The 55,982-nt window shown below is 70.2% G+C and carries 53 protein-coding genes and 1 tRNA gene (2 of these 54 only partly in view); 36 read left to right on the plus strand and 18 right to left on the minus strand.

From position 1 onward, the window contains the following. The 10 genes from OG870_RS25600 to OG870_RS25645 all read left to right on the plus strand — a co-directional run. Positions 1-589: the 3' portion of a cell division protein FtsK gene (locus tag OG870_RS25600; protein WP_443063467.1), read on the plus strand. 1,568 nt of this gene lie to the left of the window's left edge; 589 of the gene's 2,157 nt are visible here — the last part of the coding sequence; the start codon falls outside the window, past its left edge; its stop codon occupies positions 587-589. Positions 590-730: 141 nt separating this feature from the next. Then, on the plus strand, positions 731-1,012 hold the full coding sequence (locus OG870_RS25605) for a hypothetical protein (RefSeq protein WP_327691505.1): 282 nt from the start codon (positions 731-733) through the stop codon (positions 1,010-1,012). Between the two features lie 4 nt (positions 1,013-1,016). Continuing rightward, entirely contained in the window at positions 1,017-1,205 is a 189-nt protein-coding gene (locus tag OG870_RS25610) for a hypothetical protein (protein ID WP_327691506.1), read from the plus strand. Positions 1,206-1,215: 10 nt separating this feature from the next. Then, positions 1,216-1,818, plus strand: coding sequence for a hypothetical protein (locus tag OG870_RS25615; RefSeq protein ID WP_327691507.1), 603 nt, complete (start codon positions 1,216-1,218; stop codon positions 1,816-1,818). Then, on the plus strand, positions 1,815-2,207 hold the full coding sequence (locus tag OG870_RS25620; RefSeq protein WP_327691508.1) for a hypothetical protein: 393 nt from the start codon (positions 1,815-1,817) through the stop codon (positions 2,205-2,207). The genes OG870_RS25615 and OG870_RS25620 overlap by 4 nt, the downstream gene beginning before the upstream one ends. A 160-nt stretch (positions 2,208-2,367) precedes the next feature. Next, the gene (locus OG870_RS25625) at positions 2,368-3,258 is read left to right on the plus strand and encodes a bifunctional DNA primase/polymerase (RefSeq protein WP_327691509.1); all 891 of its coding nucleotides are present in this window, start codon (positions 2,368-2,370) and stop codon (positions 3,256-3,258) included. Beyond that, positions 3,255-3,608, plus strand: a complete 354-nt coding sequence (locus OG870_RS25630; protein ID WP_327691510.1) for a hypothetical protein — start codon at positions 3,255-3,257, stop codon at positions 3,606-3,608. Before OG870_RS25625 ends, OG870_RS25630 begins: the two co-directional genes overlap by 4 nt. Beyond that, positions 3,605-4,771: a DUF3631 domain-containing protein gene (locus tag OG870_RS25635; protein ID WP_327691511.1), complete on the plus strand. Its 1,167-nt coding sequence runs from the start codon at positions 3,605-3,607 to the stop codon at positions 4,769-4,771. Before OG870_RS25630 ends, OG870_RS25635 begins: the two co-directional genes overlap by 4 nt. Before the next feature lie 223 nt (positions 4,772-4,994). Then, positions 4,995-5,204 carry a helix-turn-helix domain-containing protein gene (locus OG870_RS25640; protein WP_327691512.1) on the plus strand — a complete coding sequence of 70 codons (210 nt, stop codon included), beginning with the start codon at positions 4,995-4,997 and terminating at the stop codon, positions 5,202-5,204. Between the two features lie 74 nt (positions 5,205-5,278). Beyond that, a complete protein-coding gene (locus OG870_RS25645) occupies positions 5,279-6,460 on the plus strand; it encodes a site-specific integrase (RefSeq protein WP_327691514.1) in 1,182 nt (393 codons plus the stop codon). Between the two features lie 76 nt (positions 6,461-6,536). Here OG870_RS25645 and OG870_RS25650 read toward each other — a convergent pair whose 3' ends face one another. The 4 genes from OG870_RS25650 to OG870_RS25665 all read right to left on the minus strand — a co-directional run bounded on the left by OG870_RS25650 (position 6,537) and on the right by OG870_RS25665 (position 9,155). Further along, positions 6,537-6,902, minus strand: a complete 366-nt coding sequence (locus OG870_RS25650; protein WP_327691515.1) for a hypothetical protein — start codon at positions 6,900-6,902, stop codon at positions 6,537-6,539. Between the two features lie 257 nt (positions 6,903-7,159). Beyond that, positions 7,160-7,233: transfer RNA gene (locus OG870_RS25655), tRNA-Pro, on the minus strand. Positions 7,234-7,276: 43 nt separating this feature from the next. Further along, positions 7,277-8,062: a Pr6Pr family membrane protein gene (locus tag OG870_RS25660; RefSeq protein ID WP_266518760.1), complete on the minus strand. Its 786-nt coding sequence runs from the start codon at positions 8,060-8,062 to the stop codon at positions 7,277-7,279. 157 nt (positions 8,063-8,219) lie between these two features. Then, complete coding sequence (locus OG870_RS25665) at positions 8,220-9,155, minus strand: metallophosphoesterase (protein WP_266838990.1); 936 nt, start codon at positions 9,153-9,155, stop codon at positions 8,220-8,222. A 94-nt stretch (positions 9,156-9,249) separates the two neighbouring features. On the opposite strand from OG870_RS25665, the gene OG870_RS25670 reads away from it, so the two are divergent. Continuing rightward, positions 9,250-9,717: a GatB/YqeY domain-containing protein gene (locus OG870_RS25670; RefSeq protein WP_266518762.1), complete on the plus strand. Its 468-nt coding sequence runs from the start codon at positions 9,250-9,252 to the stop codon at positions 9,715-9,717. A gap of 104 nt (positions 9,718-9,821) precedes the next feature. Here OG870_RS25670 and OG870_RS25675 read toward each other — a convergent pair whose 3' ends face one another. Continuing rightward, the gene (locus tag OG870_RS25675; protein ID WP_266518763.1) at positions 9,822-12,089 is read right to left on the minus strand and encodes a transglycosylase domain-containing protein; all 2,268 of its coding nucleotides are present in this window, start codon (positions 12,087-12,089) and stop codon (positions 9,822-9,824) included. A gap of 408 nt (positions 12,090-12,497) precedes the next feature. Here OG870_RS25675 and wblA point away from each other — a divergent pair, with 408 nt between their 5' ends. Next, entirely contained in the window at positions 12,498-12,836 is a 339-nt protein-coding gene (gene wblA / locus OG870_RS25680; protein ID WP_266520506.1) for a transcriptional regulator WblA, read from the plus strand. A gap of 26 nt (positions 12,837-12,862) precedes the next feature. Here the strand turns inward: wblA and OG870_RS25685 are convergent, their stop codons facing one another. Then, complete coding sequence (locus OG870_RS25685; RefSeq protein ID WP_266588923.1) at positions 12,863-14,227, minus strand: ArsA family ATPase; 1,365 nt, start codon at positions 14,225-14,227, stop codon at positions 12,863-12,865. Beyond that, positions 14,224-15,201: an ArsA family ATPase gene (locus tag OG870_RS25690; protein WP_266518765.1), complete on the minus strand. Its 978-nt coding sequence runs from the start codon at positions 15,199-15,201 to the stop codon at positions 14,224-14,226. Before OG870_RS25690 ends, OG870_RS25685 begins: the two co-directional genes overlap by 4 nt. A 95-nt stretch (positions 15,202-15,296) precedes the next feature. On the opposite strand from OG870_RS25690, the gene OG870_RS25695 reads away from it, so the two are divergent. The 4 genes from OG870_RS25695 to OG870_RS25710 are packed head-to-tail and all read left to right on the plus strand — an operon-like array spanning position 15,297 to position 17,687. Then, a complete protein-coding gene (locus tag OG870_RS25695; RefSeq protein WP_019992579.1) occupies positions 15,297-15,455 on the plus strand; it encodes a DUF4177 domain-containing protein in 159 nt (52 codons plus the stop codon). Beyond that, positions 15,455-15,919 (plus strand): RidA family protein, encoded by a 465-nt coding sequence (locus tag OG870_RS25700; protein WP_266518770.1) that lies wholly within the window; start codon positions 15,455-15,457, stop codon positions 15,917-15,919. The genes OG870_RS25695 and OG870_RS25700 overlap by 1 nt, the downstream gene beginning before the upstream one ends. A gap of 59 nt (positions 15,920-15,978) precedes the next feature. After that, on the plus strand, positions 15,979-16,860 hold the full coding sequence (locus OG870_RS25705; protein ID WP_266588925.1) for an NUDIX hydrolase: 882 nt from the start codon (positions 15,979-15,981) through the stop codon (positions 16,858-16,860). After that, on the plus strand, positions 16,857-17,687 hold the full coding sequence (locus OG870_RS25710; RefSeq protein ID WP_266838987.1) for an MBL fold metallo-hydrolase: 831 nt from the start codon (positions 16,857-16,859) through the stop codon (positions 17,685-17,687). The genes OG870_RS25705 and OG870_RS25710 overlap by 4 nt, the downstream gene beginning before the upstream one ends. Before the next feature lie 55 nt (positions 17,688-17,742). Here the strand turns inward: OG870_RS25710 and OG870_RS25715 are convergent, their stop codons facing one another. Together OG870_RS25715 and OG870_RS25720 are read right to left on the minus strand one after the other, a co-directional pair. Next, on the minus strand, positions 17,743-18,564 hold the full coding sequence (locus OG870_RS25715) for a nucleotidyltransferase domain-containing protein (RefSeq protein ID WP_266838985.1): 822 nt from the start codon (positions 18,562-18,564) through the stop codon (positions 17,743-17,745). 100 nt (positions 18,565-18,664) lie between these two features. Continuing rightward, on the minus strand, positions 18,665-19,339 hold the full coding sequence (locus tag OG870_RS25720) for a Crp/Fnr family transcriptional regulator (protein WP_266518778.1): 675 nt from the start codon (positions 19,337-19,339) through the stop codon (positions 18,665-18,667). Positions 19,340-19,615: 276 nt separating this feature from the next. On the opposite strand from OG870_RS25720, the gene nth reads away from it, so the two are divergent. From nth to OG870_RS25735, 3 genes are all read left to right on the plus strand, one after another. After that, positions 19,616-20,626, plus strand: a complete 1,011-nt coding sequence (gene nth, locus OG870_RS25725; RefSeq protein WP_443063439.1) for an endonuclease III — start codon at positions 19,616-19,618, stop codon at positions 20,624-20,626. 88 nt (positions 20,627-20,714) lie between these two features. Continuing rightward, entirely contained in the window at positions 20,715-21,410 is a 696-nt protein-coding gene (locus OG870_RS25730) for an NUDIX hydrolase (protein ID WP_266838982.1), read from the plus strand. A gap of 119 nt (positions 21,411-21,529) precedes the next feature. Then, on the plus strand, positions 21,530-22,729 hold the full coding sequence (locus OG870_RS25735) for a MarP family serine protease (RefSeq protein ID WP_266588933.1): 1,200 nt from the start codon (positions 21,530-21,532) through the stop codon (positions 22,727-22,729). A gap of 37 nt (positions 22,730-22,766) precedes the next feature. On the opposite strand, the gene OG870_RS25740 is transcribed toward OG870_RS25735, so the two are convergent. From OG870_RS25740 to OG870_RS25765, 6 genes are all read right to left on the minus strand, one after another. Next, positions 22,767-22,949: a hypothetical protein gene (locus OG870_RS25740; RefSeq protein ID WP_266518786.1), complete on the minus strand. Its 183-nt coding sequence runs from the start codon at positions 22,947-22,949 to the stop codon at positions 22,767-22,769. A gap of 207 nt (positions 22,950-23,156) precedes the next feature. Next, positions 23,157-24,125, minus strand: coding sequence for an alpha/beta fold hydrolase (locus OG870_RS25745; protein ID WP_266518788.1), 969 nt, complete (start codon positions 24,123-24,125; stop codon positions 23,157-23,159). Next, entirely contained in the window at positions 24,122-24,616 is a 495-nt protein-coding gene (locus tag OG870_RS25750) for a phage holin family protein (RefSeq protein ID WP_266518790.1), read from the minus strand. The genes OG870_RS25745 and OG870_RS25750 overlap by 4 nt, the downstream gene beginning before the upstream one ends. Positions 24,617-24,676: 60 nt before the next feature. Continuing rightward, entirely contained in the window at positions 24,677-26,113 is a 1,437-nt protein-coding gene (gene nhaA, locus OG870_RS25755; RefSeq protein ID WP_266518791.1) for a Na+/H+ antiporter NhaA, read from the minus strand. 158 nt (positions 26,114-26,271) lie between these two features. Continuing rightward, positions 26,272-28,272, minus strand: a complete 2,001-nt coding sequence (gene acs / locus OG870_RS25760) for an acetate--CoA ligase (protein ID WP_266518793.1) — start codon at positions 28,270-28,272, stop codon at positions 26,272-26,274. Positions 28,273-28,556: 284 nt separating this feature from the next. Next, positions 28,557-30,989, minus strand: a complete 2,433-nt coding sequence (locus OG870_RS25765; protein WP_266838979.1) for a SulP family inorganic anion transporter — start codon at positions 30,987-30,989, stop codon at positions 28,557-28,559. Between the two features lie 334 nt (positions 30,990-31,323). On the opposite strand from OG870_RS25765, the gene OG870_RS25770 reads away from it, so the two are divergent. Then, positions 31,324-32,595 carry a hypothetical protein gene (locus tag OG870_RS25770; RefSeq protein ID WP_266518797.1) on the plus strand — a complete coding sequence of 424 codons (1,272 nt, stop codon included), beginning with the start codon at positions 31,324-31,326 and terminating at the stop codon, positions 32,593-32,595. A 3-nt stretch (positions 32,596-32,598) separates the two neighbouring features. Here the strand turns inward: OG870_RS25770 and OG870_RS25775 are convergent, their stop codons facing one another. Continuing rightward, on the minus strand, positions 32,599-33,579 hold the full coding sequence (locus OG870_RS25775) for an ATP-binding protein (RefSeq protein WP_266518799.1): 981 nt from the start codon (positions 33,577-33,579) through the stop codon (positions 32,599-32,601). Between the two features lie 100 nt (positions 33,580-33,679). Here OG870_RS25775 and OG870_RS25780 point away from each other — a divergent pair, with 100 nt between their 5' ends. Further along, positions 33,680-34,504: an oxidoreductase gene (locus OG870_RS25780; protein ID WP_266518801.1), complete on the plus strand. Its 825-nt coding sequence runs from the start codon at positions 33,680-33,682 to the stop codon at positions 34,502-34,504. 369 nt (positions 34,505-34,873) lie between these two features. Here the strand turns inward: OG870_RS25780 and OG870_RS25785 are convergent, their stop codons facing one another. Next, positions 34,874-35,707: an HAD family hydrolase gene (locus tag OG870_RS25785; protein WP_266518803.1), complete on the minus strand. Its 834-nt coding sequence runs from the start codon at positions 35,705-35,707 to the stop codon at positions 34,874-34,876. A gap of 574 nt (positions 35,708-36,281) precedes the next feature. Here OG870_RS25785 and ssd point away from each other — a divergent pair. From ssd to OG870_RS25820, 7 genes are all read left to right on the plus strand, one after another. Further along, positions 36,282-37,394 carry a septum site-determining protein Ssd gene (gene ssd / locus OG870_RS25790; RefSeq protein ID WP_266838974.1) on the plus strand — a complete coding sequence of 371 codons (1,113 nt, stop codon included), beginning with the start codon at positions 36,282-36,284 and terminating at the stop codon, positions 37,392-37,394. Next, positions 37,391-38,620 carry a TadA family conjugal transfer-associated ATPase gene (locus OG870_RS25795; protein WP_266838972.1) on the plus strand — a complete coding sequence of 410 codons (1,230 nt, stop codon included), beginning with the start codon at positions 37,391-37,393 and terminating at the stop codon, positions 38,618-38,620. Before ssd ends, OG870_RS25795 begins: the two co-directional genes overlap by 4 nt. A 63-nt stretch (positions 38,621-38,683) precedes the next feature. Then, on the plus strand, positions 38,684-39,556 hold the full coding sequence (locus tag OG870_RS25800; protein WP_266838971.1) for a type II secretion system F family protein: 873 nt from the start codon (positions 38,684-38,686) through the stop codon (positions 39,554-39,556). Continuing rightward, positions 39,553-40,341, plus strand: a complete 789-nt coding sequence (locus tag OG870_RS25805) for a type II secretion system F family protein (protein WP_266518815.1) — start codon at positions 39,553-39,555, stop codon at positions 40,339-40,341. Before OG870_RS25800 ends, OG870_RS25805 begins: the two co-directional genes overlap by 4 nt. A gap of 128 nt (positions 40,342-40,469) precedes the next feature. Continuing rightward, positions 40,470-40,679: a DUF4244 domain-containing protein gene (locus OG870_RS25810; protein ID WP_266518817.1), complete on the plus strand. Its 210-nt coding sequence runs from the start codon at positions 40,470-40,472 to the stop codon at positions 40,677-40,679. Continuing rightward, on the plus strand, positions 40,666-41,043 hold the full coding sequence (locus OG870_RS25815) for a TadE family type IV pilus minor pilin (RefSeq protein ID WP_266838969.1): 378 nt from the start codon (positions 40,666-40,668) through the stop codon (positions 41,041-41,043). The genes OG870_RS25810 and OG870_RS25815 overlap by 14 nt, the downstream gene beginning before the upstream one ends. Then, positions 41,040-41,489 (plus strand): Rv3654c family TadE-like protein, encoded by a 450-nt coding sequence (locus OG870_RS25820; RefSeq protein WP_266838968.1) that lies wholly within the window; start codon positions 41,040-41,042, stop codon positions 41,487-41,489. The genes OG870_RS25815 and OG870_RS25820 overlap by 4 nt, the downstream gene beginning before the upstream one ends. Here the strand turns inward: OG870_RS25820 and OG870_RS25825 are convergent. Next, the gene (locus OG870_RS25825) at positions 41,392-43,827 is read right to left on the minus strand and encodes a DEAD/DEAH box helicase (RefSeq protein ID WP_266588957.1); all 2,436 of its coding nucleotides are present in this window, start codon (positions 43,825-43,827) and stop codon (positions 41,392-41,394) included. The genes OG870_RS25820 and OG870_RS25825 overlap by 98 nt on opposite strands. Positions 43,828-43,988: 161 nt before the next feature. On the opposite strand from OG870_RS25825, the gene bldG reads away from it, so the two are divergent. The 8 genes from bldG to topA all read left to right on the plus strand — a co-directional run. Continuing rightward, positions 43,989-44,330 carry an anti-sigma factor antagonist BldG gene (bldG, locus tag OG870_RS25830; RefSeq protein ID WP_003975386.1) on the plus strand — a complete coding sequence of 114 codons (342 nt, stop codon included), beginning with the start codon at positions 43,989-43,991 and terminating at the stop codon, positions 44,328-44,330. Positions 44,331-44,450: 120 nt separating this feature from the next. Continuing rightward, entirely contained in the window at positions 44,451-44,882 is a 432-nt protein-coding gene (locus OG870_RS25835; RefSeq protein WP_266518825.1) for an ATP-binding protein, read from the plus strand. Between the two features lie 297 nt (positions 44,883-45,179). Beyond that, positions 45,180-47,585, plus strand: a complete 2,406-nt coding sequence (locus OG870_RS25840; RefSeq protein WP_266588959.1) for a sodium-translocating pyrophosphatase — start codon at positions 45,180-45,182, stop codon at positions 47,583-47,585. Between the two features lie 155 nt (positions 47,586-47,740). After that, positions 47,741-48,337: a small secreted protein gene (locus OG870_RS25845; protein WP_266838965.1), complete on the plus strand. Its 597-nt coding sequence runs from the start codon at positions 47,741-47,743 to the stop codon at positions 48,335-48,337. A 43-nt stretch (positions 48,338-48,380) separates the two neighbouring features. Continuing rightward, on the plus strand, positions 48,381-49,916 hold the full coding sequence (locus OG870_RS25850) for a class I SAM-dependent methyltransferase (RefSeq protein WP_266518831.1): 1,536 nt from the start codon (positions 48,381-48,383) through the stop codon (positions 49,914-49,916). A gap of 279 nt (positions 49,917-50,195) precedes the next feature. Beyond that, positions 50,196-52,799, plus strand: coding sequence for a protein kinase domain-containing protein (locus tag OG870_RS25855; protein WP_266838963.1), 2,604 nt, complete (start codon positions 50,196-50,198; stop codon positions 52,797-52,799). A gap of 157 nt (positions 52,800-52,956) precedes the next feature. Further along, the gene (locus OG870_RS25860; protein ID WP_266518836.1) at positions 52,957-53,154 is read left to right on the plus strand and encodes a hypothetical protein; all 198 of its coding nucleotides are present in this window, start codon (positions 52,957-52,959) and stop codon (positions 53,152-53,154) included. A 246-nt stretch (positions 53,155-53,400) separates the two neighbouring features. Further along, positions 53,401-55,982 carry the 5' portion of a type I DNA topoisomerase gene (gene topA, locus OG870_RS25865; RefSeq protein WP_266838961.1) on the plus strand. It continues 241 nt past the right edge of the window, so the window shows 2,582 of its 2,823 coding nt (coding positions 1-2,582); it begins with the start codon at positions 53,401-53,403; its stop codon lies beyond the right edge, outside the window.

The following is a 55,982-nucleotide window of genomic DNA, read 5'->3' on the forward strand; positions in this document are numbered from 1 at the left end:
GTCGCTGCCCACCGGCATCTCAGCCAACGCCGTGCTGCGGTTCTGCCTCAAGGTCATGGGCCAGCCCGCCAACGACATGGTGCTCGGCACGTCGATGTACAAGGCGGGGTACCGGGCCACCATGTTCTCCCGCTCCGACCGCGGCATTTGCTGGATGGCCGGTGAGGGCGACGACCCCCGCATCGTGGCGAGCGCGTTCGTCGACGCGGTCGGCGCCGAGCAGGTCGTCGCCCGGGCCCGCAAGATGCGCGAGGCGTACGGCAACATCACCGGCCACGCCATCGGCGAGACGCCCGACAGCGGTGAGGCCGCCTTCGACCTGCTCGCCGACATCCTCAAGGTCGTGCCGGCCGATGAGGACAAGGTGTGGAACGAGAAGGTCGCCGTCCGGCTCGCCACGCTGCGGCCGGAGGTCTACGGCGGCTGGAAGGCCGAGACGGTGACCACGAACCTGCGCCCGCACGGCATCGCCGCGCAGGACGTGTGGGGCACCACCGACAAGGGCAAGGGCACCACCCGCCGCGGCATCGCCCGCGCCGACATCACCACCGCCATCACCCAACGTGACGGAAAGTGGTCCGGGGGCTGACCGCGCACGGGTGCTAGGTCTAGCAGCCTCCGCTGCTAGACCTAGCACCCCCGCTAGCACCCCAAACCGGCTCTGATCAGCAACCTCGCACCTAGCATCCGACCTGCGAGAACGCCGGAAACCCCGCCTGGGAGGCATCCGATGACCCTCGTTCTCCTTGCTAGCGCCTGCCTACTCGCCGTCACTCTCGGTTACGCGAGTCTGTGTCGGACGAGTCCGTACGGCGACTGCCGCAAGTGCCGCGGCTTCGGCTTCGCGATGAAGACCGACCGCAAGGGCCGCCTCAAGCGCGGCAAGGACTGCCGCCGCTGCAAGGGCCACGGCAAGCGCATACGCGTCGGCCGTCACCTCTACAACCTCTGGCTGCACGTCTACCGCGACGGCAGCGACACCCCCGCCAAGACACCTCCTGCGAAGGGATAACCCGATGGCCGTCACCGTCTCCCTGGTCGCCCTGTTCGGCCTGGTCCTGTTCTTCCTGCTGCGCTCCCACAGCCTCGGCTACGGCTCCGCGTTCGTCGCCGTGATGTTCGGCTTCTACCTCGCCTCCACCGGCGCCTCCGGCCCCGTGAACGAGCTGACCGCCGCCGTCGTCGACGCCCTCGGCAAGATCTAGGAGACCAGCCATGAACGAACCCATCGTGGCCCGCCACTGGCTGGCCATCGCGGCGCCCAAGGCCGCACCCGCCATCGCCACCACGACCGTGCTCGCGCTGGCCCGGATCTGGAACGCCAACGGCGCCGAACACTCCGTCGGCAACGCCGCGTTGATGACCGTGCTGTCCGCCGGTGCCGCCGCCGCGGGGGTCTGTGCGGGCAGCCACACCGCAGACAGCACCCTCGTCGGGACCGCGTTCGCCGCCTCCGGCGCGCTCGCCTTCGCGGGCGTGGCCGGATACGCCGACGGGCTCCCGCTGCCGCTGCTGCTGTGGTCGCTGGCCACCGCGGGCGCCTACGGGCTCGCCGCCCGCTACTGGCGCACCGACCGCCGCGAGACGGTGGCGTACGAGCGGCAGACGAGCGAGCGGCGCGAGGAACAAGCGCACATCGAACGCGTCGAAACCCTCCGCGCCACCACACAGATCGAAGTGGCCCGCACCGGCGCCGCCTACGCCGAACAGCTCGCACAGGCACTCGTTACCCGCGCCATGCTGCCCGGCTTCGACCCCACCGCCCTGGAACGCGCAGGCCTGCCCGAACTCCCCACCGATGAGAGGAAGTCCGCATGACTCGCAAGACCGACCCGATTGAACACCCGCGCAAGGCCGCTGAGGCGGTGCGTGCCTTCAACCACGCCACTCTGCCCGCCCGCGACGCGCGCCCCGGCATCGCCTACCCGGGCACCACGTACCGCGCCATCGGCGCCTTCACCTCGCTCGCCCACCGGCTGCCGCAGTCCTTCGACCACATCGGCATGGACCTGGCCGACCTCCACAAGGCCGGACACCTCACCGCCGATCACGGCACGCCCACCGAACAGGCTGCCGTGACCTGTGCGGCCCTGCGTGAGGCGGAGCGGCACGCGACCGCGATGGCCAAGGCCCTGGAACGCGCCCAAAGCGCCTCCGGCACCCTCGGCTACTCCGGTCCGATCGACGACTCCGACGACGACCAGTAGCTACGCCCGAGGCGGGCGCCGTCTCACCACAAGCCTGCGCCCGCCCCGGTTCTCCAGTCCCTCCAAGAGAGCAGGAGATATCCAGCATGACTCAACGTCGTGCATTCGGCGAGGGCCGTCCGGCCCATGCCACCCCATCGAGCACGTCGGGGGTGACGACATGAACCGTCACCTCCTGTACGCCGCCCTCGACGCTGCGGAGCGAGGGTGGGCAGTCCTTCCTCTGCGCCCCGCTGACAAGCGTCCGGCCCTGCACGGTGAAAACGTCTGCCCTGGTATCGGGGACTGCGCGGGCGGTCACCGCAAGTGGGAAGAGCGCGCCACCATCGACCCGGACCGCATCCGCCGCGCGTGGGGCGACCTGCCGTTCAACGTCGGCATCGCGACCGGCCCGTCCGGGCTGGTCGTCGTCGACCTCGACATGCCCAAGCGGAAGAGCAGTGCGGACACGCCTAACGGCGTGACGACCTTCACGGCGCTCTGCGAGCGCGCCGGACAGGCTGTGCCCACCACCCGCACGGTGCGGACCGCGAGCGGTGGGGTCCACCTGTACCTGACCGCCCCGCCCGGCGTTCGGCTCGGCAACACGGCCGGACGTCTCGGCAAGTGCATCGACACCCGCGCGTGGGGCGGCTACGTCGTTGCTCCCGGCAGCCTCACCCCTACGGGCGCCTACGCGGTTGTCAACGACACGCCGCCCGCACCTCTGCCGGAATGGCTGTACGCCCGCCTGACGGTCCGTCAGCCATCGCGGGCACTAACGGCTGCACCGTCATCAGCTAGGGCGTCCAGCTACGCCGCCGCGGGCTTGAACGCGGAAACCGCGTCCGTACGGCAGGCCCCGGAGGGCGAGCGCAACGCCACGTTGCTGCGGGCGGCGCGAGCCCTGGGGCGGTTCATCGCGTGGGGCGACCTTCCCAGGGAGCAGGTTGAGGAGGCTCTTCAGTGGGCGGGGGAAGAGGCCGGTCTTGCTCCGCGGTCGTGCGAGGCGACCATTCGCAGTGGTCTGAACTGGTCGATTACCCGCAATAGTCAGCGGAGGGCGGCATGAGCGCCCCTTCCCGCCCCTCCCTGAAGAGCCTTCCCGCCACCCCCACCGGTCCGCGCGCCGCTGCACAACCGGCGCCCGGTCCGGCCGTGGGCGAGCCGAAAGACGTCGCCGTAGGCGTCCGCACTGCTCTTCGCTCTGACCCGCACAGGAGTGACGGCCGGTACCCGGTCGCGTGGCTGCAGATCAGCGCCCCGCGCGGCGCCGTGCCTACCGCCACCTCGAAGTGCCTGTGCGGCAGGGACCGCAGCGCCGTCGGTCACACGAAGGTGCTGGCCCTGATCACCGACCACACCGCCCACCGCGACGCATGTCCGCTCCGCACCACCCAGGAAGGGAGGGCCGCGGCATGACCACCAATCCGCCGGCACACCCCATGGACGGCTCCGCTCTCCTCGATGAGGTCGAAGCCTTCCACCGTCGCTTCAACGTCTTCCCCCTCGAAGCCGCCTACGTTGCGGTCACGCTGTGGAACGCGCACGCGCACCTGCTCGACTGCTTCGACGCCACGCCCCGTATCGCGTTCCTGTCGCCGGAGCCGGGCTCAGGGAAGTCGCGGGCGCTGGAGATCGTCGAAACCCTGGTGCCCAAGCCGCTCGTTGCGGCCAACGCATCCGCCTCGGTGCTCTTCCGCGCCGTCTCCACCCTGGAGACCCGTCCCACCATCCTGTTCGACGAAGTGGACACCGTCTTTGGCCCCAAGGCCGGAGATAACGAACCCCTGCGCGGGTTCCTCAACGCTGGCCACCGGCGCGGGGTCGGCATGTGGCGCTGCGTCGGAGACGGAGCTAACCAGCAAGTGCAGGAGTTCCCGTCGTACTGCGCGGTGGCGATGGCGGGGCTCGGCTCTCTGCCGGACACGATCCTGACCCGCTCGGTCATCATCCGCATGCGCCGCCGCGCGAGGAACGAGTACGTGGAGCCCTACCGGCAGCGCATCCACGAGAAGGAAGGCAACGCGCTGCGCGACCGGCTCGCCAACTGGGCACAGTCCGTGGCGCACCTGGTCGACGGAGTGTTTCCCGAACTGCCGCCGGAGGTCACCGACCGGCCCGCGGACGTCTGGGAACCGCTCATCGCGGTTGCCGACGCTGCCGGGGGCGAGTGGCCGGAGCGAGCCCGCACGGCATGCGTGGAACTGGTCAACGCGGCCAAGGTCGGAGACAAGGGCAGCGTCGGTATCCGGCTGCTCACCGACCTGCGCGACCACGTGTTCAACGGCATCGACCGCCTGCCCACGGTGGCCGTGCTCGACCGCCTTCACAGCCTCGACGAGGCGCCGTGGGCGGACATGAGCGGCAAGCCGCTGGACGCGCGGGGACTGGCGCGGATGCTGCGCGAGTACATGACCGCGGACAACACCCCGGTAGCGGCGCGGAACATCAAGGCGGGCGGCAGCGTGATGAAGGGCTACTACGCCGCCGACCTTCACGACGCGTGGGAGCGGTACTGCCCCCCACCCCCTGAGAGTCCGCTACTTCCGCTACCTCCGCTACCGCGCAGGACAGAGGCCTAAAAAAGGTAGCGGCAAGCCCGGATTTTGCCGCTACCCGCACCGCTCTATCCGCTACCGGTCCCGCACCACCCCGAGGGCCGGTAGCGGATTTATCCGCTACCGCCACCCCTATCCGCTACCTCGATCATGCCCCTGACCAGGGCGGTAGCGGAGGTAGCGGAAGTAGCGGACCTGACAGGAAGGGGGCCACCGTCCCCGGACCCTGCCGAGGAGGCAACGCCGCATGAGCACCGCTGCCATACCGGCCGAACAGCTTCTCTACCGACCCGAAGAGGCTGCCAAGGCTCTCAGGATCGGCCGCTCGATGGTCTACGAGGAGATCCGCCTCGGACGACTTCAGACCGTCCGCATCGGCCGTCGTCGACTCGTGCCGCCGGAGTACATCGAGCAGTACGTCGAACTCCTCAAGCGCGAGGCAGAAGCCACCGCCTGAACTCCCCAACCACCCATCGCAACAGGGCTGCGCCCCTCAAGGCGCGGCCCTGTCCTATGGAGGCGCAACACAGAATGACCGAGACCCCGAAGCGCGCCCAAAGGGCTGGCCACGGTGCGGACACGATCTATTGGGACCCCGTCAAGAAGAGCTATGTGGGAGCCGTCTCCTTGGGGCACGCCCCGAACGGCAAACGCCGTCGACCGAAGGTGTACGGCAAGACGAAGACCGAAGTCCGCAACAAGATCCGGGACTTGAAGAAAGAGATGCAGACCGGCGTCAAAGCGCCGGCCAACTACACCGTGGCCGATGCGGTGAACGACTGGTTGGAGCGCGGACTGAAGGGGCGCGACGAGAAGGGCACCATCGGCAAGAACCGCTCGATGGCGAACAAGCACCTGATCCCGCTCATCGGCAAGGCCAAGCTGAAGGAACTCAGCGCGGACGATGTCGACGACTGGTTGGACGACAGGGCTGAATTCCTCGCGACGCGGAGCCTTCGTGACCTGCTCGCCATCCTGCGCCGCTCCATCGTGCACGCTCAGCGTCGCGACATGGCCGCGCGGAACGTCGCCCTACTCGTCACCGCACCGGAGGGGCGCCCCGGCCGACCGAGCAAGGCACTGAACCTGGAGCAGGCGAAAGCCGTGCTCATAGCCGCGCGCCCGTCACGCCTTTACGCCTACCTCGTGCTCTCGCTTCTCAGCGGCGTTCGCACAGAAGAGGCGCGTCCCCTCACCTGGGATCACGTCTTCCTGGAGACGAAGGACGGCACTCCGCCCCACGTCGCGGTGTGGCGCTCTGTGCGCAAGCATGGCGAGACGAAGACCCGGAAGAGTCGCCGGACAATCGGGCTGCCGAAGCAGGTGGTCGATGTCCTCGAAGAGCACATGCGATGGCAGAAGCAGGAGCGGGCGTCGGGAGGGATGGAGTGGAGTCCAGCGGGCCGCGTCTTCACGACCCGGACCGGTGAGCCGCTCGATGCGGCCAACGTCCGCCGCGACTTCAAGGCCATCGTGCAGAAGGCGGGACTGAAGCCGGAGTGGACGCCGCGAGAGCTCCGGCACAGCTTCGTGTCCCTGCTCTCCGACCACGGCATTCCGCTGGAGCGAATCGCGCTCCTGGTCGGCCACAGCAGTCAGGCCACCACGGAGGCGGTCTATCGCAAGCAGCTCCGTCCGGTGATCACAGAGGGCGCCGAGGCGATGGATGACATCTTCGCTGAAGATCGAAAGGAGAACCCCACGCGAGGCTGATTGGACCCGCTGGGGCGCTACGCCAGCAACCCGTTCCTGATCACAGGATGGGTTGCTGGCTTGAGGCGGGGCACGGTCAGTTGTCCAGTAGCTTCCTGCCAAGCACGGTGAAGGCGTCCAAGGCCTCGTGGCTCTCGTCCTTGCCTCGCAAGACCTCCGGTACGCCCACTATCGTGGCACCGCTTGGAGGTACGAAGCGTCCCTCATCTACGGCGATGGCGAGGGCCAAGGAGTTCGCCCAAGCTCGTACAGCGCCGACCAGTTCCGTGGCCGCGACGTCTGCTTCTTCCGGTCCCTCCAGAGCTACGAGACTCAATGCTGTGTCTAGCTCACGAGCGCATTGGAGGAACTGTTCAGCAAGATCTGTAGAGGTTGGCTCGCTCTCCTGATAGGCCTCCGCAGCCCTGCCGCCTAGCCTGATGGCCGCAGTCGTTTGGCTCACAAGTTGGCTGTAGGCGCCCCGTCGCTGCTCATGTCGCTGATTCCGCCTCTGATCTTTCCCGGTTAGCCGTGTGGCCCCCAAGGTGCCCACGACACCGACCGCAGCTCCGACTAAGCCTGCTATGCCTTGATCCACCGCATCAGTAAAGCTCACTACGTCTGACCGCGGAGCGAGATCAACTTGCTTTGGCCCCCTGTTTGGCCCCCAAGCACGACAGAGGGCCAATCGCGATCATGCGATTGGCCCTCTGATCAGCGTCGGGGTGGCGGGATTTGAACCCACGACCTCTTCGTCCCGAACGAAGCGCGCTGCCAAGCTGCGCTACACCCCGATTGTCGCTGCTGGTCCTGCTCGTCGCGGCGACGTCGTTTACTTTAGCCCACCGGTGGCTGGAGACGAAATCCGGTTTTCCCGCGGTGGCGGACCGGGTTCGGGCGGGCGTGGTCGAGGGCCACCATGAGGACGGCGAGGGCGTAGAAGCCGAGGCCGAGGAGAAGGGCGTTGGCGAGGACGTTCTTGTAGCTGTGCAGGTCGACGTCCAGGAACGGGTAGAGATAGCGGCCCGGTGTGCCGGGCAGGATCAGCTCGCCTCGGGCGAAGGAGAACAGCAGGTAGGCCAGGGGGTAGAGCAGCCACGTCGCCGCCTGGCGGAGGTGCAGGCGGCCGGGGGGTGTCAGGAACAGCCAGTCCAGCAGCGCCGCGATCGGGACCGCCGTGTGCAGGATCTGGTTGCTGATCCACTGCCAGCCGGCCGGGGGCGCCGCGCTGCTCGTCATGGAGAACGGGCTGGAGGCGCCTGCCAGGAGCAGGTGGTACACCAGCCCGGTGATGGAGATGTAGAGGAGCGTCGCACCCGCCAGGGCGGAGGGGAGCGGCCGGCGGGCCGACCAGGCGCGGCGGGCCGAGAGCACGAAGACCAGGGCCAGGAGGATGTTGCTCTGGATCGTGAAGTAGCTCAGCACCCGGACGGGACTGCCGAGGAGCAGGTCGAGCGTGACGCCCGCCGCTGCCATCAGCGCGACCAGCAGGCGGTATACCGCGGTGAGCGGGTGGCGTACGGGGGTCACCACCGCGGAGGCGGGGACGGAGGAGGGCAGCAGCGTGGGCACACCGGGCAGGGCGGGGAGGTCCGGGATGTCCCTGGGTATGGGGGCGGTCATGCCCCCAAGCTAGGCAATAGGGGTATATCGGGCCATGTGGGCGGGCCGTGCGGGTTACGGCACGCCCGTCACACCGGAGCCGCGCCCCGTCAGGCCGGAGCCGCGCCCGTCATCCTGGAGTCGGCCCCCATCCCCCAGTGCCCGCGTCACCGCCACCTCACCGCGCCTCCTCCCGGCTCACCAGCGTCAGCAGTGTCGCCTCCGGCGGGCAGGCGAACCGTACGGGTGTGTAGCGGTTCGTTCCGCAGCCCGCCGACACGTGGAGGTATGACGTGCGGCCCTCCGCAGTATGCCGGGACAGGCCCTTCACGCGCTCCGCGTCCAGGTCGCAGTTGGTGACCAGGGCGCCGTAGAACGGGATGCAGAGCTGGCCGCCGTGGGTGTGGCCCGCCAGGACCAGGGGGTACGCGTCCGCCGTGAAGGAGTCCAGTACGCGCAGGTAAGGGGCATGGACGACGCCCATCGAGAAGTCCGCGGCGCCGGACGGGCCGCCCGCCACATGCGTGTAGCGGTCCCGCTTGATGTGCGGATCGTCCAGGCCCGTCAGCTCCACCGAGACGCCCTCGACCTTGAGCGTGCCGCGCGTGTTCGTCAGGTTCAGCCAGCCCGACGCGTCGAAACCGTCCCGCAGGTCCTCCCACGGGTTGTGGATGACGCCGGCCGCCGGTGGGTTGCCGTTCAGACCGTGCCGGCCCTGGGCCTTCTCCAGCAGGTAGCGGGCGGGGTTGCGGAGCTTGGGGCCGTAGTAGTCGTTGGACCCGAAGACGTATGCGCCCGGGAACTCCATCAGCGGGCCCAGCGCGTCCAGGACCTCCGGTACGCCCTCCGGGTCGGACAGGTTGTCGCCCGTGTTGATCACGAAGTCGGGGCGCAGGCCGGCCAGCGAGCGCAGCCAGCGCTGCTTCTTGCGCTGTCCGCCCACCATGTGGATGTCGGAGACCTGAAGGATGCGCAGTGGGTGCATTCCGGTGGGCAGGACGGGGACCGTGACCCGTCGCAGGCGGAAGGAGCGGACCTCGAAACCCGCCGCGTACACCACACCGGCGGCGCCGGCCGCCGCGATCCCCAGAGGTACTCCGTATCGAGCGCGCATACCTCCATCGTGTCAGACCCGGAAGGCGCCCCGAGCCCTACCGCCCTTTAAATGAACGGGCATCGGGCGCTCGGCACCTGCGACAATCAAACCCATGACCACCACGCTCAAGTCGAAGCTGCAGGAAGACCTCAACGCTGCGATCAAGGAGCGCGACGAGCTCCGCTCCTCGACGCTCCGGCTGACGCTCACCGCGATCACCAAGGAGGAGGTCGCGGGCAAGGAGAAGCGCGAGCTCTCCGACGACGAGGTGCAGAAGGTGATCACCAAGGAGGCGAAGAAGCGCCGGGAGGCCGCCGAGGCCTTCGCCCAGGGTGGTCGTGCCGAGTCGGCCGAGCGGGAGAAGGCGGAGGGCGAGGTGCTCGCCGGGTACCTGCCCAAGCAGCTCAGTGACGAGGAGCTGGAGCAGATCGTCGCCCAGGCCGTGGGGGAGGCGAAGGCGGCCGGCGCCGAGGGCCCGCGTGCCATGGGCGCCGTCATGAAGATCGTGAACCCCAAGGTCGCGGGCCTGGCCGAGGGCGGCCGTGTCGCCGCGGTGGTGAAGAGGCTGCTGGCGGGCTGAGCGGGGCGAGAGACGAGAGCGGCCCCTGATCGTCGTACGGAAGTAGTCCGCGTACGACGATCAGGGGCCGTCGGTCTGCTCGGGCCCGCGTGGGTCGTGGCGCGTCAGCCGCGCCGTCCCCCGTTCCCGTTGCCGTTGCCGCCGTCCTGGCCCTGGAACAGGTTGTCCGGGATGGAGAAGGTGGGGTTCGGGAAGGCGCCGCCGTCCGTGCCGCCGTCGGTCGTGCCACCGCCGGTCAGGCCGCCGTTGCCGGTGCCGCCGTTGTCACCGTTGTGCCCGTCGTCGTGGCCCTTGCCCTTGCCCTTGTCGGGGTCGGGGATGTTGACGAGGTTGAACTCCTGCACCGGCTTGCCGTCCAGGGCGCCGTCCATCATGTCCCGCCAGATCGGGCCGGGGACCTGACCGCCGTACACCTTCTCGTTCCAGACGCCGCCGATGCTGATGTTCTTCATCTGGCGCTTGTGGGCCGGGTCGCCGACCCAGACCGCACCCGCCATGTTCGGGGTGTAGCCGACGAACCAGGCCGCGTAGCGGTTGTCCGTCGTACCCGTCTTGCCGGCGCTCGGGCGGCTGTCGAGGCCCGCCTGCTGGCCCGTGCCGTCCTCGACCACGCCCTTGAGCAGGGTGCTCACGGTGTCGGCGGTCTTCTCCGACATCGCCCGCGAGCAGGTCGACTTGGGCACCTCGAGCGACTTCTTCTGGCTGCCGACGGTCTGGGTGATCGACTCGATGGCCACCGGCGTGCAGTACATGCCGCGGGAGGCGAAGGTCGCGTACGCGTTCGCCATCGTCAGCGGGGACATCTCCTGGGTGCCGAGCGCGATGGAGGGGGCCTGCTGGATCTTCTTTCCGTCGGCCCGCTCGACGCCCATCTTCTGCGCCATCTGCGTCACCGGGCAGATGCCGATGGCACTGATCAGCTGCACGTAGTAGGTGTTGACCGACTTGGCGGTCGCTTCCTTCATCGAGTACGGGCCGTGCTCCGACGCGTTCTCGTTGGTGAGCTTGACGCCCTTCTCGTCCCAGGTCCTGCCGTCACAGGCCGAGACCGGGGCCGGGTAGTCCATCTCGTACGGCGACGAGTACTGCTGCGTCGCCGGCGTGCCGCCCTCTATGGCGGCCGCGGCCACGATCGGCTTGAACGTCGAACCGGGCTGGTAGCCCGCGCCGCCGCCCATGCTCTGGTTCACGGACAGGTTTATCTGCGTCTCGTGCTTGCCGAAGCCGTACGGGCGGGACTGGCCCATGGCGAGGATCTTGCCGGTGCCGGGCTGGACGATGCTGGCGGCGGTGGCCACGTCGTCGGTCTTGTAGACGTGGTCCTTGATGGACGCCTGGACGGACGACTGGGACTGCGGGTCGAGCGTCGTACGGATCGTCAGGCCGCCCTGGTTCCAGAGCTTGGCCCGGGTCTCCTTGGTCTTGCCGAACATCGGGTCGGTGAGGAACACCTCGCGCACGTAGTCGCAGAAGAAACCGGCGCCCTTGACCGCGGTGATGCAGCCGTTCTTCGGCTTGCTGGGGTTCAGGCCGAGCGGCGCCTTCTTGGCCTTGTCGGCCTCCGTCTGCGAGATGTCACCCATGTCGGCCATGCGCTGCAGCACGACGTTGCGGCGCTTGGTGGCCTCCGCCTCGTCGTTGACCGGGTCGTAGCGGCTCGGCGACTGCACGATGCCCGCGAGGAGCGCCGACTCCTGGACGTTGAGGTCCTTGGCGTGCTTGGAGAAGTAGCGCTGGGCGGCGGCCTCGACGCCGTAGGCCTGCTCGCCGAAGAACGTGATGTTCAGGTAGTTCTCGAGGATCTTCTTCTTGCCCAGCTCTTCTTCGAGCTGAATCGCGTACTTCAGCTCCTTGATCTTGCGGCCGAGTGTCTGCTGCGTGGCCTGCGCGACCTTGGTCGGGTCGTCGCCGGCCTCCTCGATGGCGACGTTCTTCACGAGCTGCTGCGTGAGCGTGGAGGCACCCTGGGCGACCCCGCTGCTCTGCACGTTCTTGTTCAGTGCGCGCAGGATGCCCTTCAGGTCGACCGCGCCGTGCTGGTAGTAGCGCGAGTCCTCGATCGCGACGATCGCCTTCTGCATGTACGGCGACATGTCCTTGAGGCCGACCACCGTTCGGTCGCGCGAGTAGACCGTGGCGATCTGGCCGCCGTCGGCGTCGAGGATCGTGGTGCGCTGACTCAGGGGCGGCGTCTTGAGGTTGGTGGGAAGCTCGTCGAAACTCTCCACCGAACCCTTGGCCGCGAGTCCCAGCGCGCCGAAGGCGGGCAGCGCGATGCCGGCCAGCACTGCTCCCGCGAGCACACTGACACCGAGGAACTTCGCGGCCTGCTGCGTTGGCGACAGGCCACCGCCCGAGCGCTTCTTTGGCATGAGGGCAGCCTACGTTCTCATTCGCCGGACACACGTCAATGCCTTGGCCTAAGCTGCTCTCAACTGTCACAGCAGTAGGGCTACGTATCAATACGTCCGGCGACCCCGAATCGTTCCGGAGGTTCCCCAACTTTTTTGGTGGGGACGTGTCCGAATCCGCCTTGTGTGTCACCCGGCGTCCGTTGTGACTCAACAGAACTGTCCCGGTTTGCCGGGAAAATCACGCATGTCGCCAGCTCACTCCCCCGGGTGATCTGCCGCTTACGCATAGTCCGTTCGGGCCATTCAAGATTGGGCCCGAAGGGGGTGTTGCGCTGTGCCCACCTTCCGTAACGTCCTCAACTGGCGGCGGTGAATATGCCGCTGCCGCCGTGGGGGAGCCTCGATTCGGGAGAGGACGGCGCCGGTATGGGCTGGGTAACCGACTGGAGTGCGCAGGCCGCCTGCCGCACTACCGATCCGGATGAACTGTTTGTTCAGGGAGCAGCGCAGAACAGGGCCAAGGCGGTGTGCACCGGATGCCCGGTACGCACCGAATGCCTGGCTGATGCGCTCGACAACCGCGTCGAGTTCGGCGTGTGGGGAGGCATGACGGAGCGGGAGCGCCGCGCACTGTTGCGCAGGCGACCCACCGTCACCTCCTGGCGCCGGCTGCTCGAGACGGCTCGTGTGGAGTACGAGCGCGGCGTGGGCATCCTGCCGCTCGACGACGACGAGGTGTACGAGCACTACGCGGCGGTGAGCTGAGGGCACCACCCCTTCAGGGGCAACCCTCAGGCGCGCGTCTCGGGCAGCTCCGGCCGATTGGCCGCGAGCCGGTCCCCGATGTCCCGCAGCCCCGTGAGGTCATGCACATCGCCGGGCAGCGCGGCCACTTCGGCCACCGCCACCTCGGGGTGGAGCGCGGTGAAACGGTCGCGCGTGCGCTGCTCGCGGGAGAGCAGCTGCATCCGCTCGGCATGCAGCTTCAACAGGCCTGCGGTGAGCCGGTCGACGCTCTGTCCGTCGCCCTGGTCCTCCTGATCCGGACCGGGGGAGCCGGGCTCGGACGGGGGAGACTCGACGGGCGCGGGTGTGGGGGACGACTCGGAGGATTCTGAACTGCCGTACGTGTCGGGAGAGTTACGAAGTCCAGCTTTCCCGCCGTCCTGATCGACAATGCGGGGCTCCACAAGATTTTCCGCGGCGGCGAGCGCACGCTCGGCCGACAGCCGGACGGCGCCGCTGCCGTGGACCCGGTTGAGCACCAGACCCGCGAGCGGCATGTCCTCCGCGGCCAGCCGCTGAACGAAGTACGCGGCCTCGCGCAGCGCGTCCCGCTCCGGCGCGGCCACCACCAGGAACGCCGTCCCGGGCGCCTGAAGCAGCTTGTACGTGGCGTCCGCGCGCGTGCGAAACCCACCGAACGTCGTGTCCATGGCGGCCACGAACGTCTGGACGTCCTTGAGCAGTTGACCGCCCAGCAGCTTGCCGAGGGTGCCCGTCATCATCGACATCCCGACGTTCAGGAACTTCATGCCGGCCCGTCCGCCGAGCTTGGCCGGGGCGGTGAGCAGCCGGATCAGTCGGCCGTCCAGGAACGAGCCCAGCCGCTTGGGCGCGTCCAGGAAGTCGAGCGCCGAGCGGGACGGTGGTGTGTCCACGACGATCAGGTCCCATGCGTTGCGCGCGTGCAGCTGACCCAGCTTCTCCATCGCCATGTACTCCTGCGTGCCGGCGAAGCCCGCGGAGAGCGACTGGTAGAAGGGGTTGTTCAGGATCACGGCGGCCCGCTCGGGGTCCGCGTGCGCCTCGACGATCTCGTCGAAGGTGCGCTTCATGTCGAGCATCATGGCGTGCAGTTCGCCGTCGCCGTCGACGCCCTTCACCCGGCGCGGGGTGTTGTCGAGCGAGTCGATGCCCATGGACTGGGCGAGCCGGCGCGCCGGGTCGATGGTCAGCACGACCACCTTGCGCCCCCGCTCGGCGGCCCTGAGGCCCAGCGCCGCGGCGGTGGTGGTCTTGCCGACGCCGCCCGAGCCGCAGCACACCACGATCCGTGTCTTCGGGTCGTCCAGCAGCGGGTCGACGTCGAGCACACGCGTGTGGGAGAGGCGGTGACGGGCGCTCTCCTGGGCGGTGGCCGGGTCCGGACTCATGACATCCCCTGCTTCCGCAGCTCGGTGGCCAGCTCGTACAGCCCCGCCAGGTCCATGCCCTCGGCGAGCAGCGGCAGTTCGTGCAGCGGCAGGTCCAGCTCGGCGAGCACGGCCCGCTGTTCGTGCTCCAGCGCATACCGCTCGGCGTACTCCTCGGCCTGCTGCAACAGGGGGGCCACCAGCTTCTCGGCGTTCCCACCTCGTCGCGCGCCGCCCAGCCCCGCCGCCGACAGTGCCCTTGCCACAGATGAACGCGGCACGCTCCGTACGAGTTCCAGATCCGTCCCGTCCAACACCTCCGGCCGCACCATGTTCACCATGATCCGGCCCACCGGCAGCTTGGCGGCGCGCAGTTCGGCGATCCCGTCCGCGGTCTCCTGGACTGGCATCTCCTCAAGGAGCGTGACCAGGTGCACGGCCGTCTCCTTGGACTTCAGCACCCGCATCACGGCCTGCGCCTGATTGTGTATCGGGCCGATCTTGGCGAGGCCCGCCACCTCGTCGTTCACGTTCAGGAACCGCGTGATGCGGCCCGTGGGGGGCGCGTCCATGACGACGTAGTCGTACGCGAACCGTCCGCTCTTGTCCTTCCTGCGCACCGCCTCGCAGGCCTTGCCGGTCAGGAGTACGTCCCTGAGACCGGGTGCGATGGTGGTGGCGAAGTCGATCGCACCGAGTTTCTTCAGGGCTCTTCCGGCGCCCCCCAGCTTGTAGAACATCTGGAGGTAGTCCAGAAGGGCCAGTTCGGGGTCGATGGCGAGGGCGTACACCTCCCCGCCCCCGGGAGCGACGGCGATCTTTCGCTCCTCATAAGGCAGCGCTTCCGTTTCGAAGAGCTGCGCGATGCCCTGGCGGCCCTCGACCTCGACGAGAAGCGTCCGCTTCCCCTCGGTCGCGAGGGCCAGCGCGAGGGCGGCGGCGACCGTCGTCTTTCCGGTCCCGCCCTTGCCGCTGACGACCTGGAGCCTGCTCACGTCATCGAGCCTAACCAGTCTGTGTGCCAAGCACGCGACAGCCTGTGGACAACGCGACCGCGGGAGGCGGGTGGGCAGCGGCTAGAGTCGGCCACATGACCAAGTGGGAATACGCGACTGTGCCGCTGCTCGTACACGCCACGAAGCAGATTCTGGACACCTGGGGCGAGGACGGCTGGGAGCTCGTCCAGGTCGTGCCCGGGCCGAACAACCCCGAGCAGCTGGTGGCCTACCTGAAGCGGGAGAAGCCGTAATGGGAGCCGTCGAGGCGAAGCTGGCCGAGCTCGGCCTGACCCTGCCCGAGGTCGTACCGCCGCTGGCCGCGTACCAGCCGGCCGTGCAGTCCGGCGTGTACGTCTACACGGCCGGCCAGCTTCCGATGGTGGAGGGCAAGCTGCCCGTCACGGGCAAGGTCGGCGCGGAGGTCACGCCCGAGGAGGCCAAGGAGCTGGCCCGCACCTGCGCCCTGAACGCCCTGGCCGCCGTCAAGTCCGTGACCGGCGACCTGGACCGCATCGCGCGCGTGGTGAAGGTCGTCGGCTTCGTCGCCTCGGCGTCGGACTTCACCGGCCAGCCCGGTGTGGTGAACGGCGCCAGCGAACTGCTCGGTGAGGTCCTCGGCGAGAAGGGCGTGCACGCGCGCAGCGCGGTCGGCGTGGCGGTGCTGCCGCTGGACGCACCGGTCGAGGTCGAGATCCAGATCGAGCTCGTACCGTAGCCACCGCTCTGACCTCGGGGCCTCTCGAACATTCGCGCACCACGGGATAGCCTCCGCCCATGGCGAATGGGCAGTGGTTTCCGCAGGACTGGCCGGAACGCATCCGCGCACTCGCGGACGGCACCCTCACCCCGGTCGTCCCCAAGCGCGCGGCGACCGTCATGCTCCTGAAGGACACCGACCTCGGCCCCGTCGTGCACATGCTGCGCAGACGCGCCTCCATGGCCTTCGCCGGAGGCGCGTACGCGTATCCGGGCGGGGGCGTGGACCCCCGTGACGACGAACATCACGTCCGCTGGGCGGGCCCCACGCGCGCGTGGTGGGCCCAGCGGCTCGGCGTCGACGAGCGGGAGGCCCAGGCGATCGTCTGCGCGGCCGTCCGTGAGACGTACGAGGAGGCGGGGGTCCTGCTGGCCGGGCCGGCCGCCGGCTCCGTGGTCGGCGACACCACGGGCGAGGACTGGGAGGCGGACCGCGCGGCCCTGGTCGCCCGCGACGTCTCCTTCGCCGAGTTCCTGGACCGCCGCGGCCTCGTCCTGCGCTCGGACCTGCTGGGCGCCTGGACCCGCTGGATCACCCCGGAGTTCGAACCCCGGCGCTACGACACCTGGTTCTTCGTGGCCGCCCTCCCGCCCGGCCAGCGCACGCGCAACGCCTCCACGGAGGCGGACCGCACGGTGTGGATCCGGCCCGAGGACGCGGCTGCCTCGTACGACAAGGGTGAGCTGACGATGATGCCGCCCACCATCGCGACCCTGCGCCAGCTCGCTGCGTGGGCCACGGCCGCCGACGCGCTCGCCGAGGCCCCCGAACGCGATCTCACCCCCGTCCTCGCGCAGGCCCGGCTGCTGGACGGCGAGATCCTGCTGTCATGGCCGGGCCACGACGAGTTCACGAAGCACATCCCGACCGACCTTCCGACCGGTGGAGCCTCGGCATGACGGACGCAGCAGCCCTTCCCGGCCAGCCGCGGGGCGGGGTCCTCACCGGCCCCGCCACCTCCCGCGCCGTCAACGTCCTGGCGCCCAACGCCTCGGCGATGACCCTCGACGGCACCAACACCTGGATCCTCGCCGAGCCCGGCTCCGACCTGGCCGTCGTCGTCGACCCCGGACCGCTGGACGAAGGACACCTGCGCAACGTCGTGGACACGGCCGAGAAGGCCGGCCGGCGCATCGTGCTCACCCTGCTGACCCACGGCCACCCGGACCACGCGGAGGGCGCCGTACGCTTCGCCGGGCTGACCGGCACGAAGGTGCGCGCCCTGGATCCTGCGCTGCGGCTGGGCGACGAGGGGCTGGCCGCGGGGGACGTGATCGCGGTCGGCGGCCTGGAGCTGAGGGTCGTACCGACGCCCGGCCACACCTCGGACTCCCTGTGCTTCCACCTCCCGGCGGACCAGGCCGTCCTGACCGGCGACACCGTGCTGGGCCGCGGCACGACGGTCGTGGCGCACCCCGACGGCCGCCTCGGCGACTACCTCGACTCGCTACGGCGGCTGCGGTCGCTGACGGTCGACGACGGCGTCCACACGGTGCTGCCGGGCCATGGCCCGGTCCTGGAGGACGCCCAGGGAGCCGTCGAGTTCTATCTCGCCCACCGTGCCCACCGCCTGGCCCAGGTCGAGACGGCCGTCGAGGACGGCTACGGCAGCCCGTCCGAGGTCGTCGCCCGCGTGTACGCGGACGTTGACCGCTCCCTGTGGCCGGCGGCCGAGCTGTCGGTACGGGCACAGCTGGACTACCTGGAGGAGCACGGGCTCATCTAGGGCGTCCGGGAGGGGGAGGGGCGGGGCCCGGGTCCGGGCTCTTCCCGGCCCGGGCTCAGTCCGGCCTGGGGGCCTTCACGCCGTGCACGCGCGCGTACTCGTCGGCGAGCCATGGACCCAGGTCGTCGACGTACGACCGCAGCACGGCGGGATCGCCGTTCGGCTCGCGTCCGAGGACGGCCGCCGCGCGCAGTTGCTCGGCCCGCTGGGGGTAGTAGGCGCCGAAGACCTCGGCCATCTCCGCCAGGTCGCTGGTCCAGCCGTTCCAGCGGGGCATGACGAGCGTGAACGCGGTGCGGACGAGATGCCGGGACATGAATCGTACGAGGGGCCGCCGTGCCTCGTCCGTGTCGTCGCCGGCCGCGATCCGCTGCCGCCAGCGGGGCAGCAGCAGGGCCAGGTCCCCGTTGGTCTCGCGGGCGAGCAGGGAGTCGGGGCGATAGCGGGGCAGGTACTCGGCGAGGTCCTCACCGAGCAACGGCGTACACAGACAGGCGACGAACCAGCCCAGGTCGTACGTCTCCGCCTCGCTCAGCAGCCGCGCCCGGCCGTACAGCAGCGTGCCGACCCCGTCGATCTGCGCGAACTCCCTGTCGACGGTCTCACCGAGCGCCCGCACGGCCTCCCGGTCCCCCGCGGTCGGCTCCTCCCGCAGCGCGACCAGCAGATCCAGGTCACTGCGTCCCACGCGCGCGTGGCCCCGCGGAATCGACCCGTAGAGGTACGCGCTGTGCAGCCGCGCCCCGAACACCCCGAGCAGCCGGTCCCGGGCGGCGGCCACCACCGGGCGGAACGCGCGCGAGACGAGGCCGAGAGAGCCCTCGCGCTCGATGTAGCCCTGGGAATCAAGGCCCTTGGGGCTCGCGTTTTCCGACATGGGGTCACTACACCAGCCCGTCCGGCGTTTGCGGACGATGCCGTTCAGGCCGAACGGGGGTCCGGAGGCTTTGCCCCCGGACCACGGATCGGACGAGGCGTCAGCGGGACCGCTTGGCCAGCCGCTCGATGTCCAACAGGATCACGGCCCGCGCCTCCAGGCGCAGCCATCCGCGCTGCGCGAAGTCGGCCAGCGCCTTGTTGACCGTCTCGCGCGAGGCGCCGACCAGTTGGGCCAGCTCCTCCTGCGTCAGGTCGTGGACGACGTGGATGCCCTCTTCGGACTGCACGCCGAAGCGGCGGGAGAGGTCCAGCAGGGCACGGGCGACACGGCCGGGGACGTCCGAGAAGACCAGGTCGGACATCTGGTCGTTGGTCTTGCGCAGGCGCCGCGCGACGGCGCGCAGCAGGGCGCCGGCCACCTCGGGCCGTACGTTCAGCCAGGGCTGGAGGTCGCCGTGGCCGAGGCCGAGGAGCTTGACCTCGGTCAGCGCGGTGGCCGTGGCGGTCCGCGGGCCCGGGTCGAAGAGCGACAGCTCGCCGATCAGCTCGCTGGGGCCGACGACGGCGAGCATGTTCTCGCGGCCGTCGGGGGACGTGCGGTGGAGCTTCACCTTGCCCTCGGTGACGACGTAGAGCCGGTCACCGGGGTCGCCCTCGTGGAAGAGCGCGTCACCGCGCGCGAGGGTCACCTCGCTCATGGAGGCGCGAAGCTCCGCGGCCTGCTCGTCGTCGAGCGCCGCGAAGAGCGGGTTGCGCCGCAGAACGTCGTCCACGAGTACTCTCCTTGTCGACCTGCTCAGGGGATCTTGCTCCCCCTTGGTACCAGGGGACCGTGTTCCCCATTTTGCCGGACGGTCCAAACAGTGTGATCTGTCACAAGGATGCCGCACACCTGTCCCGAGGTAAGCGGCAGGGGTCCAATTGGGGGCCGATCTTCCGGGTCCGGGGCGGATGTCAGTGCCGGGCTTTAGGCTGGCCGGGTGTCCAAAACGCCGGTGAGAGCACAGGCCAAAGGGGCTGGGCGGGTGGTTGTACGTCGTGATTCCGCTGTGGGCGAACAGAACTCCGGTGGTGGAAAGAAACCGGCAAAAGCGACGAAAAGCGCTCCGGTGAAGAAGGCCGCGCCAAAGAAGCCCGCCGCGAAAAAGGCAGCCTCCGCCGGGAAAAAGTCCGCGGCCGTCAAAAACGCGACAGCCGCGCCCAAGAAGGTGACCGCAGTGCCCAAGAAGGCGACCGCCGCGGTCAAGGACGTTTCTCCCGCGAAGGCCGTGGCCAAGCCGCCGAAGGACGAGTCGCGCACCGCGCTGGTCCGCCGCGCCCGCCGCATCGACCGCGAGCTGGCCCAGGTGTATCCGTACGCCCACCCGGAGCTGGACTTCGAGAACCCCTTCCAGCTCGTGGTCGCCACGGTCCTGTCCGCCCAGACCACCGACCTCAGGGTCAACCAGACGACGCCGGGGCTCTTCGCCAAGTACCCGACCCCGGAGGACCTGGCCGCCGCCAACCCTGAGGAGGTCGAGGAGATCCTGCGCCCGACCGGCTTCTTCCGGGCCAAGACCAAGTCCGTCATGGGGCTGTCGAAGGCGCTGGTGGAGCAGTTCGGCGGGGAGGTTCCCGGCCGTCTTGAGGACCTGGTGAAGCTGCCGGGCGTGGGCCGCAAAACCGCCTTCGTGGTGCTGGGGAACGCGTTCGGCCGTCCCGGCATCACCGTGGACACGCACTTCCAGCGGCTGGTGCGGCGTTGGCAGTGGACCGAGGAGAGCGACCCGGACAAGATCGAGGCCGCCGTCGGTGCGCTCTTCCCCAAGAGTGACTGGACGATGCTCTCGCACCATGTGATCTTCCACGGCCGCCGCATCTGCCACGCCCGCAAGCCCGCCTGCGGCGCCTGCCCCATCGCCCCGCTCTGCCCGGCGTACGGCGAGGGCGAGACGGATCCCGAGAAGGCGAAGAAGCTGCTCAAGTACGAGAAGGGCGGCTTCCCCGGCCAGCGCCTCAACCCCCCGCAGTCCTACCTGGACGCGGGCGGCAGGCCGGCGCCGCCGCTGGGGGCCGGATGACGGGCGGGCCGTCGGGCCGCGCGGTCCTCGCCGGCTCAGGAACGATCGCGGGGCTTTGGGGCGTTGGACTCGGCAGGACGGGGGTGCGATGACGCGCGCGAGTGATACGCAGGGTGGGTCGGTGACGATCAGCAAGGACGGGCTGCCCGAGTGGCTCGGCCCGGTGGTGCGGGCCGTGGAGACCGTGCAGCCGTTGCAGCTGAGCCGCTTCCTGCCGCCGGAGGACGGGGCGGGGCGGCAGTCCGCCGTGCTGATCCTCTTCGGCGAGGGGGAGCGCGGCCCCGAGCTGCTGCTCATGGAGCGGGCGAGTTCGCTCAGGTCGCACGCCGGGCAGCCCTCCTTCCCGGGCGGTGCCCTCGACCCCGAGGACGGCGACCCGAAGGGCGACGGGCCGCTCAGAGCCGCGCTGCGGGAGGCCGAGGAGGAGACAGGGCTCGACCCGTCGGGCGTCCAGCTCTTCGGCGTCCTGCCCAGGCTGTACATCCCGGTCAGCGGATTCGTCGTGACCCCGGTGCTCGGCTGGTGGCACGAACCGAGCCCGGTCGGGGTCGTCGATGTAAACGAGACGGCGCGGGTCTTCACCGTCCCCGTGGCGGATCTCACGGATCCGGGCAACCGGGCCACCACCGTCCACCCCAGCGGCCACCGAGGTCCGGCATTTCTGGTCGAATCGGCCCTGGTCTGGGGCTTCACGGCCGGGATCATCGACCGCCTGCTCCATTACGCGGGCTGGGAGCGGCCCTGGGACCGGGAGAAGCAGGTCCCGCTCGACTGGCGGTCATGACAGGGTGTCTGCCGTGCAGTGTCTTTTCGGGGGACGCCGTATCCGATCGCCGCTGTGCGGTGCGCCGGCCCCCGGCCGACCTGAGGTGACCGCGAAGTGATGAGGCGAGGCTCGAACCGGTGAACGTGCTGGACATCCTGTTGCTGGTCGCCGCCGTGTGGTTCGCGATCGTGGGCTACCGCCAGGGTTTCGTCGTCGGCATCCTGTCGGTGATCGGCTTTCTCGGCGGCGGTCTCGTGGCCGTCTACACCCTGCCCGTCATCTGGGACGCGCTCACCGAAAAGGCGGAGGTGAGCACGACCGCCGCCGTGGTCGCGGTCGTGGTCGTCATCGTCTGCGCCTCCGTCGGCCAGGCCCTCACCACCCACCTGGGCAACAAGCTGCGCCGCTACATCACCTGGTCCCCGGCCCGCGCCCTGGACGCGACCGGCGGTGCACTGGTCAACGTTGTCGCGATGCTTCTGGTGGCGTGGCTGATCGGTTCCGCCCTCGCGGGCACCACACTGCCGACCCTCGGCAAGGAGGTCCGCGGCTCCAAGGTGCTCCTGGGTGTCTCCCGGGCCCTGCCCAACCAGGCCGACACCTGGTTCGCCGACTTCTCCTCCGTCCTCGCGCAGAACGGCTTCCCGCAGGTCTTCAGCCCGTTCTCGAACGAGCCGATCACCGACGTCCGGCCCCCCGACCCGGCCCTCGCGAACAGTCCCGTGGCCACGAGCGCGAAGCGCTCCATCGTCAAGGTCATGGGCACCGCGCAGAGCTGCGGCAAGGTCCTGGAGGGCAGCGGCTTCGTCTTCGGCGACCGCCGCGTCATGACCAACGCGCATGTCGTCGGGGGCGTCGACGAGCCCACCGTGCAGATAGGCGGCGAGGGCAGGAAGTACGACGCGACGGTCGTCCTCTACGACTGGCACCGCGACATCGCGGTCCTCGACGTGCCCGATCTCAAGGCGCCGGCCCTGAGGTTCAGCACCACGGACGCCAGGAGCGGCGACAGCGCGATCATCGCCGGCTTCCCGGAGAACGGCTCGTACGACGTCCGAGCCGCACGCGTGCGTGGCCGTCTCCCGGCCAACGGCCCGGACATCTACCATCGCGGCACCGTCCGCCGAGACGTCTACTCGCTGTACACGACCGTCCGCCAGGGCAACTCCGGCGGCCCACTGCTCACGCCCGAAGGCCATGTGTACGGCGTGGTCTTCGCGAAGTCCCTCGACGACACCGACACGGGGTACGCCCTCACCGCGGACGAGATCCAGGAGGACGTCACCAAGGGGCGTACCGCGAACCAGCAGGTGGACAGCGACAGCTGTGCCCTCTGAGGCTTCGCGTGGAGGCTTCGCGTGGGTGAGAAGGGCGTCAGCCTCGAGGGTGACGCAGGCGTACCGTGACCCAGCGGGCCCGGCGGCGCAGAATGCGTGGAATGCCCACCCTTGGGTCCGTATCCGGCATTTGCCGTGCACCGCCTCGCTGGTGGGAACTCAGGCCACTGCCCGAGCGGCGAGTGCGTGCTACGTCACTGTAGTCGTGCGTCCAGCCCATACCCCGACGTCTGCCCCCGCCCCAAGGTCGATAACCGCCTCGTGGGCCCCCAATTGGCCTATGCGCCAGGCAATTGGCCGTTCGTAGGACACGTGTTCCGGTCCGGATACCGGGCGCATCGGCTCGGTCACCGATCGGGCTCGGGATCTTTCAGCCAATTGGTCAGTTCTGCGGAGAAAGCGATCGGATCCTCCGCGTGCGGACTGTTCAGCGGTCCGGTTCGGGGTCCTTGAGCCAGTTGACCAACTCCGTCGAGAAGGCGACCGGATCCTCCTCGTGCGGGAAGTGCCCCAGCCCGTCGAACAGCCGCCAGCGGTACGGGGCTTCGACGTACTCGCCGGATCCGGCGGCGCTGCGCGTGCGCATCACGGGGTCGAGCGAGCCGTGGAGATGGAGGGTCGGGACCCGGAGGGGGCGCTTCATACGGCGGTTGAACTGGATGCCGTCCGGGCGGGCGATGGAGCGGACCATCCAGCGGTACGGCTCGATCGAGCAGTGCGCCGTCGACGGGATGGACATCGCGCGGCGGTACGTCTCCACCGCCTCGTCGTCCGGCGGGTTCGGCCCGGACCACTCCCGGATCAGCTCGGCGACGAGCGCGCTGTCGTCCGCGTTCAGCTGCCGCTCGGGGATCCAGGGGCGCTGGAATCCCCAGATGTAGGAGCCCGCGCGGGTCTGCTTGACGTCCGAGAGCATCGCCGAGCGCCAGCGCCGGGGATGCGGCATGGACTCCACCGCGAGCCGCCGCACCAGCTTGGGGCGCATCACGGCCGCCGTCCACGCCAGGTATCCGCCCAGGTCGTGGCCGACCAGCGCGGCGTCCGGCTCGCCCAGGGAGCGGATCACGCCGGTGATGTCGAGCGCGAGGCCCGCGGGGTCGTAGCCGCGCGGGGTGCGGTCGCTGCCGCCGACGCCGCGCAGGTCCATGGCGACGGCCCGGAAGCCCGCCTCGGCCAGCGCGGTCAGCTGGTGCCGCCAGGTCCACCAGAACTGCGGGAAGCCGTGCAGCAGCAGCACCAGCGGCCCGTCGCCGACCTCGGCGATGTGGAAGCGCGCGCCGTTGGCGGCCACGTCACGATGCGTCAGCTTCGTCCCGTCGGGGAGGGCGTCCGGTCGCACGACCGAAGTGGGTTGGGTGGAAGGTGATTGCCCCGGAGGGAGGGAGGAGCCCGTCATGAGGACGAGCGTGCCACAGCCTCGATGGCCTCGGGGGCCCGGTCCTCGATCGCCCTGGGCTCGGGCCGGGGGTGCGGCTTGGCCTTCTGCAGCACGCCCGCGCTCTCCTTCATCGACGCGGCCACCTTCTGCGGGCCCTGGCTCTTCTTGGCCTTCTTCGCGAAGACCACGCCGATCAGCGCCAGGACGACGGCGACCAGCACGTTCGCCGCGAACGACAGCAGGAAGCAGATCGCGAGGTTCCAGTGGCTCCAGGTCCGGATGCCGTACGCCAGCGCGAAGTTCAGCATCGGCAGGGAGAACAGCAGGATGGCCGCGGCCACCGAGAACGCGCCGCCGCTCGTCGCGCCGCGCTTGACGTCCTGCTTGAGCTGCGCCTTGGCCAGCGCGATCTCGTCGTGCACGAGCGCCGACATCTCGGTCGTCGCGGAGGCGAACAACTGGCCGATGCTGCGTTCGGCGCCGACCGGGCTGCCGTCGGGTGCGCTCATCGCGGTCTCCCTCTTCTGCCTTGCGGCTTTCGGACGGTCCTTTTGTACCGTCCCGTCAGATCATGCCGGACGGCCGTTGTCCTCGCCTGCCCCGCCCGGTACTTCGGCAAGCGCGCGTCGCTCGGCGGCCTTCTCTTCGGCGATCCGGCGGTGCTCGGCGGCCTTGCTCTCGTGGATGGCCGCCATCCGCAGGTGGTACGCCGGGTCGTCCTGCTCGTAGATGTCCGGGATGCCGTCCAGGTCCTCGTCGCGCTCCTCGGCCTCGCACAGGCGGCGGTACTTGGCGTTGCGTACCTTCAGCAGCACCGTGGCCAGCGTCGCCGCGAGCAGGGAGCCCGTCAGTACGGCGGCCTTGGCCTCGTCCGTCAGTACGGCGTCCCCGGCGAAGGCGAGCTCGCCGATCAGCAGCGACACGGTGAAGCCGATGCCGGCCAGGGCCGCCACCGCGAACACGTCCGCCCACGCGAGGTCCTCGCTCAGCGACGCCCGGGTGAAACGGGCTGTCAGCCAGGTGCCGCCGAAGATCCCGATCGTCTTGCCGACGACGAGCCCGAGGACGACGCCCAGCGTCTCCGGCTTGGTGAACACGTCCCCGAGCGCGCCGCCGGACACCACGACACCGGCGCTGAACAGCGCGAACAGCGGTACGGCGAGGCCTGCCGACAAGGGCCGCACGAGATGCTCGACATGCTCGCCGGGGGAGTGCCGCTCGCCCTCCTGGCGGTGGCAGCGCAGCATCAGGCCCATGGCCACGCCCGCGATGGTGGCGTGGATGCCGCTGTTGTACATCAGCGCCCAGATCACGAGCGCGAGCGGGACGTACACGTACCACCCGCGGACGCCCTTGCGCAGCAGCAGCCAGAAGACCACCAGGCCCACGACGGCGCCGCCCAGCGCGGCGAAGTCGATGGAGCCGGTGAAGAAGACCGCGATGATCAGGATCGCGAAGAGGTCGTCGACGACGGCGAGGGTGAGCAGGAAGGCACGCAGGGCGCTGGGCAGGGACGTACCGATGACCGCGAGGACCGCCAGGGCGAACGCGATGTCGGTGGCGGTGGGCACCGCCCAGCCCTGGAGCGAGCCACCGCCGGTGATGTTGGTGAGGGTGTAGACGAGCGCCGGTACGGCCATGCCGCACAGGGCGGCGACCACCGGCAGCGCGGCCGCCCTGGGCTCCCGCAGGTCACCGGCGACCAGTTCGCGCTTGAGCTCGATGCCGGCGACGAAGAAGAAGACCGCGAGGAGTCCGTCGGCGGCCCAGTGCGCGACCGACAGGTGCAGGCCGAGGGCCCGGGGTCCGAAGTGGAAGTGACTGACGCTCTCGTAGCTGTCGTGCAGCGCGGGGATGTTCGCCCAGATCAGCGCCGCGATCGCGGCGAGGAGGAGCAGCACACCGCCGACGGTCTCGGTGCGCAGAGCGTCCGCGACGAAGGTCCGCTCGGGCAGGGAAAGGCGTCCGAGAACCTTGCGGGGGGCGGTCGCGCGGGGCGCTCTCACGGGGAGACCTCCAGTCGGTGGGCAGGGCTGTACTGCTTGCCGACCAGACTTCCCGGCACACCTTGAGGGTCACGTTGTTTTGTTTAGTTTACCTAAAAGGGGCGCCCTGCGCTCTTCGCGCCGGACGCCCCTTCGGGGACGGGGGACTCCGCGGGGTCTCAGTCCTCGCTCGGCGCCGCCGGCAGCTTCGTTTGGATCAGGTCCATCACCGTCGAGTCCGTCAGCGTGGTCACGTCACCGAGCTGGCGGTTCTCGGCGACATCCCGCAGCAGGCGCCGCATGATCTTGCCGGAGCGCGTCTTGGGCAGCTCGGCGACCGGAAGGACCCGCTTCGGCTTGGCGATCGGGCCGAGCGTGGTGCCGACGTGGGCTCGCAGGTCGGCGATGAGGTTCTCGTCCTCGGCGTTCGCCGTGCCGCGCAGGATCACGAAGGCGACGATCGCCTGGCCCGTCGTCTCGTCCGCGGCGCCGACGACGGCCGCCTCGGCGACCGAGGGGTGGGACACCAGCGCCGACTCCACCTCCGTCGTCGAGATGTTGTGCCCGGACACGAGCATCACGTCGTCGACCCGGCCCAGCAGCCAGATGTCCCCGTCGTCGTCCTTCTTCGCCCCGTCACCGGCGAAGTACTTGCCCTCGAAGCGCGACCAGTACGTGTCGAGGAACCGCTGGTCGTCGCCCCAGATGGTGCGCAGCATGGACGGCCACGGCTCGGTGAGGACCAGGTAACCGCCGCCGCCGTCGGGCACCTCGTTGGCCTCGTCGTCGATGACGGTCGCGGAGATGCCGGGCAGCGGGGTCTGCGCGGAACCGGGCTTGGTCTCGGTGACGCCCGGCAGCGGCGAGATCATCATCGCGCCGGTCTCGGTCTGCCACCAGGTGTCGACGATCGGCGTCCGGTCGGCGCCGATGTGCTTGCGGTACCAGATCCAGGCCTCGGGGTTGATCGGCTCACCCACGGAACCCAGCACCCGCAGGCTGCTGAGATCGAACTTCGCGGGGATGTCGTCGCCCCACTTCATGAACGTACGGATGGCGGTCGGCGCCGTGTACAGGATCGTCACCCCGTACTTCTGCACGATCTCCCAGAAGCGGCCCTGGTGCGGGGTGTCCGGCGTGCCCTCGTACATGACCTGCGTCGCGCCGTTGGCCAGCGGCCCGTAGACGATGTACGAGTGTCCGGTGACCCAGCCGACGTCGGCCGTGCACCAGTAGACGTCCGTCTCCGGCTTGAGGTCGAAGACGGCGTGGTGCGTGTACGCGGTCTGCGTGAGGTAGCCGCCGGAGGTGTGCAGGATGCCCTTCGGCTTACCCGTCGTACCGGAGGTGTACAGGATGAACAGCGGGTGCTCGGCGTCGAACGCCTCGGGCGTGTGCTCGGCCGACTGCCGCTCGACGATCTCGTGCCACCACACATCGCGGCCCTCGGTCCAGGCGACCTCCTGACCGGTACGGCGTACGACGAGGACGTGGTTCACGTTGTCCACGCGCGCGACGGCGTCGTCGACGGCCGGCTTCAGCGCGGACGGCTTGCCGCGCCGGTAGCCGCCGTCGGTGGTGATGACGACCTTGGCGTCGGCGTCCTGGATACGGGTGGCGAGGGCGTCGGCCGAGAAGCCGCCGAAGACCACGGAGTGTGCGGCGCCGATCCGGGCGCAGGCCAGCATCGCGACCGCCGTCTCCGGGATCATCGGCATGTAGACGGCGACCCGGTCGCCTGCCTGAACACCCAGCTCCAGCAGGGCGTTGGCGGCTTTCGACACCTCGTCCTTGAGCTCGGCATAGGTGATCGCCCGGCTGTCGCCGGGCTCGCCCTCGAAGTGGATGGCGACCCGGTCGCCGTTGCCCGCCTCGACATGGCGGTCCACGCAGTTGTACGCGACGTTGAGCGCGCCGTCCTTGAACCACTTGGCGAACGGCGGGTTCGACCAGTCCAGCGTCTCGGTCGGCTCCTTGGCCCAGGTCAGCCGACGTGCCTGCTCGGCCCAGAAGCCGAGCCTGTCAGCCTTGGCCTGCTCGTACGCCTCCGCCGTGACGTTGGCGCCCGCGGCGAGGTCAGCCGGCGGCGCGAAGCGTCGCTCCTCCTTCAAGAGGTTGGCCAGGCTTTCGTTGCTCACGACATCTCCCTTTCTCAGGGTGTCCGTTGTGTCCCAGGCCACAGCTCATCAGACCCGGGGGGCCGGTGACAAGGGCCGACGGTAAATTGGTTTAGACCTGTCGGCGGGGGTGGTGCGGCGCCCGGCGTCATCCGTACCCACGGACACCGACGGGGCGGAGTTCAGCACTTGTAACGCCTCTCACATCCCAGTGCACCGACGCCGCGTGGACCTTGTCACGACTTTAGTGGCGCAGGCGTGCCGGGGGGCGGTCCGCCCCCCTGAACGCACCCCGGGTGTGCGGCCCGCGTCGATCCGGCCGCACACCCGGGGCGGACCGGCACCGGTCAGGCGGACAGGCCGGCCGCCTCCACGTGGTCGAACACCTCGTCACCATCCGTCCCCGTCAGCAGATACGCCTGAGCCTCGCCCACGTGGAAATACATGCCGTGCAGCTCCAGCGCACCCTCCCGCAGGGCCCGGGACACCGACTCGTGGGTGTGCAGGTGCTCCAACTGCTGGACCACATTGGTCAGACAGAGCTGCTCGACCGCGTCGGCCGGCGCCCGGCCCGCGAGCCGTGCCCACGGCCGGCCGTCGTCGGCCATGCGCTCCAGGCTGGGCAGCCCGTGCCGCAGCCACCGCTTGAGCGGCGTCGGGGGGCCGACCGGTTCGGCGGTGAGCAGCGCCTGCATGGCCCCGCACCCGGAGTGCCCGCACACGGTGATGGACCGCACCTTCAGCACATCCACGGCGTACTCGATCGCCGCCGCCACCGAGTCGTCGCCGCTCTCCTCGCCCGGCAGGGGAACGAGGTTGCCCACGTTGCGCACCACGAACAGGTCGCCGGGACCACTGGAGGTGATCATCGACGTGACGAGCCGTGAGTCGGCGCAGGTGAGGAAGAGCTGGGACGGCCGCTGCCCCTCCCTGGCCAGACGCGCCAGCTCACCCCGCACGAGCGGTGCGGTGTTGCGCTGGAACGCACTGATACCGCGCGCGAGTTGATGCCCGCTCCGGCTGTCCCGAGCGCTCCGACCGATCTGTCCGCTGGGGTTGCTCGGCCCACTCGGCTCGCTCGAACCACTCGGCTCGCTCGGCGCGCCGGTGTGGTCCGCGGGCGCCGCGGACCGCGACGGTTCGCACTGGTGGTTGCGCCAGGGCGTCCAGGGACGGCAGAGGCAGCCGACGGAGGACTCGCCGTGCCCCTCGGCGAGCGGCATGGGCTCGCTGCTGCGGGTACCGGGTCTGCGGCCGGTCAGCTCGACGGAGCCGCCCTGTGCCGTGTGCGTGTTCTGCCAGTCCTGCAGTGACTCGTACGCCGCGTGATCCATGAAGGACCCGTCCAACTCCACCACGGCGTGGGCGTCGTGGGGTACGAGATGCAGGGCCCGGCTGAGCCGCGGCACCGCGAGGAACGTCAACTGGCCCCGGACACGTACATGATGGACTCCTTCCCTCTCTTCGTGCGTGATGCGGGTGCGGGCCAGGCGCTGCATGGCGACGGCGACGGCCACGGCGATCCCGAGGGTCACGCCCTCCAGGACGCCTAGGACCACCACGCCGAGTGTGGTGACGGTGTACACCAGCACTTCCCGGTGGCGGGTCACCGTGCGGATGTGGTGCAGGGACACCATCTGGATGCCGACGGCCATCACCAGGGCGGCGAGTGAGGCGAGCGGGATGAACTCCAGGATCGGAACCATCAGCAGCGCGGCGACTACTACCAGAACGCCGTGCAGCATCGTGGAGTTCCGGCTCACGGCACCCGCGTTCACATTCGCCGAACTTCTCACGGCCACTCCGGCGACCGGCAGTCCGCCGAGCGCCCCGGAGACGATGTTGGCGGCGCCCTGCCCCAGCAGTTCGCGGTCCAGGTCGGCGCGGCCGACGCGGGCGGTCAGGCCGGGGCGCGCGGCGGCCAGCTTGTCCACGGCGACCGCACCGAGCAGCGACTGCACGCTGCACACCAGCGTGGTGGTGAGCACGGCCGCGATCAGGCCGAGCACCGGGCCCTCGGGAAGTCCGGCCAGGGCATGGCTGCTCCAGGACGGCAGGTCGACCTTGGCCATGCTCAGCCCGGCGAGCGAGGCGGCCGCGGTGGAGCCGGCCACCGCGACCAGTGCGGCCGGGATCCTGCGCAGCAGGCGCCCCACCCGACCGGGGATCCGCGGCCAGAGCAGCAGCAGGGTCAGGGTCAGCACGCTGACGGTCACCGCGGCGGGATGCAGGTTCGCCAACTGGGCCGGCAGCGCCCGGAGGTTGTCGAGGACGGAGCTCTGCGGGGTGCCGCCGAGGACGATGTGCAGCTGGGCCACGGCGATGGTGACGCCGATGCCGGCGAGCACGCCGTGCACGATGGCGGGGCTGACGGCGAGCGCGGTCCGGGCCACGCGCAGGCAGCCGAGGCCCAGTTGGGCGAGGCCGGCGAGGACCGTGATGGCACAGGTCGTACGCCAGCCGTAGTGGTGGATGAGGTCGGCGGTGACGACCGTGAGGCCCGCGGCGGGGCCGCTGACCTGGAGTGGACAGCCGCCGATCCGCCCGGCGACCAGTCCGCCGACCGCGGCGGCGACCAGGCCGGCCTGGAGCGGGGCGCCGGTGGCGAGGGCGATGCCCAGGGACAGGGGGAGGGCGATCAGGAAGACCGCGATCGAGGCCGACACATCGGCTCCGGCGACGCGGAAGCGGCGGTGCGGGGCCGGGGGTGGACTGTGGGGCTGGTGGACGCTCTCGGTCCGAGTCGAGTTGGTGGTGCGAGTGGGGGCACAAGCTGACATGTTCCCGTCTCCTCCGGGGCAGCGCGGTCGCGGATCAGGTCGTCCCGTCGATGGACGGGGGCGGGTCGCGGCCGTGGGTCACGGCGTGCAGCGGCGGGATAAATCAACGCTCGGTAAACGAATCGTAATTCAGAGTAAAGGCCAGGCATAGACTTTCCTGGCAAATGGGGCAACCACTCACTCCAATGAGTGAAGCGGTCATTTCATCGGCTTGTCGTACTAATTCCTTCTCGGCCCCGTGCGACCTTGGCGGCGCTGTCGGGCCTGCCCGGCACACCACCAGAAAACGTCCTCATCGGCGTTGACCTGAGAGAAGGAAGAAGGTGAGCGGAACATGGCCGCCACCCACAGGATCGCCGCGGGCGCAGTGATCGCCGTGGCCTGTGCCGCATCGGTCGCCGGCTGCGCGATCGGATCCAACGGTCCCAAGGCAGGTTCTCCCGGTCCGCCGAAGGCCCGGCCGGTCCAGGCGCCGGGAAGCGCGGTCCGGTTGATCGGCGACGGCTCCACCGCGTACACCGGAGCGCAGCCGCACCTGCCGAGACCCGAGCGTCTGCGACCGGGCCAGAAGCCACCGCAGTTCGTCGTCTTCTCCTGGGACGGCGCGGGCGAGGACAGCCAGAAGCTGTTCTCCCACTTCCGCAAGCTCTCCAAGGCCAACCACGCGACGATGACGTACTTCCTCAGCGGCGTGTACATGCTGCCGCAGGAGAAGCGCGACCTCTACAAGCCCCCGCAGCACTCGCCGGGCCGCTCCGACATCGGCTTCAACGACGAGAAGGGCATCGCCGACACCGTCAAGCAGCTACGCCTGGCATGGCTGGAGGGCAACGAGGTCGGCACCCACTTCAACGGCCATTTCTGCGGCAAGGACGGCGGAGTCGGCGAGTGGTCGGTCGACGAGTGGAAGAGCGAGATCAATCAGGCCAAGCAGTTCGTGAAGAGCTGGAAGACCAACGCCGACATGAAGAAGGCGGCTCCACTGCCCTTCGACTACGACAAGGAGCTCATCGGAGCGCGGACACCCTGCCTCGAAGGCCAGAAGAACTTCATGCGGGCCGCGAGCCAGATGGGCTTCCGCTACGACACCAGCGGGGTCAACGAACAGCTCTGGCCGAAGAAGAAGGAAGGCCTCTGGGACCTGTCCATGCAGCTCGTGCCCTTCCCCGGGCACTCCTACGAGCAGCTCACCATGGACTACAACTTCATGGTCAACCAGTCCGGCACCCAGACCCAGGGCGACCCCGACAAGTACGACTACTGGGGCGACCAGATGCGCGACGGCCTGCTCAAGGGCTTCCGCCGGGCCTACGAGGGCAACCGCGCGCCGCTGATCATCGGCAACCACTTCGAGTCCTGGAACGGCGGCACCTACATGCGGGCCATCGATGAGGTCGTCGAGAACGTCTGCAACAAGCCCGAGGTGCGTTGCGTGTCGTTCCACCAGCTCGCCGACTGGCTGGACGCCCAGGACCCGCAGACCCTGGCGAAGCTGCGCGCCCTGAACGTCGGCGAGGCCCCGAAGCAGGGCTGGGCGTCCTTGCTGTCCGGCCGCCCCGCCCCGGCCCCGAAGGGTGCGCCCGGGGCGCCGGCGGTCAAGCAGTGACGGTCACAGGGAGGCGGTGACGCTCTCACCGAGCACGAACCCGGGGTCGACCTGCGCCGCCAGGTCGGCCCCGGTGCGCGCGTTGCCCCACGAGTCCGCGTTCTTCAGGTGGAAGTGCACCATCTGGCGCATGTAGCGCTCCCGGTCGCGCAGCTCGTACGTCGCGTCCACGGCGACCTCAAGGGTGCGCAGGGCACGGCGGTTGGCGTCCTCCAGGAGCTCGAACCGGGGCGGGCGGCCCTTCTCCATGGCGCGCACCCAGTCCGAGTGCCCGACGGTCACCAGCAGGTCGTCCCCGACCTCGGCGCGGAGGAAGTCGAGGTCGTCCTGGCCCTGCACCTTGTTCCCGACGACCTTGAGCACGACGCCGAAGTCACGGGCGTACTCCTTGTACTGGCGATAGACGGAGACCCCCTTCCGCGTCGGCTCGGCGACGAGGAAGGTGATGTCGAAGCGGGTGAACATGCCGGAGGCGAAGGAGTCGGAGCCCGCCGTCATGTCCACCACGACGTACTCCCCGCGCCCGTCCACCAGGTGGTTCAGGCACAGCTCCACCGCTCCCGTCTTGGAGTGGTAGCAGGCGACCCCCAGGTCGGCGTCGGTGAAGGGGCCGGTGACCATCAAACGGACGGCGTCGCCGTCGAGTTCCACCGGCCGGGCGCAGGCCTCGTAGACCGGGTTGTCCTCGCACACCCGCAGCAGCCGCGAGCCCTCGCCGGGCGGGGTCGTCTTGATCATCGTCTCGGCGGAGGCGATGCGCGGATTCGAGCCGCGCAGGTGGTTCTTGATCAGTGGCAGCCGGTCGCCCATCGCGGGCAGTGCGGCGGCCTCCGCCTCGTCCAGGCCGAGCGCGGCCCCCAGATGCTGGTTGATGTCCGCGTCGACCGCGATGACCGGCGCACCGGTGGCCGCGAGATGGCGGATGAACAGGGAGGACACGGTCGTCTTGCCGCTGCCGCCCTTCCCGACGAAAGCAATTTTCATGTTCACCAAGGGTAGTGAGTTGATAGCTGTATGTGGCATCGGGAGTGAAGAAGACCACTCAAACGTGGGGCACGCGCCCGAGGTGGCTAGGGTCGTACTCATGAGTACGACAGGCGCGTCCGCCGATCCGCTCGCGGCCCTGGGTTCGCTGCCCGGTGTGACCGAGTCCGTGGAGTCCGTGCGCAAGGCCGTGGACCGGGTCTACGGACACCGGGTCATGAGGCGCCGCAGCAACGAGATCACCTCCGAGGCGGCGCTGCGCGGCGCTCGCGGGTCCGCGGCACTGTCCGGTGCCGACTGGGCCCTCGAAGAGGTGCGCCGGCGCACCGACTTCAGCGGTGACGACGATGCGCGCGTGGTGGGTGCGGCCCTGAGGCTGACCGCCGAGGCGGGTCAACTGCTCTCCATCTGGCGGCAGTCGCCGCTGAGGGTGCTGGCGCGACTGCACCTGGTGGCCGCGGCGGGCAACGGGGACGAGGTGGGACGGCCGCGACAGACGGGCGAGCCGGTCGACGAGCCGCTCATCGAACTGCCGCTGCCGGACGCCGACGAGGTGCACGGCCGGTTGGAGGGCCTGTCCGAGCTGGTCATCACCGGCAGCTCCGCGCCCGCCCTGGTGACGGCCGCCGTCGTCCACGGCGAACTCCTCGCGCTGCGCCCCTTCACGTCCCGCAACGGCCTCGTCGCGCGCACCGCCGAACGCATCGTCCTGGTGGGCAGCGGCCTCGACCCGAAATCCGTGTGCGCCGCCGAGGTCGGCCACGCCGAGCTGGGGCGCGCGGCCTATCTGGCGGCGCTGGACGGATACGTCTCCGGTACTCCGGAGGGCATGTCCGCCTGGATCGCCCACTGCGGCAGGGCGGTCGAGCTGGGCGCGCGCGAGTCCACGGCCGTGTGCGAGGCGCTGCAGCGTGGGGCGGCGTAAGAAACCGGGGAAAAGGGTTGCGGCGGTACGAGGATTCGTACCGCCGCTGGCATGTTCACCGGGTTACCAAGCGTCCTCGATGTATTGCCCATCAGGCCGGGAACGTTGCCCGTCACCTGGTGCGGCTGGCCCGTAATCGACGGGTCGACGTCGCGTGGGTGCTCGATGTCCATGCTCGGTCCGTGGGCCAAATGCGTTATTAAGGTGATCCTTTCGGATGTCCTTGGTCTCGCGGGCCGTTAACCCCTTTGTACTCCAGGACCGAAGCAAGCGGAACCCCCGGCTGTGCTTCTTTACTTTTAGTCTCAAATAGGTTGCAAACGGGCGTCGGTATATCGAACGAGGTCGGGCAGTCGGTGAACCGGCAGTTCAGGCGACCGCCGACCGGCGTCGGCTCGCGTACCAGACCAGACCCGCGGTGGCGGCCGCGGCGCCTATTGCGGCGGCCGCGACGAGTGCCGGACGGGGCGGTACGGAGAATGTCGGGATCCGCTGCTTGAGCCGGACCGGCCGGTGGAAATCGAGAATCGGCCACCCGCGCGCGAGTGCCTCGCGGCGCAGCGTGCGGTCCGGGTTCACGGCGTGCGGATGACCGACCTCCTGCAGCATCGGCAGATCGGTCGCCGAGTCGCTGTAGGCGTAGCAGCGGTCGAGGTCGTACCCCTCGGACCGGGCCAGTTCCTTGACCGCCTCCGCCTTCGTCGGGCCGTACGCGTAGTACGCCACCTCGCCGGTGAAGCAGCCGTCCTCGCCGACGACCATGCGCGTCGCCACCACGCGGTCCGCGCCGAGCAGCTCGCCGATCGGCTCCACCACCTCGGCGCCCGACGTCGACACGATGACGACGTCGCGGCCGGCGGTGTGGTGCTCCTCGATGAGGGAGGCGGCCTCGTCGTAGATGATCGGGTCGATCAGGTCGTGCAGGGTCTCGGCGACGATCTCCTTGACCTGCTGGACGTTCCAGCCACGGACGAGCTGCGAGAGGTACTTGCGCGTCCGCTCCATCTGGTCGTGGTCCATGCCGCCGACGAGGAAGACGAACTGGGCATATGCGGTACGCAAGGCGGCGCGGCGGTTGATCAGCCCGCCTTGGTAGAACGACTTGCTGAACGTGAGCGTGCTCGACTTCGCAATGACCGTCTTGTCCAGGTCAAAGAAGGCAGCTGTGCGGGGCGAGGAGTGGTTTTCCACGACCCCGAGCATAGGCGCAGCCCATTCGGCGTAAGGTGTGGCGCGTGGGTTTGCCTGAGAAGGCTCTCGGGTACACCATGGAAGTCACGGATCGTTCGCGACCGTGCTAACGCGGTCCGGCTCCTCCCCCCCCGAGTCGGCCGTGAAGGCGACCCCCACTCTCCCCCCCGGTGGGGGTCGTCGCATGTCCGGGTGGGTTTTTCCTCTTTTCATGCGGCTGTACGGCCGTTGCGAGGCGGCTGCGGCCGCCTCTTCCGCATGCCCGCGATCCGTCACTGTGCGTAGCCGTCGAGCTGCTCTGAGGAAGTCGCGCGGAGGTCGTCGAGGGCGCCACCGGTATGGGTGACGGCGATATTCACAACCGCCGACTTGTCCACAGTTATCGACCAAGATCCACACGATTCCCGGGATCGCTGCACCGTGATTCAAACGCGTCCGCTCACGCCGAGTTCATGACCGGTTCCGGTTTGTCGGGCGGGTTTGGCCGGTTCGTATCGGCCGTTCATATGGAGACCGCTTGCCGGTTCTTCACACGTTTGGGAATCGCGTGGCCGCAGGGGCTGCGCGAGAGATGCAGCGATGGGGGATGGAAACCGTGACCGGAGCCGTCACACACGAACCACCGCCCGCCGCCTCGGGGCGGCAGGCCGGACCACTGATCGTCACGGAGGACGTCGAGCTGCTCGACGACCTGCTGCGGCTGTGCGCCGCGGCGGGCGCGACGCCCGAGGTCCACCACTCGTTTCCGCAGCGTGCGGGCGGTTGGGAGGCCGCACCGCTCGTCCTGGTCGGCGACGACGCGGCACGGCGCGTGCGCGGGGCCGCACGCAGGCGAGGAGTGGTGCTGGTCGGCCGTGACCAGGACGACTCCGGGGTCTGGCGCCGGGCCGTCGAGATCGGCGCCGACCACGTGCTGATGCTGCCCGACGGCGAACAGTGGCTGGTCGACCGGATCGCGGACGTGGCCGAGGGCGTGGGGCGGCCCGCCCTCACCGTGGGCGTCATCGGGGGCCGCGGCGGGGCCGGAGCATCCACACTCGCGTGCGCCCTCGCCGTCACCTCCGCGCGCGAGGGACTGCGCACCCTGCTCGTGGACGCCGATCCACTGGGCGGTGGACTGGATGTACTCCTCGGCGGCGAGAGCGCCGAGGGGCTGCGCTGGCCCGCCTTCGCCGCCTCCCGCGGGCGGGTCGGCGGCGGCGCCCTGGAGGAGTCGCTGCCACAGCTCCACTCCCTGCGGGTGCTCAGCTGGGACCGAGGTGACCGTATCGCCGTCCCGGCTCAGGCCGTACGGGCGGTGCTCGCCGCGGCCCGGCGACGCGGCGGCACCGTGGTCGTCGACCTGCCGCGCCGTGTCGACGACGGGGTCGCCGAGGCCCTTGCCCAGCTCGACGTCGGGCTCCTGGTGGTCCCCGGCGAACTGCGCGCCGTGGCCGCGGCCGGGCGGGTGGCGTCCGCCGTCGGCATGGTCCTGCGCGACCTGAGGGTCGCGGTACGGGGTCCGTACGCACCCGGGCTCGACGACCGTGAGGTGGCCCGGCTGCTCGGACTGCCACTGGCAGGCGAACTGCCCGTGGAGACGGGCCTGCTGCGCCCGGGGGAGAGCAAGGCACCGCCCGCTGCAGGCGGCCGCGGGCCCCTGGCGCGCTTCTGCAAGGAGTTCTGGGAGCGGGCGCTGGTCGAAACGGGTGGCGCATGAGTGGCGGTCCGGGCGCTTCGCAGGCGCCGTGGAGGTCGAGCGGCATCGCGGCCACTGCGACGACCGGTCCGGGCCCGTCGCAGGGGCTCCTGGACGGCGTACGGCAGTGGCTCGTCGAGAGCGGGGCCGAGCCGACACCCGCGCGCGTGGCGCAGGCGTTGCGGGAGCAGGGGCGGGTCCTGGGTGACGCCGAAGTCCTCGGCGCGGCCGAGCAGTTGCGGTCCGAACTGGTCGGCAGCGGTCCACTGGAACCGCTGCTCGCCGATCCGTCGGTCACCGACGTGCTGGTGACGGCCCCGGACCGGGTCTGGGTGGACCGGGGCGGCGGACTGGAGCTGACCTCGGTGTCCTTCCCGGACGCCGGTGCCGTACGACGTCTCGCGCAGCGCCTGGCCGCGGTGGCCGGACGGCGGCTCGACGACGCCCGGCCGTGGGCAGACGCCCGGCTGCCCGACGGGACGCGACTTCATGCGGTGCTGCCCCCCGTGGCCGTGGCCTGCACATCTCTGTCGCTGCGCGTCGTACGGCCCCGGGCGTTCACCCTCGACGAACTGGTTGCGGCGGGCACGGTGCCGCCGGGCGGGGACCGCGTGCTGCGCGCGCTGCTGGACGCGCGGCTGTCGTTTCTCATCAGCGGCGGGACGGGCAGCGGCAAGACGACGTTGTTGAGCGCGTTGCTGGGGCTGGTCGGACGCGGCGAGCGGATCGTGCTCGCCGAGGACTCGGCGGAGCTGCGGCCGGACCATCCGCATGTCGTCCGCCTCGAGACCAGACCCGCCAACCAGGAGGGCGCCGGACTCGTCACGCTGCAGGACCTCGTGCGGCAGGCACTGCGGATGCGGCCCGACCGGTTGGTCGTGGGCGAGGTGCGCGGGCCCGAAGTGGTGCATCTGCTGGCCGCGTTGAACACCGGCCATGAGGGGGGCTGCGGCACCGTGCACGCCAATGCCGCCGCCGATGTACCGGCCCGGCTGGAGGCGCTCGGTACGGCGGCCGGGCTCGACCGGGCCGCGCTGCACAGCCAGTTGGCGGCGGCGCTGTCGGTGGTTCTGCATCTCGTGCGGGACCGGACCGGGCGGCGGCGGATCGCCGAAGTACACGTCCTGGAGCGAGATCCGTCAGGGCTGGTGCGGACGGTGCCGGCGCTGCGGTGGGGCGCGGAGGCGTTCGCGTACGAGCGGGGGTGGGAGCGGCTGCGGGGGCTGCTTCAGAGCGAGAAGCAGTAGCGGGACCAGGAACGGGAGCGGGACCAGGAACGGGAGCGGGAGCGAGAGGGAGCGGTGACGGGGATGGAGATCGGGATGGGCGGGACGGCGATGGGGGCGGCCGTGGTGTGTGCCGGTGCGGCTGCCCTGCTGATGGGCGGATGGCACTCCGGGGCGCGCCGGGCCCAGCTGTTGCTCGCGGGCGGCGGAGTGGTGGGCGCCGGGCCGCCCTCCTGGCGGGATGCGGCCGGGGAGCTGCGGCGCATCCGCGGGCGGCTGCGGGCCGAGTGGTGGGCACTGTTCGCGGGCGTGGTGCTGGCGATTCTGGGTGCCTCGGTGCTGCCGGTCGTCGCGGGGGCGGCCGGGGTGCCCCTGCTACGGAGGGTCCGGCTGGCCGGGGAGGCCCGGCGGGACCGGGAGAGCCGCGGGGAAGCCGTGATCGCGCTGTGCGGGGCGCTCACCGGGGAGGTGCGCGCCGGGCGGCAACCGGGAGAGGCGCTGCTGCGTGCCGCACAGGATTCCGGCGGGCTCGGGAGCGGGCAGGCCGTGGTGCTGGCGGCGGCGCGGTTCGGCGGCGATGTGCCGGGCGCGCTGGCGGTGGCGGCGCGCCAACCGGGCGCCGAGGGACTCCTGGGCCTCGCGGCGTGCTGGCGGGTGGCCGTGGACCAGGGCGCGGGCCTCGCGGCCGGACTCGACCGGCTCGAAGGGGCGTTGCGCTCGGAGCGGGATCAACGCGCCGATCTGCGCGCCCAGTTGGCGGGGGCGCGGTCCACGGCGGTGATGCTCGCGGGGCTGCCGGCGCTGGGACTCGCCCTCGGCACGGCCCTCGGGGCCCACCCGCTGCATGTGCTGCTGCACACCGGAGCCGGGCTCGGCTGTCTGTTGGCCGGCGGGTTGCTGGAGGGTCTGGGGATGTGGTGGGCGATGCGGATCGTGCGGGGAGCGGAGGCGGCGTGAGTGCGGAAGTTTTCCACAGGCTGGGGGTGACCGTGGGGGCGTTGCTCGTCCTCGGGTGGCTGCTGCTCCGGCTGGAGACGGTACGGCGTGAGCGGAGGGTGATCAAGCGGTTGGCCGGGCTTGTGGCAGGCGTCGAGGTGACGCGGGCCAGGCCGCGCTTGGAGGTGCGGGATGCCGCGCGCCGATGGCTGCCTGCCGTCGGGGTGGTGTGCGCGGGGTGGGTTCTGGTCGGCAACCTCGCCGGTGCCCTGGTGGGGCTGGTCGTCGCGGGCGGGCTGTGGCGGTGGCGTGCGCGGCAAGCGGCGGCAGGCGGTGCGGAGATCAACGACGCGAGCGAGGCGGCCCGTCAACTCCCGCTCTCCGCCGACCTGGTGGCCGCCTGCATCGCCGCCGGCGCGGGGACCGTCGTCGCGGCGCGGGCCGTCGGCGAGGCGCTGGGCGGCCCCGTCGGGGACGCGCTGGCGCGAGGCGCGGCTGAGGTGCGGCTGGGCGGCGAACCGGCCGAGGCCTGGCAAAGGCTCGCCGCGCTGCCGGGCGCAGGACCTCTGGCGCGGCTGCTGGAACGGGCCGACGTGTCCGGGCTGCCCGCCGCCACACCGGTCGCGCGCCTCGCGGCGGACGTCCGCGCCGACTGGGCCCGCGCCGCGACGACACGGGCCCGGCGGGCGGCCGTCATGGTCACCGCACCGGTAGGCCTGTGTTTCCTGCCCGCGTTCATCGCGATCGGCGTACTGCCTGTGGTGATCGGGCTCGCTGGCGGGGTGCTGGGAGGAGGTGGTGGATGACGGGAGTGACGGGAGTGGTCCGGACGGACGGCACCGGGAGGGTGCCGAGCAGCAGGCAGACGAGGTCGAGCGGCAAGGAGCCGACGTCGACGCGAGTGTCAACAGGACTGAGCCTTACGGGGGTTGAGATGTGCAAGGCGGTACGGGCGCGGCTGCGTGCCCTGGTGTGGGGGGCGCGAGCGGCGCAGAGGGACGCGGGGATGGTCACCTCGGAGTACGCGATGGGGATCGTGGCGGCGGTGGCCTTCGCGGTGGTCCTCTACAAGGTGGTGACGAGCGGGCAGGTCAGCGCGGAGCTGCAGGGCATCGTGAAGCAGGCGCTCGATGCGCGGATGTGAGAGCGGATGCGAGGAGGGTGCGGACAGGGGGTTCGTGACGGCGGAGTCGGCCGTGGTGCTGCCCGTGCTGGTGATGTTCACGATGGCGCTGGTGTGGGGGCTGCTGATGGTGGCCGCGCAGATCCAGTGCGTGGACGCGGCGCGGACGGGGGCGCGTGCGGCGGCCCGCCAGGACCCGGCCGACTCGGTGGTCGCGGTGACCCGCGAGGCTGCCCCGCGCGGTGCGGAGGTCACGGTCGACCGGGAGGGGGACCAGGTCCGAGTGGTCGTGGCGGCGAAGCCCCCTGCCCTGCACGGTCTGCCCTTCGAGGTGCGGGAGCAGGCCGTGGCTGCCACGGAGGAGACCGTGGGGGCGGGGTCGTGAGAGCCGGGTTCACAGCCGGGTTCTCGGGGCGCCGGTGGGCCCCCGGCCGGGACGGTGACCGTGGGTCCGCCACGGTATGGAGCGTCGGTGCGATCGCGGTGCTGTGCGTGGTGTTCGGCGTCGTGCTCGCCCTGGGGCAGGCCGTCGTGGTCCGGCATCGTGCGGCCGGCGGTGCGGACCTCGCGGCGCTGGCGGCGGCCGATCACTGGGCGGACGGGGCCGCGGGTGCCTGTTCCCGGGCCGACCGGGTCGCCCGGGCACAGGGCGCGCGGTTGGTGCGGTGCGAGGTCGTCGGCGAGATCTCGGACGTGACGGCGGCGTCGGGACGGGGGCCGTTCGCGGCGGAGGTCAGGGCACGGGCGGGACCTGCGGGGCCGGAGCCGGCACCTCCGTCACAGGCTCCGCCCCTGCCTTCTCCTCCGGAGCCCCCCGCAGCAGCACCGTGAGCAGTCGCACCGCCCCTGTCTTGTGCAGCGGATCGTTGCCGTTGCCGCACTTGGGGGACTGGATGCAGGACGGGCAGCCGGCCTCGCACTCGCAGGAGGCGATGGCCTGGCGGGTGGCGGTGAGCCAGGCGCGGGCGGTGTGGAAGGCGCGCTCGGCGAATCCAGCGCCGCCCGGGTGGCCGTCGTAGACGAACACGGTCGGCAGGAGGGTGTCGGGGTGCAGCGGGACCGACACCCCGCCGATGTCCCAGCGGTCGCAGGTCGCGAAGAGGGGCAGCATGCCGATCGAGGCGTGCTCGGCGGCGTGCAGGGCACCGCCGAGGATCTCCGGGTTGACCCGGGCCTCATCCAGCTGGTCCTCGGTGACCGTCCACCACACCGCGCGGGTGCGCAGCGTACGAGGAGGGAGGTCGAGTTTTGTCTCGCCGAGAACTTCACCGGTGATGAGCCGACGACGCAGGAAGGAGACCACCTGGTTGGTGACGTCGACGGAGCCGTAGCACAGGCGGCCGTCGCCCCAGGGGATCTCGGTGTCGGTCTCCAGGACGGAGATGGACGTCGTGTCGCGGGCGACCGTCGAGTACGAGGGGTTCGCCTGCTCGACCAGGGCCACCGAGTCCTCCAGGTCCAGGGAGCGCACGACGTACGTACGGCCCTGGTGGAGGTGGACCGCGCCTTCGTGGACGGTCGTGTGCGCGGCGCCCGCGTCGACCGTGCCGAGCAGGCGACCCGTGCCGGACTCGACGATCTGCACCGGCCGGCCGCCCCCGCCGCGGATGTCGGTGAGGTCGGCGGCCCGCTCCCGGCGCGTCCAGTGCCAGGCCTTCGTCCGGCGGCGCAGCAGCTTCGCGGCCTCCAGCTGGGGGAGCAGCTCCTCGCAGGCAGGGCCGAACAGGTCCAGGTCTTCGTCCGTCAAGGGCAGTTCCGCGGCGGCCGCGCACAGGTGCGGGGCCAGGACGTACGGGTTGTCGGGGTCGAGGACCGTGGACTCCACGGGCTGGTCGAACAGTGCCTCGGGGTGGTGGACCAGGAAGGTGTCCAGGGGGTCGTCACGGGCGACCAGGACGGCCAGCGCGCCCTGCCCGGAGCGTCCGGCGCGGCCTGCCTGCTGCCACAGGGACGCGCGTGTACCCGGATACCCGGCGATCACCACGGCGTCCAACCCGGAGATGTCGATGCCGAGTTCGAGGGCGGTGGTCGCGGCGAGGCCGAGGAGTTCCCCGGAGTGCAGGGCCTGTTCGAGGGCGCGGCGTTCCTCGGGGAGGTAGCCGCCGCGGTAGGCGGCGACGCGCCGGGCGAGGGAGCGGTCGACCTCGGCGAGGCGTTCCTGGGCGATCACCGAGACCAGCTCGGCGCCACGCCGGGACCGTACGAAGGCGACCGACCGGACTCCCTGCACGGTGAGGTCGGTCAGCAGGTCGGCCGTCTCGGCGGTGGCGGTACGGCGGACGGGGGCGCCTTTTTCGCCCTGCAGTTCGGTGAGCGGGGGCTCCCAGAGGGCGAAGACCAGTTCACCGCGCGGGGAGGCGTCGTCGGCGACCTCGACCACCGGGAGGCCGGTGAGGCGACGGGCGGCGACCGAGGGCTCGGCGGCGGTGGCGGAGGCCAGCAGGAAGACCGGGGAGGCGCCGTAGCGCGCGCACAGGCGGCGCAGACGGCGCAGCACCTGGGCGACGTGGGAGCCGAAGACGCCGCGGTAGGTGTGGCACTCGTCGATGACGACGTACTTCAGCGACTTCAGGAAGGAGGACCAGCGGGAGTGGGACGGGAGTATGCCGCGGTGCAGCATGTCCGGGTTGGTCAGGACGTAGTTGGCGTACTGGCGGACCCACTCGCGCTCCTCGAACGGAGTGTCCCCGTCGTACACCGCAGGACGGACGGCATTTCCGAGAGATTGTGAAAGTTCCTTCACAGAACGGCACTGATCGGCCGCAAGAGCTTTCGTGGGCGCCAGGTAGAGAGCGGTGGCGCCGCGGCCGTTCGGTGCCTCGGAGCCGTCCAGGAGCTTCGAGAAGACCGGAACCAGGTAGGCCAGGGACTTGCCGGACGCCGTGCCCGTGGCGACGATCACCGATTCGCCGTCCAGGGCGTGCTCCGCGGCGCGCGCCTGGTGGGTCCAGGGATGCTCGATACCCGCGGCCTGCACCGCGGCGACGACCTCCGAGCGAATCCGGTCAGGCCACACGGCATGGCGACCCTCACGCGGGGGCAAGTGCTCCGTATGAGTGATGCGCGAAGCCCGGCTCGGCCCGGAGGCGAGCCGGCCCAGGATCGTGCCTGGTTCGGGCCGGGAAGCGGGGCCCGCCGGGGATCGATCGGTTCGGTGATTCTTGGCCATCGGCACCGAGTGTGTCACTGGCGTGACGGACAATGGGACCAAGGCGTCGTGCACGCCTGCCGTAAGTGATTGAATGCCATCGCGGCTGGCGAACCGTTCCGGGGGCTCTGCCGAGGTGTCCCGAGGGACGACCGCTCGATTAGCAAGGTGCTGGAGGATCCGTGGACCTGTCCCTGTCGACCCGTACCGTCGGCGATCGTACGGTCGTCGAGGTCGGTGGAGAAATCGACGTATATACCGCGCCCAAGCTGCGCGAGCAGTTGGTCGAGCTGGTGAACGACGGGAGTTTCCACCTCGTCGTCGACATGGAGGGCGTGGACTTCCTCGACTCCACCGGGCTCGGCGTGCTGGTCGGCGGCCTGAAGCGGGTGCGTGCCCATGAGGGCTCGCTGCGCCTGGTCTGCAACCAGGAGCGCATTCTGAAGATCTTCCGTATCACCGGCCTCACCAAGGTGTTCCCGATCCACACCTCGGTCGAGGAAGCGGTGGCGGCCACCGACTGATCAACGTCCCTGGGAGCGGGACATGACCGCTCCCGGGACGGAAGAAGTTCCATGTGGGGGTCCGGGGCTTTCGGTGGCCCGGTCCCCCGGACAGCACGCCCGTAGTTCAGAGGGGGATGCATGGCCACCGTTGAACTCCGCTTCAGCGCGCTGCCCGAGCACGTCAGGACCGCCCGGCTGGTGGCGGCAGCGGTGGCGCGCAGGGCCGGAGTGGACGAGGCCGTCCTCGACGAGGTGAGACTCGCCGTCGGCGAGGCCTGTACCCGTGCCGTCGGACTGCACCAGAGCGCCGGCATCACGGCGCCGGTGAAGGTGCAGTTGGTCGAGGAGGAGAAGCAGTTCTCCATCGAGGTCGGTGACGAGGCACCCCGTTCGGTTCCCGGAGACAGGGCGCCGGGCTCGGCGGGCGAGGACATCGAGACCGAGGAGGACGAGATGGGCCTCGCGGTCATCAGTGGGCTTGTCGACGACGTCGAGGTCATCGCCGGAGAGCATGGCGGGCAGATCCGTATGACCTGGCCGACCACGCCACCCACCGCGGTCCTCACCTGACCGCACCCTCGTACGACATCCCGGGGCCCTGCTGAGCAGGGCCCCTTGGTGTTTTTCCGGACGTTCCCGCGAATTCGTGAATGAATTCACGATCAATGCTTGATAATTTGATCAAGCATCAATGCAGCGTCAATGCCTTTGAGGCGTTACCTCTTTCGGGTTCTGTGGCGTGACGTCGATCATTTGCTGAAGAGCATGTGAAGGCTAATTCCGTTTACCGTGCTCTGTTTTGATCAGGTGCGGGGTACCTAGAATCCGTCCACATCTTGAGCTCAGCCCAAGCGTCAAGGAGGACGAATGGCGGGGCTTTCTACCCCTCATCAGTTGGATCACCCCACAACCCTCGCAGCGGCAGTACTCACGGACGACAACCGGATCATCGTGATGGTCATCGGGGTCGTCGCACTGGCCGCGCTCGTGGTCGCAGGCATCCTGGTGCGCCAGGTGCTCGCGGCGGGCGAGGGCACCGACAGCATGAAGGAGATCGCGGCAGCGGTCCAGGAAGGTGCGAACGCCTATCTGGCCCGGCAGCTGCGCACGCTCGGCGTGTTCGCAGTGGTCGTGTTCTTCCTGCTCATGCTGCTGCCCGCGGACGACTGGAATCAGCGCGCCGGACGATCGATCTTCTTTTTGATCGGTGCGGCGTTCTCGGCGGCCACCGGCTATATCGGCATGTGGCTCGCCGTGCGCAGTAATGTCCGTGTCGCCGCGGCGGCCCGGGAAGCGACTCCCTCGGAGGGTGAGCCTGAAAAGGATCTCACCACCGTTTCGCACAAAGCCATGAAGATCGCTTTCCGCACGGGCGGCGTCGTCGGCATGTTCACGGTGGGGCTCGGTCTGCTGGGCGCCTCCTGTGTGGTGCTGGTGTACGCGGCCGACGCACCGAAAGTGCTCGAAGGCTTCGGCCTCGGGGCCGCCCTGATCGCGATGTTCATGCGTGTCGGCGGTGGAATCTTCACCAAGGCCGCCGACGTCGGCGCCGACCTGGTCGGCAAGGTCGAGCAGGGCATTCCGGAGGACGACCCGCGCAATGCCGCGACCATCGCCGACAACGTGGGCGACAACGTCGGCGACTGCGCGGGCATGGCGGCCGACCTCTTCGAGTCGTACGCCGTGACCCTGGTCGCCGCGCTGATCCTCGGCAAGGTGGCCTTCGGCGACGCCGGACTCGCCTTCCCGCTGCTCGTGCCCGCGATCGGCGTACTCACCGCGATGGTCGGCATCTTCGCGGTCGCTCCGCGCCGGTCCGACCGCAGTGGCATGTCCGCGATCAACCGTGGCTTCTTCATCTCCGCGGCGATCTCGCTCGTGCTGGTCGCGGCGGCCGTCTTCATCTATCTGCCCGCGAAGTACTCGGACCTCGACGGCGTCACCGATGCCGCCATCAAGGCCAAGGACGGCGACCCGCGGATTCTCGCGGTCGTCGCGGTGGCGATCGGCATCCTGCTGGCCGCCGTCATCCAGCAGCTGACCGGCTACTTCACCGAGACCAACCGCCGTCCCGTCATGGACATCGGCAAGAGCTCGCTGACCGGCCCGGCCACCGTCGTCCTCGCCGGTATCTCGGTCGGTCTGGAGTCCGCGGTCTACACCGCGCTGCTGATCGGTCTCGGTGTCTACGGGGCGTTCCTGCTCGGTGGCACGTCGATCATGCTCGCGCTGTTCGCGGTCGCGCTGGCCGGCACCGGCCTGCTCACCACGGTCGGCGTGATCGTCGCGATGGACACCTTCGGTCCGGTCTCCGACAACGCGCAGGGCATCGCCGAGATGTCCGGCGACGTCACGGGCGCGGGCGCCCAGGTGCTCACCAACCTGGACGCCGTCGGCAACACCACCAAGGCGATCACGAAGGGGATCGCCATCGCCACCGCCGTCCTTGCGGCGTCGGCGCTGTTCGGGTCGTACCGCGACGCGATCACCACCGGCGCGCACGACGTGGGCGAGAAGCTGTCCGGAGCAGGCGCGCCGTTGAACCTGATGATGGACATCTCGCAGCCCAACAACCTCGTCGGCCTCATCGCGGGCGCGGCGGTCGTCTTCCTCTTCTCGGGGCTGGCGATCAACGCGGTGTCGCGGTCGGCGGGTGCCGTGGTCTACGAGGTGCGGCGGCAGTTCCGCGAGCACCCCGGGATCATGAACTACACCGAGAAACCCGAGTACGGGCGCGTCGTCGACATCTGTACCAAGGACGCGCTGCGGGAGCTCACGACGCCAGGTCTGCTGGCGGTCATGGCGCCCATCGCCATCGGGTTCACGCTCGGTGTCGGCGCGCTCGGCGCGTTCCTGGCCGGCGCGATCGGCACGGGCACGCTGATGGCGGTGTTCCTCGCCAACTCCGGTGGTGCCTGGGACAACGCCAAGAAGCTGGTCGAGGACGGTCACCACGGAGGCAAGGGCAGTGAGGCCCACGCCGCCACGGTGATCGGCGACACGGTCGGTGATCCCTTCAAGGACACCGCCGGTCCCGCGATCAACCCGTTGCTGAAGGTGATGAACCTGGTGTCGCTGCTGATCGCGCCCGCGATCATCAAGTTCAGTTACGGCGACGACAAGAGCCTCGGGGTGCGGATCACGATCGCGGTCCTCTCCCTGCTCGTCATCGCCGCGGCGGTCTACGTCTCCAAGCGGCGAGGGATCGCCGTGGGCGACGATGGGAACGCCGATCGGGTGGCCAAGTCGGCGGATCCCGCGGTGGTTTCGTAGGCGGTCTTACGAGGCTCGGCTCAAGAGGCGGGCGGTCCGACATCCTCATCGTGAGGCTTCTCTCGCCTGGTGCAAATGGTTCTAAAAGGCCTCTTAGTGGACCTTCCGAATGCGGTTGTCGCCCGGTTGGCGTGTATGTTCCGGGGCCGAGAGCCATGGAAGGGGCCAAACCGGTGAACAAGAAGCTCGCGGCCGTACTGTCCGGCGGTGCGGTACTGGTACTGGCGCTGTCGGGATGCAGCAGCGACAACGGCAACGACAAGCTGGACGCCTGGGCCAAGCAGGTCTGCGACGCGGTGCAGCCGCAGGCCAAGAAGATCGAGGCCGCCAACGCAGCGATCCAGAAGGAGACCTCGGACAACAGCACGCCGGAAGAGGTCCGGAAGACCGATGCGCAGGCCTTCCAGGACATGTCCGACGCCTACAAGGCGATCGGTGCCGCGGTGCAGAGGGCCGGGGCGCCCAATGTCGACAACGGCGAGAAGAAGAAGACGGACGCGGTCAAGGAGCTCAACGACATCGCCGCCTCGTACGCCTCGCTGAAGACGCAGGTCGACAAGCTCGACACCAAGGACCAGGCGAAGTTCGCCGACGGTCTCAAGGACATCGCGACCTCGCTGGACAAGCTGAGCACGAGCGGCAACGACGCCCTGAAGAACCTCGAGGAGGGCGACGTCGGCAAGGCGATGGCCAAGCAGGACAGCTGCAAGACGGCGTCCGCCCCCGCCTCGTCCGGCGCGACGGCGAGCTGAGCCGGAGCTGCAGCGGACCCCTCGTCCCCGCCACAATGGGGGTGTGAGTACCTCCAGCCTGCCTGCCCTGCCCGCCACTCCCGCTTCCGGCCGTACCGGCGTGACCGCCCGGCTGCGGGACGCCCTGCTCGGGGCGTCCTTCACCGCCGACGGGCTGCTCGAACTGCTCGGCGCCCCCGCGTACGCGGCACTGGCCCGCAGCGAGACCGTGCCCGCGCTCAGGGCGACCCGCGGGGACACGCCCCTGGAGGTGCTCGTACGGCTGTTCCTGTTGCAGCAGCCGGTGCCGTACGCGCGCGTGGTGGGCGTTCTGCCGGTCGACGCGTGTCTGGAGAGCGGCTGGCTGGTGCGGGCCGGCGGAGCACTTGAGGGCAACGTCGCCGCGACCGTGGATGTACGGCCGTACGGCGGGCCCGACGGCGAGGACTGGTTCATCGTGTCCGACCTGGGGTGCGCGGTCGGCGGGGCCGGCGGGATCGGCAGCCGTGAGGAGGGCGTCGTCCTCGGCGTCGGTGGCGCCTCCACCACTCTCGCGGGCATCACCGTCCGCGGGCCCGTCTCCGCCGCCCTCGACCTCGGCACCGGCTCCGGCATCCAGGCACTGCACGCCGCGCAGCACGCCACGCGCGTGACGGCGACGGATCTCAACCCGCGCGCGTTGCACATCACCGGGCTCACGCTGGCCCTGTCCGGCGCCCCTGCGGCCGACCTGCGCGAGGGCTCCCTCTTCGAGCCGGTGCGCGAGGACGAGAAGTACGACCTGATCGTGTCGAACCCGCCCTTCGTGATCTCGCCGGGCGCGCGACTGACGTATCGCGACGGTGGGATGGGCGGGGACGATCTGTGCCGCTCGATCGTTCAAGGGGCGGGAGAGCTGCTGAACGAGGGCGGGTTCGCGCAGTTCCTCGCCAACTGGCAGCACGTGGAGGGGGAGGACTGGCAGGACAGGCTCCGGTCGTGGGTGCCGCGCGGGTGCGACGCCTGGATCGTGCAGCGCGAGGTGCAGGACGTCACGCAGTACGCCGAGCTGTGGCTCAGGGACGCCGGCGACCACCGCGGGGACCCGGCCGAGTACCAGGCGCGGTACGACGCGTGGCTGGACGAGTTCGAGGCACGCAAGGTGAGGGCCGTCGGGTTCGGCTGGATCACCCTGCGCAGGACGGGTGCCGCGGTGCCCTCGATCACCGTGGAGGAGTGGCCGCACCCGGTCGAGCAGCCGCTGGGCGACACGGTACGGGCGCACTTCGGCCGTCTCGACTACCTGCGGGCGCACGACGACGCGGCGCTGCTGGCGGCGCACTTCAGGCTCGCCGACGAGGTCGTCCAGGAGCAGGTCGGGCTGCCCGGCGCCGAGGACCCGGAGCACGTCGTGCTGCGCCAGCACCGTGGCATGCGGCGGGCCACCAAGGTGGACACGGTCGGCGCGGGTTTCGCGGGCGTCTGCGACGGTTCGCTGAGCGCGGGCCGCATCCTGGACGCGATCGCCCAACTGGTGGGCGAAGACCCGGTGTTGCTGCGCGACCGCACACCGGCACAGATCAGGCTGCTGGTGGAGCAGGGGTTCATCGAGCCGGCCTGAGAGCTGCGACTCGGGGCGGCACGAGAGTGCCGTCCTCGCGTCCGTCTCCGGTAGGCGCCTGTCTGCTTCCGGCGGGCGCCCGTCCACCTCCGATGAGGCCCGTCCGCTCCCGGCGGCGCGCGTCACGGCTGGGGCGGGCCCGCGCCCCTGATGCCCCTGTGCCCGATCTGGCGGGATTGCTCCCGAAAAGGGCTCCTGTCAGTGGCAGGTGCGAAGCTACCTTCGAGAGACAGGTTCCACGCGTCCTCGGGGGAGGCGCGCTGTCTCGGGGGAGGCACGATGACGGGGGAGACACCGGACCACGGCGAAGGCCGGGTCATCAACGGGCGGTACCGGCTGCTGCGGACGCTCGGCGCGGGCGGCATGGGCCGCGTATGGCTCGCGTACGACGAGGAGTTGGCCTGCGAAGTCGCGATGAAGGAGATCGCCCTTCCGGACGTGCCGATGGACGCGAGTGAGCCCGCCCAGCGCATCGCGCGCGCCCGCAGCGAGGCCCGGCACGCGGCCCGCCTGCGCGGACATCCGCATGTGGCGACGGTGCACGACGTGGTGGTGCACGAGGGGCTGCCCTGGATCGTCATCGAGTACGTGCCGGACGCGGTCGACCTCCAGGCGGTCGTACGGCGTTCGGGTCCGCTGCCGCCCGCCCAGGTGGCCCGCATCGGGCTCGGCGTCCTCGACGCGCTCACCGCCGGACACCGCATCGGCATCCTGCACAGGGATGTGAAACCGGCCAACATCCTTCTGGCGTCGGACGCTTCGGGCGACCCCTACGCGCGCGTGCTGCTCACCGACTACGGCATCGCGCTCATGCCGGAGTCCCGCGAGCCGCGGCTCACCGCCACCGCCGGCATCCTCGGCACACCCGGCTATCTCGCCCCCGAGCGCGCGCGTGGCGAACCGCCCACGCCCGCCGCGGACCTGTTCTCCCTGGGCGCCACGCTGTACGCCGCCGTCGAGGGCCGCGGCCCCTTCGACCGGCACGGCGACTACGCCACCCTGACCGCGCTCCTCGGCGAGGAGCCCGCACCGGCGGCCCGCGCGGGCGAACTGGCGCCCGTACTGCAGGGGTTGCTGGTCAAGGACCCGGTGCGCAGGTCCTCGCCGGAGAGGGTCGTGCGCGGGCTGGAGCGGGTGATGCAGGCTGCCTCGCCGGCCGGGTGGGGCGGGAGAGCGGTGGCGGGGGGCTTCGGGCCGCCACCGGGAGGCTTCGGGCCGCCCGAGGGGTTCGGGGCGGTGGCGGCGTCCGCCGAGGGGCGCGGCGGGAAGCCGGAGGGCGCCGGGGGCGGTGGCACGCCCGGAGGAGCAGGCGTGGCGCCCGGTGGTGCGGGGGGCTCCGGAGGTCCGGTCGCGGAGGGCCCGCCTCCCGGACACGTCGGGAGCGCGCCGCCCGCGTACGACGGCGGTGTGCCTCCCGGATACGTCGGTGGACCGCCTCCCGGATACGTCGCGGGTGCGCCGTACGCCGGCTGGAGCGGAGGTCAGGCGTCGGGCACCCCGCAGGCACCCGGCGCGCCACCGGCTCCCCACACCCCGCAGACACCCCACACCCCGACGGGCGCCCCCGACACCCCGGGAGCCCGCGCCGCCGGTCCGGCCACACCGGGCGGTGCGCCGGGCGCGCCGCCGTACGACGTGTGGCGGCAGCCCACCCCACAGCACCCCGCCGACCCGGCCAACCCGTACGCGCAAGGACCCGGCTCGCCCTACGCCGGCGGTGGCGCGCAGTCTCCGTACGCGGGCGGCGGAGCCTCGCCGCCGACCCCGGGGAGCGCGCCCGCGCCCCCGTACGCGGGTGGCGGCCCTACACCGTCGTACGGCGAAGCGGGCACCCAGCCCCCGTATGCGGGCGGCGGCGCGGCACCTCCGGGCGCGCGACCCATGTACGCCACCGGTACCCCGGGCGGCTACTGGAGCGCTCCGACCGCGCCCGGTACGGGCGGTCCGGCGCTGCCGCCTCCGCCGCGGGCGAGGTCCGCCGGGAAGAAGCGGCCGGCGATCGTCGCGCTGGTCGTCGGCGCCCTCCTCGTCATAGCCGGTGGCACCTGGGGGGTCGTCTCGCTGACCGGTCGGGGCCACGAGGGGGGCAAGAACAGCGCGGCCACCAAGAAGTCGCCCTCGGCGAGCGCGTCACGGCGGTCGCCGTCACCGACCGGGCCCGCGTTGCCGTACGGCGACGTGGTCGGACTCAGCAGGCCGCTGGAGACCGGGGACTGCGTGAAGGCGGTCTGGTCGGGGACGCCGTTCAGGTCGGCGCCGAACCTGGGCGTGGTGGACTGCGCGGACGACTGGCCCGACGGCCAGGTCGCGTCGGTCGACACGGCCACCGACTACGCCGACGCGCGTGCCCAGGGTGCGAGGCGCTGCGGAAGCCAGACCAAGGCGGTCGTCGACGCGCTGCCGGACGCGGAGGGCTACGCCGTCCTGCCGACCAGGGACGGGTTCGCCGCGGCCGGCAGCGGTACGGCATGCCTCGTACTCGGACGGCATACCGCGATAGGCGGCGAGGTGGGCCGATTCCGGGACGAGGGCTCGAATTTGTGGGTCGGTCAGATGAGTGTCGGTGACTGCTGGGACTACAAGGAAGTCGACGACGGTTACAAGGCACCGCTGACCGACTGTGCCAAGCCCCACACCGAGCAGGTCATAGGGGCTGTTCAGGCTCCCGACAAAATGACCTACAAGAAGGGCATCGACAACGCGAACAAGCTGTGCAGCAACAAATTCGAGTCGACCTGGGCGCCGGGGCCCGAGCGCGTCGTGTACGGCTGGGTGGCTGACCGGAGCGACTGGGACCACGGCTTCAGCAAGGCGGTGTGCACGGTGAGCCGGACCGACAACAAGAAGACGACCGGAAAGATACCCGTGCCCGGTTCGGTCTGAGCCGGGCCGGAGCCGGGCCGCGGTGACGGCCGGGGACGGGTGAGTACACAAGCCTGTCGGCTCCGCGTTCACCCCGGGTTCGCCTGTGCGCCGTCCGCGCGTGTCAGTCTCCCTGGACTGGGCACCCGCGAAGGGGAGAAAAGGGGCACGGCAAGCCATGGAGAGCGGATCGGCGATCTTCGCCGGAGTGGTGTTCGGCCTGTTCGGAGGGGCGCTGCTGGTGTGGGTCGTGGCCCGGGTACGGCATGGCCGCCCCGTCGCCCTTGGTGTGAACCCCGTCGCATCGGCGACCCTCGCGGGACTTGCCTCGGTGATCGCGCTCGGCCTCGGAACCTGGTGCTTCACAAGGGTCTGAAAGCGGCCCCGGAGCTGCGGCTCGGTTAATTGGGAGGTGATCCTCCGGACAGGTTCGAAAAGGCCGGTGGGCACTCCGGGCGGCAGGAATGGCGGTAGTCGGGTTACCGTTCGAGTGGCCGTTGTGGGCTTTTCCCGTTTGACACGGGGGCGGGATGTACCGTCACACTCCGCAGCGTCACCATGACCCGACCCCGGGACGAAGATCCTGGGGAGGCCCCAGCCTCGACCGGAGAGAAGAGCGAAGTTGTCCCCGACCAGCGAGACCGCACACGGCGGCCGCCGACTCGTCATCGTCGAGTCGCCCGCCAAGGCGAAGACGATCAAGGGCTACCTCGGCCCCGGATACATCGTCGAGGCGAGCGTCGGGCACATCCGAGACCTTCCCAACGGCGCCGCGGAGGTGCCGGAGAAGTACACCGGCGAGGTCCGCCGCCTCGGCGTGGACGTCGAGAACGACTTCCAGCCCATCTACGTGGTCAACGCCGACAAGCGGGCCCAGGTCAAGAAGCTCAAGGATCTGCTGAAGGACTCCGACGAGCTCTTCCTCGCCACCGATGAGGACCGAGAGGGCGAGGCCATCGCATGGCACCTCCTGGAGGTGCTCAAGCCCAAGGTCCCGGTCAAGCGCATGGTGTTCCACGAGATCACCAAGGACGCGATCCGTGCGGCCGTCGCCAACCCGCGCGATCTCAACAAGCGCATGGTCGACGCCCAGGAGACCCGCCGCATCCTCGACCGTCTCTACGGCTACGAGGTCTCGCCGGTCCTGTGGAAGAAGGTCATGCCGCGTCTGTCGGCCGGCCGTGTCCAGTCCGTCGCCACCCGGCTCGTGGTCGAGCGGGAACGCGAGCGCATCGCGTTCCGTTCCGCCGAGTACTGGGACCTGACGGGCACCTTCGCGACCGGCCGCGCGGGAGATGCGTCGGACCCGTCGTCGCTGGTCGCCCGTCTGCAGACCGTCGACGGCAGGCGCGTCGCCCAGGGCCGCGACTTCGACTCCGTGGGACAGCTGAAGAGCGCGAACACCCTCCACCTCGACGAGGCGAACGCCCGCGCACTGGCCGCCGCCCTGGAGCAGACGCGGTTCTCCGTCCGCTCCGTCGAGTCGAAGCCGTACCGCCGCTCGCCGTACGCCCCGTTCCGCACGACGACGCTGCAGCAGGAGGCCAGCCGCAAGCTCGGCTTCGGCGCGAAGGCCACCATGCAGGTCGCGCAGAAGCTGTACGAGAACGGCTACATCACCTACATGCGTACGGACTCCACGACGCTGAGCGACACCGCTGTGACCGCCGCCCGCGCCCAGGTGACGCAGCTCTACGGGGCCGACTACCTGCCGCCCCAGCCGCGCACGTACGCCGGCAAGGTCAAGAACGCGCAGGAGGCGCACGAGGCGATCCGTCCCTCGGGTGATCGTTTCCGCACGCCCGCCGAGACCGGTCTGACCGGCGACCAGTTCAAGCTCTACGAGCTGATCTGGAAGCGGACCGTCGCCTCCCAGATGAAGGACGCGACCGGCAACTCGGTCACGGTGAAGATCGGTGGCGCGGCCGCCGACGGCCGGGACGTCGAGTTCAGCGCCTCCGGCAAGACGATCACCTTCCACGGCTTCCTGAAGGCGTACGTCGAGGGTGCCGACGACCCGAACGCCGAGTTGGACGACCGCGAGCGCCGGCTGCCCCAGGTGGGCGAGGGCGACCCACTGTCCGCCGAGGAGATCACGGTCGACGGGCACGCCACCAAGCCCCCGGCCCGCTACACCGAGGCCAGCCTGGTCAAGGAGCTCGAAGAGCGCGAGATCGGCCGCCCGTCGACGTACGCCTCGATCATCGGCACGATCCTCGACCGCGGCTATGTCTTCAAGAAGGGCACGGCACTCGTCCCGTCCTTCCTGTCCTTCGCCGTGGTCAACCTCCTGGAGAAGCACTTCGGGCGGCTCGTCGACTACGACTTCACCGCCAAGATGGAGGACGACCTCGACCGCATCGCACGCGGCGAGGCGCAGGCCGTGCCGTGGCTGAAGCGGTTCTACTTCGGCGAGGGCACCAACAACGGCAACGCGGCCGAGGCGGGCAACGGCGACGGGGACCACCTCGGTGGCCTCAAGGAGCTGGTGACCGACCTGGGCGCGATCGACGCGCGTGAGGTGTCGTCGTTCCCGGTGGGCAGCGGCATCGTGCTCAGGGTCGGGCGCTACGGCCCGTACATCGAGCGTGGCGAGAAGGACTCCGAGAACCACCAGCGGGCGGACGTGCCCGAGGACATGGCCCCGGACGAGCTGACCGTCGAACTCGCCGAGGAACTGCTCGCCAAGCCGAGCGGCGACTTCGAGCTCGGCGCCGACCCGGTGTCGGGGCACCAGATCATCGCCCGGGACGGCCGCTACGGCCCGTACGTCACCGAGGTGCTCCCCGAGGGCACCCCGAAGACCGGCAAGAACGCCGTCAAGCCGCGTACGGCTTCGCTGTTCAAGTCGATGTCCCTGGACACGGTGACGCTTCAGGACGCGCTCAAGCTGATGTCGCTGCCGCGCGTCGTCGGCGCCGACGCCGAGGGCCAGGAGATCACCGCGCAGAACGGCCGCTACGGCCCGTACCTGAAGAAGGGCACGGACTCGCGCTCGCTGCAGACCGAGGACCAGCTCTTCACGATCACCCTCGAAGAGGCCCTGGAGATCTACTCCCAGCCCAAGCAGCGCGGCCGCGCGGCCACCAAGCCGCCGCTGAAGGAGCTGGGCGTCGACCCGGTCAGCGAGAAGCCGGTCGTCGTCAAGGACGGTCGCTTCGGGCCGTACGTCACCGACGGGGAGACCAACGCGACCCTGCGCTC

Origin of the sequence: Streptomyces sp. NBC_00461, from assembly GCF_036013935.1 — a bacterium.
In the GTDB taxonomy this organism is placed as follows: domain Bacteria; phylum Actinomycetota; class Actinomycetes; order Streptomycetales; family Streptomycetaceae; genus Streptomyces.

Coding starts and splice junctions, on each gene's coding strand:
- OG870_RS25770 (WP_266518797.1), top strand. CDS start 31,324: ATGGCCGCCACCCACAGGATCGCCGCGGGCGCAGTGATCGCCGTGGCC.
- OG870_RS25825 (WP_266588957.1), bottom strand. CDS start 43,827: ATGGCCAAGAATCACCGAACCGATCGATCCCCGGCGGGCCCCGCTTCC.
- OG870_RS25685 (WP_266588923.1), bottom strand. CDS start 14,227: ATGAGTCCGGACCCGGCCACCGCCCAGGAGAGCGCCCGTCACCGCCTC.
- OG870_RS25860 (WP_266518836.1), top strand. CDS start 52,957: ATGGAGAGCGGATCGGCGATCTTCGCCGGAGTGGTGTTCGGCCTGTTC.
- OG870_RS25810 (WP_266518817.1), top strand. CDS start 40,470: ATGTGCAAGGCGGTACGGGCGCGGCTGCGTGCCCTGGTGTGGGGGGCG.
- OG870_RS25640 (WP_327691512.1), top strand. CDS start 4,995: ATGAGCACCGCTGCCATACCGGCCGAACAGCTTCTCTACCGACCCGAA.
- OG870_RS25695 (WP_019992579.1), top strand. CDS start 15,297: ATGACCAAGTGGGAATACGCGACTGTGCCGCTGCTCGTACACGCCACG.
- OG870_RS25730 (WP_266838982.1), top strand. CDS start 20,715: ATGACGCGCGCGAGTGATACGCAGGGTGGGTCGGTGACGATCAGCAAG.
- ssd (WP_266838974.1), top strand. CDS start 36,282: ATGGAAACCGTGACCGGAGCCGTCACACACGAACCACCGCCCGCCGCC.
- OG870_RS25660 (WP_266518760.1), bottom strand. CDS start 8,062: ATGACCGCCCCCATACCCAGGGACATCCCGGACCTCCCCGCCCTGCCC.
- OG870_RS25815 (WP_266838969.1), top strand. CDS start 40,666: ATGCGCGGATGTGAGAGCGGATGCGAGGAGGGTGCGGACAGGGGGTTC.
- OG870_RS25845 (WP_266838965.1), top strand. CDS start 47,741: ATGGAAGGGGCCAAACCGGTGAACAAGAAGCTCGCGGCCGTACTGTCC.
- OG870_RS25745 (WP_266518788.1), bottom strand. CDS start 24,125: ATGACGGGCTCCTCCCTCCCTCCGGGGCAATCACCTTCCACCCAACCC.
- OG870_RS25835 (WP_266518825.1), top strand. CDS start 44,451: ATGGCCACCGTTGAACTCCGCTTCAGCGCGCTGCCCGAGCACGTCAGG.
- OG870_RS25780 (WP_266518801.1), top strand. CDS start 33,680: ATGAGTACGACAGGCGCGTCCGCCGATCCGCTCGCGGCCCTGGGTTCG.
- OG870_RS25705 (WP_266588925.1), top strand. CDS start 15,979: ATGGCGAATGGGCAGTGGTTTCCGCAGGACTGGCCGGAACGCATCCGC.
- OG870_RS25840 (WP_266588959.1), top strand. CDS start 45,180: ATGGCGGGGCTTTCTACCCCTCATCAGTTGGATCACCCCACAACCCTC.
- OG870_RS25765 (WP_266838979.1), bottom strand. CDS start 30,989: ATGTCAGCTTGTGCCCCCACTCGCACCACCAACTCGACTCGGACCGAG.
- OG870_RS25615 (WP_327691507.1), top strand. CDS start 1,216: ATGAACGAACCCATCGTGGCCCGCCACTGGCTGGCCATCGCGGCGCCC.
- wblA (WP_266520506.1), top strand. CDS start 12,498: ATGGGCTGGGTAACCGACTGGAGTGCGCAGGCCGCCTGCCGCACTACC.
- OG870_RS25635 (WP_327691511.1), top strand. CDS start 3,605: ATGACCACCAATCCGCCGGCACACCCCATGGACGGCTCCGCTCTCCTC.
- OG870_RS25620 (WP_327691508.1), top strand. CDS start 1,815: ATGACTCGCAAGACCGACCCGATTGAACACCCGCGCAAGGCCGCTGAG.
- OG870_RS25800 (WP_266838971.1), top strand. CDS start 38,684: ATGGAGATCGGGATGGGCGGGACGGCGATGGGGGCGGCCGTGGTGTGT.
- OG870_RS25775 (WP_266518799.1), bottom strand. CDS start 33,579: ATGAAAATTGCTTTCGTCGGGAAGGGCGGCAGCGGCAAGACGACCGTG.
- OG870_RS25630 (WP_327691510.1), top strand. CDS start 3,255: ATGAGCGCCCCTTCCCGCCCCTCCCTGAAGAGCCTTCCCGCCACCCCC.
- OG870_RS25665 (WP_266838990.1), bottom strand. CDS start 9,155: ATGCGCGCTCGATACGGAGTACCTCTGGGGATCGCGGCGGCCGGCGCC.
- OG870_RS25715 (WP_266838985.1), bottom strand. CDS start 18,564: ATGTCGGAAAACGCGAGCCCCAAGGGCCTTGATTCCCAGGGCTACATC.
- OG870_RS25645 (WP_327691514.1), top strand. CDS start 5,279: ATGACCGAGACCCCGAAGCGCGCCCAAAGGGCTGGCCACGGTGCGGAC.
- OG870_RS25610 (WP_327691506.1), top strand. CDS start 1,017: ATGGCCGTCACCGTCTCCCTGGTCGCCCTGTTCGGCCTGGTCCTGTTC.
- OG870_RS25710 (WP_266838987.1), top strand. CDS start 16,857: ATGACGGACGCAGCAGCCCTTCCCGGCCAGCCGCGGGGCGGGGTCCTC.
- OG870_RS25605 (WP_327691505.1), top strand. CDS start 731: ATGACCCTCGTTCTCCTTGCTAGCGCCTGCCTACTCGCCGTCACTCTC.
- OG870_RS25675 (WP_266518763.1), bottom strand. CDS start 12,089: ATGCCAAAGAAGCGCTCGGGCGGTGGCCTGTCGCCAACGCAGCAGGCC.
- OG870_RS25795 (WP_266838972.1), top strand. CDS start 37,391: ATGAGTGGCGGTCCGGGCGCTTCGCAGGCGCCGTGGAGGTCGAGCGGC.
- OG870_RS25750 (WP_266518790.1), bottom strand. CDS start 24,616: ATGAGCGCACCCGACGGCAGCCCGGTCGGCGCCGAACGCAGCATCGGC.
- OG870_RS25785 (WP_266518803.1), bottom strand. CDS start 35,707: ATGCTCGGGGTCGTGGAAAACCACTCCTCGCCCCGCACAGCTGCCTTC.
- OG870_RS25700 (WP_266518770.1), top strand. CDS start 15,455: ATGGGAGCCGTCGAGGCGAAGCTGGCCGAGCTCGGCCTGACCCTGCCC.
- OG870_RS25670 (WP_266518762.1), top strand. CDS start 9,250: ATGACCACCACGCTCAAGTCGAAGCTGCAGGAAGACCTCAACGCTGCG.
- OG870_RS25625 (WP_327691509.1), top strand. CDS start 2,368: ATGAACCGTCACCTCCTGTACGCCGCCCTCGACGCTGCGGAGCGAGGG.
- OG870_RS25740 (WP_266518786.1), bottom strand. CDS start 22,949: ATGGGCTGGACGCACGACTACAGTGACGTAGCACGCACTCGCCGCTCG.
- OG870_RS25855 (WP_266838963.1), top strand. CDS start 50,196: ATGACGGGGGAGACACCGGACCACGGCGAAGGCCGGGTCATCAACGGG.